The following is a 56,688-nucleotide window of genomic DNA, read 5'->3' on the forward strand; positions in this document are numbered from 1 at the left end:
TGAACTCGCCACCGAAGCGCTCTGCACCGATCTTGGTCAGTGCGGCGGTCAGCGTGGTCTTGCCGTGATCGACGTGACCGATGGTGCCGACGTTGACGTGCGGCTTGGTGCGCTCGAACTTACCCTTGGCCATGGCTGCTTATCTCGAATTCGTCTGGTGTGGTGCTGAAGATGGTGCTCACAAAAGGAATCGAACCTTCGACCTCTTCCTTACCAAGGAAGTGCTCTACCGACTGAGCTATGTGAGCGAGTTTTGCATTATGGCATGAACTCGATAATATTCAAAGTTCACTCAATGGAGCGGGAGACGGGGATCGAACCCGCACCATCAGCTTGGAAGGCTGAGGTTCTACCATTGAACTACTCCCGCACCGGGAATGTGCCACAACGTGAAGCTGGTGGAGGGAGGTGGATTCGAACCACCGAAGGCGTAAGCCAGCAGATTTACAGTCTGCCCCCGTTGGCCGCTTGGGTATCCCTCCATTTACCACCCCATTCCGTGCCGCCGAAGCGTTGCGGTGTGTGGTGGTGAGCCCGCAATTCTGGAGATGAAGCGGGGGTCTGTCAACGCTTTTTTTCACTTTTTTTCACACGCGTCGCAAACCCCTTGATACGCAAGGGTCTGCTCAGGGCAGTGCAATTGTCTCGTCGGCAAAGATGGCCACATGGGCAACGCCATCGGCCCCGATCCAGCCCCGATACATGCCCTGGGTGTTGAACGGTGCCGCTGCTTTCCCCTCTGCGGAGAGCACGATCGCCCCGCCGTCACCACCCATCTGCGGAATTGCGTCGTTGATCACGCCCTTGCCCGCCTGCTGCGGCGATTGACCGAGGTAACGCATGCGCGCGCAGATCTCATGGGCTGCCGCGGTGCGGATGTAGTACTCGCCCCAACCGGTACCCGATACCGCACAGCGCGCATCGGCCCAGGTGCCGGCACCGATGATCGGCGAATCGCCGACACGGCCATAGCGCTTGTTGGTCATGCCACCGGTGGAGGTGCCAGCAGCAAGATGTCCCTGTGCATCGAGGGCGACCGCACCGACCGTGCCGAAGTGCTTTGCGGTTTCCAGGTCGGCATGCGCCTGGCCACTTGCTTCTTCCTTCAATGCACGCTGCAGCTGCTGCCAGCGCTTGTCAGTGCGGAAGTAGGAGGGGTCGACCAGGGTCACGCCCTGTTCGGTGGCGAAGGCTTCGGCGCCCTGCCCCACCATCATCACGTGCCTGGACTTCTGCATCACCGTCTGCGCGAGGAGGATCGGGTTGCGCACGCGCTGCACGCCCGCCACTGCTCCGGCCGCCTGGGTGGCACCGTCCATCACCGCCGCGTCCAGTTCATTGCGGCCTTCGTGGGTGAACACCGCGCCCTTGCCCGCGTTGAAGGTCGGATCATCCTCGAGCACGGTGATGGCCGCAGTGACCGCCGCCAGTGCCGGACGGCCGGCGGCAAGTTCGGCATGGCCCTTCAGCAAGGCCGCCTTCAGCGCAGCGCGCGCGGCCTGTTCTTCTGCCGCGGAGAGATCCTTGCGCTCCACCCCGGCACCGCCGTGGATGACCAGCAGCGGTGATGCAGCGGGTGCGGCCTGGGCCAGCAGTGGCAGGGACAACAGCGCGGACAGCGCCAGGCGCAGTTTCATCGGGTACGTCTCCAGGGTAGTTCAGGGAATGGGCTGTGCTGATAGTGCCGGCCACTGGCCGGCAACGCCTTGCCAATGATGCATCCAGGGGGTTGCCGGCCAGCGGCAGGCACTACCGGCGGATGACTTCAATCTCGCCGTCGCTGATGTCAGCCAAGGCCTCGTAGGCCGCGTCGGCCTGCAGGTCGTCCAGGCGCATGCGACTGCCGCTGGCAACCACGGTCACCGGCACCGCATGGAAGCGCAGGGGTTCACCTTCCACCAACCGATCGGCATCGCGTCCGGGGCTGACCACCCAGACCTTGCCTTCGCCGTCGGCGCTGTAGACCTGGGCCTGGCCGTCAGGCTCCACGCACAGGGCCGTGTCTTCATCGACGCCGATGCCGACCATGTCCGGGTCACCACTGTCATGCGCGGCGCGGGCCACGAACACGATCAGGCGGCCGAGACGGTCGCGCTTGTCGAAGTGGGTGTCGGTGACCACGCGCTGCAGGTAGGGCAGCTGCAGGAAGCCGCGGTCCAGGGTCACGGCCTCGCCCATCGGGTTGGCCATGGCGCTGGCCGAATCAATGCTGCCGCCATCCAGCGCGCCATAGGCATAGCCGCCGAGGATGGCCAGCCCAGCGCTGGTACCGGCAATCGGTTTGCCGGCGCGCACGTGGGCATTCAGCGCGCGATTGAGCGCGGTGCCCTTCCAGAAGCGGATGTAGCGGGACTGATCGCCGCCAGCGATGAAGATCGCATCGGCTGCAGCCACGACCCGCAGCACGGCCGGGTCGTCGGCGCCGCGGCGGTTGTCGAACACCAGGGTCTGCACGGCGGTGGTGCCGCCAATGTCCCGGTACAGACGGTCCTGCAGCTCATCGGTGCCGGACGCGCGCAGGATCAGCACACGGCCATTGCCAGCCTGGCGCAGCCACCACTGGAAGGCTTCAGGCACCCACTCGCCGCCGCCCATCAGCATCATCGCGGGGGCTCGCGGCCCGGGCCGCGGCGCATCCAGATCGCCCACTTCGTAGTAGGCGAAGCCGGGGTCCATCAGTTCCTGTGCCGCCGCCGGCGATATCCAGCAGAGCGCCGACAGCACCAAGGCGATGAGCGGGCCACGCAGCCCGTAGCGAAGGCGTCGCATCTTGATCTCCCTGAACAAAAACGACTTGCAACCGTTTTCACTCTTTGCCAGACATATCCCCAGTAGTCAAGGACATAAAAAAGGCGTTAAATGCGCGCGCCCATTCCTGAAATGTGAATGGGGGACAGGGCCCCTCCTCTGTGGGCCGGCATTACTTCCGAGAATTTCTCATGCGTAGACAGGCGATGGCGTGGTCGATCCAGCTGGCGTTGATGGGCGTTGCTGCTTCGGCGGCGGCACAGACTCCCGCTTCCTCTTCGGTACAACAGCTGGATGCGGTGCAGGTGACCGGCTCACGCATCCCGCGCGCCCAGGTGGAAGGACCGGCGCCGATCACTGTCATCAACGCAGAGCAGATCCGCTCCAGCGGCTTCACCACCGTGCCGGACGTGCTGCGCGCGATGACCCAGAACGGCGGTGAGACGCAGAGCCAGCAGTCCTCCGGCGGTGCCGATTTCTCGCCGGGTGCGCAGCAGGTCGACCTGCGTGGGCTGGGGCCGAACCACACCCTGGTGCTGGTCAACGGCCGTCGCATCGCCGACTTCCCGATGCCGTTCAAGGGCCGCAGCAACTTCACCGACGTGTCCAACATTCCGCTGGGCATGATCGACCGCATCGAAGTGCTGACCGGCAGCGCGTCGGCGATCTACGGCTCGGATGCGATCGCCGGCGTGGTCAATTTCATCCTGAAGAAGAAGGCCGATGGCACCACCATCGACATGCGCATGGGCACCACCACCGAAGGCGGCGGTGAGTCGTTCGACATGAGCCTGTCCAGTGGCTTCAGCAGCGGCAACTTCAATGCGGTGTACAGCGTCGAACTGCAGTCGCAGACGCCGCTGTGGGCCTACGACCGCGACATCCAGGACTCGACCCAGGACGGCCCGACCGAAGGGGCGCGCATCGCCCGTCGTTCCTACCTGCGCACCGATTACAACGATGACTACCTGGACCCGGGCGCGGCGACCTGCGAGGCGCTGGCCAGGCAGAACCAGGGCAGCACCTACCGCGCGTTCCGCCCGCGCTACGGCTACTACTGTGGCAGCGACAGCTCGATCGGCTACGGCACGATCCTCAGCAAGCGTCGCGGCGCCAACGGCTATGCCTCGCTCAGCTACGACTTCGACAACGGCCAGCAGTGGTTCGCCGACGTGCAGCTGGGCTACCACACGATGTCGCTGATGCGCGATGTCACCAAGTGGGGCCGCATGGCTGCCGACGGCGACGAGTCAGGCTATTTCAACAATGAAGCGACCGGAGAGATCGAGTTCTGGCAGCGCCAGTTCTCGCCCGAGGAAATGGGTGGGCTGGACAATGCGATGGTACGCAGCACGCAGAAGACCTTCAGCGTGACCACCGGCTTCAAGGGCAACCTGACCGGCAGCTGGGACTATGAAGCGGCATTGAGCCATTCGCAGTACCAGTCGCGGATCAGCTGGGCGCAGATCATCGCGTCCAAGGCCAACGACCTCTTCCTGGGCCCGCAGCTGGGCGAGGACGATGACGGCTTCCCGATCTACAACGCTGATCCGTCGCGCCTGTACCGGCCGCTGACCCGTGCCGAGTACGATTCGATCGCCGCACGCACCACCTATACGCCGAAGTCGCGCACCGAGACCGCGGCGTTGACCCTGACCAATGGTTCGTTGTTCACCCTGCCCGGTGGCGATGCCGGCTTTGCCGCGACGGTGGAAGTGGGCCAGCAGGCCTATGCGCTCAATCCCGATCCGCTGGCGACGGGCTATTACTACTACAGCTGGAAGGATTCGGACGGCAAGGGGTCGCGCAACCGCTGGGCGACCGCCGCCGAGCTGCGCATGCCGCTGCATGAAACGGTCAACCTGAGCGTGGCCGGCCGTTACGACCAGTACCGCTATTCGGGCCACACCATCGGCAAGGCAACCTGGAGCGGCGGCCTGGAATGGCGTCCGATCGACACGCTGCTGGTGCGCGGTTCGTACGGCACCGCGTTCCGTGCGCCGGACCTGCACTATGTTTTCGCCGGCCCGGGCAACGACGAGACCAGCGCGGAAGATCTGTACAACTGCCGCGCCGATGCAGCCGATGATTGCGCCGATTACGAGCGCAATGTGATCCGCAGCCGCAGTGGCAACCGCGAGCTCGAACCGGAAACCAGCACGTCCTGGAGCGCTGGCTTCGTGTGGTCACCGGCCGCCGGCCTGGACCTGTCGGCCGACTGGTTCAACATCGACATGCGCGAGCAGGTGCAGGACATGGACGTGCGTACGATCCTGGCCAACGAAGCGAACTGCCGGCTGGGCAGCGCCGACATCGGCTCGCCGACCTGCGTGGACGCCCTGGCCCGCATCACCCGCACTGCCGATGGGCGTCTGTACGGCGTGCATGTGAACCCGATCAACGTTGCGCGCGAGTCCACCTCCGGCGTCGACGTCGGTCTGCGCTACCGCCTGCAGACCGGCATCGGTGACTTCATCTTCAATGGCACCCACACCTGGGTGAAGAAGCATGACTTCCAGCGCTATGCCGGTGATGTGACCGAAGATCAGTTCGCGATCAACAGCGGCTTCGATATTCCGCGCACCAAGACCAGCGTCAGCGTGACCTGGGAGAAGGATGCCTGGTCGGCCACCGTGTACGGCTCGCGCCTGGGCAAGCTGCCGACCTCGGACAGCTACGACCAGGTGTTCGACGAGGAAAGCGGCGACAGCCCGTGGATCAAGGCGACCTACCGCTACAACGCCTCGCTGCAGTACCGCTTCGACGATCACTCGCGGTTGTCGCTGTCGGTGGTCAATGTGTTCAACAAGATGCCGCCGAAGGACAAGACCTACACGGCGTACCCGTACTACGACGTGTCCTGGTTCGACAGCGTCGGCCGCACCATCAACCTGCAGTACACGCACAAGTTCGGCGGTAGCGCGCTGTAAGGGCGCCCCTGCTGGCGGCACGCCACAGACCCCCGCTTCGGCGGGGGTCTTTTTTTGACCGCCAGCCCGGGCCCCAGCCTGAACGGTTCCCCGCTGGCGGTCTCCTGCACGGGATGCGGGCCGGTTTTTAGGACATGGCTGATTCCGGGCGGGTGAGCGTCCTCCCTAGGATCGGGGCATGTTCCGATTCCCTCGCCCTTCCCTGCCCCTGGTCGCACCGCCGACCACCGCTTCGGTGCTGCTGCGCTGGCTGACGGTGTGCGTGTTCCTGTGCCTGGCTGCCGCCACCGGCTTCTATCTGCTGACGGCGTTGACCGAAGATATCTCCAGCCACCGCCGCGACATGAATGCCGCCGCGTACAAGGCGCAGATCTACTTCGACCAGCGCGAGGCCCTGCTGCGCTATCTGGGCGATTCGGTGGTGGTGGGTGATCCGTCGGTGCCGTCCAGCGAGGGTGTACGCCAGCTGCCATTGGACGGACCGGGCGGGAAGCCCGGCCAGCGCCTGCTGCTGTCGCCGCGCGCAGAGCACACGTTGCAGACCCTGCAGACCCATCTGCTGCTGGTCGATGCGCAGGGAACGCATTGGCTGGCGGGTGGCCAGGCTGACGTGGCCATCGCCGGCCTGCCCACGTTGCAGGTGCTGCGGCAGCGCAGCGGCACGCTTGCCGGTACCGATCCGGTGTACTGGCTGCGCGCGGGCGATGCCGGCGTCGCCCTGGCACAACCGGTACAGGCCGGACCGCAGCCAGACCAGTGGCTGATGCTGCTGCTGGACAGTGCGGCCGCCTCGGACATGATCGATGGCCAGGGCATCGGCGGCTACGCCCTGCTGGACCGCGATGGGCAACCCGCCCTGACGAGCCTGGCCCCACGCCTGGACAGCGCAGGCTGGAAAGCACTGCAGCAGCGCCAGGACGACAGTTTCGGTGTGCTCTGGAGCACGGGCCTGCCGCGCGGCGTGGCCTTGGTGAAGGGGGTGGGCAATGATGGCTGGCGGCTGGTCTATCACCTGCCTCCGCGCCTGCTGCTCGGTGACATGGCGACCTCGTTGCTGATCAGCGTTGCATTACTGCTGCTGGCGGGCATCGCCCTGCGTCTGCTGCGGCATCGCGTCGACCGCCAGTTGATCCAACCGGCGCTGCTGCAGCACCGGCGGCTGCTGGAAAGCCTGGATTTCAGTTCGACGGTGATCGACCTGGCACCGGTCGGCATCTGTGTCCTGCGTCGCAGCGACCGCCAGCTGCTGCTGTCCAACCAGCTGCTGCGCGACTGGCTGGGCGAGGATGGCACCGACAGCGATTGGCAGGCACCGTGGCGCGGCCATGCCGGCGAACGCGGTCGTGGGTTGGAGTTCACCGCACGCGACGGTCGCCAGCTGCAGGTGCTGCATGCAGCCTGTCGCTACCAGGATGACGACGTGCTGCTGTGCGTGTTCCATGACATCTCGCGCCATCGACAGGCGCAGGCGGCGCTGTCTTCGGCGCGGCAGGCGGCCGACGCTGCCAACCAGGCCAAGAGCGCGTTCCTGGCGACCATGAGCCATGAAATCCGCACGCCGCTGTACGGGGTGCTTGGCACGCTGGAGCTGCTCGGCCGCACGCCACTGGATGCACGGCAGTCGCAGTACCTGCGCACCATCGAGAGTTCCTCATCGGTGCTGCTGCAACTGATCAGCGATGTGCTGGATGTGTCCAAGATCGAGTCGGGCCAGCTGAGCCTGGAGCCGGCATCGTTCTCGCCGCGCGATCTGACTGAGAGCGTGCTGCGCAGCTTCGCCGCTGCGGCGACGCGCAAGGGCCTGCAGGTATTGGTCTGTACCGATCCACGGTTGCCGACACGGGTGCTCGGCGATGCCGACCGGATCCGCCAGGTGCTGGGCAACCTGCTCAGCAATGCGATCAAGTTCACCGAGCATGGCCGGGTGGTGCTGCGCGTGCGACTGGTGCAGCGGGAAGGCGAGTCGAGCGTGTTGGCCTGGCAGGTCACCGATACCGGCGTGGGCATCGCCACCGAGGAGCAGGCGCGTCTGTTCGAGCCCTTCCGCCAGGTTCGTGGCGCCGCCAGCGCACAGGGCACCGGGCTGGGGCTGTCGATCAGCGACCGCCTGGTGCGGTTGATGAGTGGCGAACTGCGCGTGGTCAGCGAACCGGGACTGGGCAGCAGTTTCACCGTGCGCCTGCCCTTGCCGGTGCTGGCCGCGACCGAGGATGGCTCCGCATTGCTGGCCGAACCGCCGGTCTACGTGCGCGGGCGTGATCGTGAACTGGTCGACAGTGCCTGTGGCTGGCTGCGCCGCTGGGGTGCCAATGCACAGCCCCTGCAGGGCGATCCTGCCCTGCTCGACCACGCCGGCGCGATCCTGATGGATGGCGAGGCGGAACAGCCGTTGGCCTGGCAGGGCCCGCGGGTGCTGGCTTCGATCGACGGCGGCGACCAGCCGGCACCCACCGCCGATGGCGCGCTGCTCGTCACCCTGCACGGCATGTCTTCGATCGCCCTGGCGGTTGCACGCCAGCAGCGGCAATGTGCAACGCTGCCGACCGCAGCGCGCGATGTGCAGCCCGGCCCGCTGGGACTGCGGGTGCTGGCCGTGGAAGACAATCCCATCAACCGGGTGATCCTGGCCGAGCAGCTGCAGGCCCTGGGCTGCGAGGTGGAGCTTGCGCAGGATGGTGTCGAGGCGTTGCAGCTGTGCCAGACCCGTGACTTCGACCTGGTGGTCACCGACATCAACATGCCGCGCATGGACGGCCACACCCTGGCGCGCCGGCTGCGGGCAGAGGGCAATCTGCTGCCGGTGATCGGCGCCACCGCCAACGCGACCGCCGAGGAGCGCGAGCGCTGCCTGGCCAGCGGCATGCAGGGCTATCTGAGCAAACCCATCGACATCGCACGCCTGCGTCAGGCGCTTTCCGCCGTTCGCCAAGGAGATCCCGCATGACCCGCCGTGTCCTGATCCTGGAAGACCAGCCGTTCCAACGTGGTTACCTCGTCAATCTGTTCAGCGCGCGCGCCGGCGTGCAGGTCGACGCCTGCGAAGACGTGGACGCGGCAATCGCCCTGTGTGCCTGCCAGGCCTACGACCTGGTGGTGAGCGATCTGTTGATGCCCGGCCAGGACGGCATCCAGTTCATCCAGGCACTGGCCGCGCAACCGCGCCCGCCGCGGCTTGCCGTGGTCAGCGCGGCCTCGCGGCGAATGATGAGTTCGGCACGGTTGATGGCAGAGTCACTGGGGCTGGACGTGGTCGGCCTGTTGGCCAAGCCGGTCGCCGCCAGCGATGTCGATGCGCTGCTCGATGCATTGGCGCAGACCCGGCCAGCCGTGCGTACCAGCCCGGCCGCGCTGACTCCCGAGCCGGACGCGGCGCAGCTGCGGCAGGCACTGGCCGACGGCAGCCTGACCGCCTGGTTCCAGCCGAAGAAGTCGTTGCAGTCCGGGCGCGTGGTCGCCGCCGAGGCACTGGTGCGCTGGCGCCACCCGCAGCTGGGCACACTGGCGCCTGGAAGCTTCCTGCCGGCGCTGTGCCGTCATGGCCTGGAGGGCGAACTGCTGCGTGCGATGCTCACGGCCAGCATCCAGGCGCAGGCGCGCTGGCGCTGCCAGGGATTCCGCGTGCCGGTATCGATCAATCTGCCGCCGCACCTGCTGGAGCAGTCCGATCTTCCGGATGAACTGCTGGCACTGACCCTGGCCGCGGGCGGCAATCCGGCTGATCTCTGCTTTGAACTGATGGAGAACAGCACCACCCGGCACGTCAGCGACTTCTACGCAGGTGCATGCCGGTTGCGGATGAAGGGTTTCGGCCTGGCCCAGGACGACTTCGGCCAAGGGCTGAGCTCGGTGCACAACCTGGTCAACACACCGTTCACCGAGGTCAAGATCGATCGTGCGCTGGTCAGCGGTTGCGCGCGCGATCCCGCCCTGCACCTGACCTTGACCACCGTGATCGCGCTGGCCAACCAGCTCGGCCTGACCATCGTTGCCGAAGGCGTGGAGAGCGATGCCGATCTGGCCGCGCTGCGCCAGCTCGGCTGCAACCAGGTACAGGGCTTCCTGATTTCGCAGGCACTGCCCTCGGACGATTTCACCCGTCTGCTGGACGAGGATGTTCCCTATTCTGCCACCGGCAGCAGCCGGGCCGCGTCGCGCTGACAGGCGCTGCTGAAAAGCTTCACAATCCCATCAAGAGTCATTGACGATCCTCTCTGCGCGGCGGCACCGGCCGTGCCCTGGGCCCTTCGGGCCGCCATCGACCGCCTACTGCTCCGAGACCTGTCCATGCCGGCCGAGGCCGCTCCCGTACGCCGACTCGCCCGCCGCTCCCTGCGTGTACATGCGCTGCTGATTGGCGTGGTGGTGCTGGCAACCCTGCAGGCCGGCCTGCTGCTGTCCACCGGCAGCCAGCTGTTCAACGAAGAACAAAGCAAGATCCGCTATCACTTCCGCCGGCTGGACGGCACGCTGCAGGAACAGGAACGTTTCCTGCGGCAATGGCGCCTGCATGACGTGGGTAATCGCGGGCAGGCCGTGGACGAGGCTGCCTCAAGTGCACAGCCCAGCCCGTTGTTCGCCAGTTTCGCCCGGATCGGTGCCGACGGCGGCGCCTCGACACAGGCAACAGCCGAACTGGGCGACCGCTTCCTGCGCTTCTACGGCGCTTTCTGGGCGACTTCCCGGTATCCGCCGCCGCAATGCCTGCTGGTCGATGGGCAGGGCCGTCGTGGCCTGCTTGCACCGATCCAGACAGTGCGCGGTGATCCGGGCCAGAGCAGCCCGCATCATCTGCAGCCGGCACTGACCGCCATCCACCAGGTCCTGCGCGAACGGCCAGCACTGCGCCGCGGCAACGTGGTCTGGACACCGGTGGCGTGGCGCGATGGACAGGCCCGGCTGCTTGCCATCGCGCATGCGCCGCAGGATGCCCGCCTGTGGGGCGAGAGCGAGGACGACTCGCTGGCCGCAGTGGCCTGCCTGCTGGATCCCGGCCGCGTTGATGACTACCGCCAGGTAATGGGTACACCGGTGTTCGAACGGATGTCGTTGTTCGATGGCAACGGCCGCCTGCTGCTCGGTGATGCCAGCGATGCCAGCCGCGCCGGCACATCCTGGCGCGCGGGCGTGGACGGCCTGCTGTTCCGCATGCGCAGCGAACAGGGCTGGCTGGCGGTGTACCACGTTGGCTGGCAACAGGTGTTCCAGCACCCGCGCGGGCCCCTGCTGGGCAGCATGGTGGTGGCGTTGCTGCTGGCCACCGGTGGCGTGCTGATCCTGCGCGCGTACCGGCGTTCGGTGATCGAGCCACTGCGCCGCAACCATGCGCGATTGCTGGAAAGCGAAGCCTTCAGCCGCACCATCCTGGACAACGCGCCGATCGGGTTGTGCCTGCTGCGCCGTACCGATGGCCGCGTACTGCTGGACAACGCGCTGGCGCGTCACTGGCTGGGAGAAGACCACGACGAGGGTGGCTGGCACGGGCCTTGGCGACGCAGCGTCCTTGCCGCCGGCGGCACCACGGCGGGCGACGGCCTGGCCTACACCACGCCGGACAACCGCCATCTGCTGATCACCGCGACGCCCGCGCGCTATCGCGGCGAACCCGCCGTGCTGTGCCTGTTCATCGACCTCAGCAGCCAGCACGAGGCCGAACAGGTTCTGCAGCAGGCACGGCGCGCAGCCGACCAGGCCAACCGCGCCAAGAGCCAGTTCCTGGCCACCATGAGCCATGAGATACGCACCCCGCTGTACGGTGTGCTCGGCACGCTGGAGCTGCTGGGCCTGACCCCGCTGGATGCGCGCCAGCAAGACTATCTGGACACGATCCAACGTTCGTCCTCGACGTTGATGCAGCTGATCAGCGACATCCTGGATGTGAGCAAGGCCGAGGCCGACCAGCTGAGCCTGGAGCCCGGCGCGTTCGATCCGGTGCGGTTGACCGAGGACGCGCTGGACTCCTACGCCGCTGCCGCCGCACACAAGGGCCTGCAGTTCTATGCCTGTATCGATCCGGACGTACCGGCTGCGGTCGATGGTGACGCCGCGCGCATCCGTCAGATCCTCAACAACCTGATCAGCAATGCGTTGAAGTTCACCGACAGCGGCCGGGTCGTGGTGCGTCTGGGGGCACAGCACAGCGATGGTCGCTGCTGGCTGCGCTGGCAGGTGGCCGATACCGGCATCGGCATCGCCAGCGAGCACCAGGCCCATCTGTTCGAACCCTTCTTCCAGGCCAACCCGGGCACCGATGCCATGCGCGGTACCGGATTGGGCCTGGCCATCTGTGCGCACCTGACCACGATGATGGAAGGCCACCTGCGGGTGGTCAGCGAAAGCGGCCTGGGCAGCAGTTTCTCGGTCGAGCTACCGCTGCCTGAGGCAGCAACCGATCCGCTGCAGGCGGCGTCACCGCGGTTGCCGGCAGCGTTGCCAGTGCAGGTCCGTGGCAGCGTCCGCGAGTTTGCACAATCGATATGCGAGCGCTTGCAGCAGCGCGGCGCACAGGCCAGCGTGCATCGCGACGATGCGCCGGAGCTTGCCGATCCTGGCACGGTGATGCTCGACCTTGTGCTGGACGAGGGCACGCCCACGTGGAGTGGACCGCAGGTGGTGGCCTGCCGCGAAGGCGGAATGCAGCCACAACAGGTGCAGGGGCATTGGCAGGTCGGCGTGCATCGTCTGGATGCGATCGTGCTCGCACTGGCGGCAGCGGCCGGGCGAGCACTGCCCACCGAAGTCAACGGACGTCTGCCGGCGCCACGCAGGTTCGGGCTGCAGGTCCTTGTCGCCGAAGACAACCCGATCAACCAGGCGATCCTGCGTGGCCAGCTGGAACAGCTCGGTTGCCATGCCGTGGTCGCCAGTGATGGCAATGAAGCCCTGCGCTATTGGCCGCAGCGTCCTTTCGCCCTGGTGTTGACCGACCTCAACATGCCAGGACTGGATGGTTACGGTCTGGCCCGTGCATTGCGCGCGCGTGGGGTGGACGTACCGATCCATGGCGCAACCGCCAACGCCGACCCGGCCGAGCGGCAACGCTGCCATGAGGCGGGAATGCAGGGCGTGCTGGTCAAGCCGATCACCCTGGCAGCACTGCAGCGGCTGCTGACGCAGGTTTCCGCCCCGCCTCACCACGCGCCCATCGACGATGACGCCGACGCTCCCCTGCAGGTTCCGGAAAAAATGCAGACATTGTTCGTGCAGACCATGCAGGCCGACCTGGACAGCCTGCAGCGGGCGATCGACGATGCCGCGCCCGAACGTGTTGCACAGGTGCTGCACCGCATCCGCGGCGCACTGGTGATCGTTGGCGCGCCGGCACTGGTGGCACACGGGCAGCAGATCGAACAGCAGATCGGCGACGGCGACGCGTTGCCTGCCCTCGCTACGGCGCTCGACCATTTCCAACGGCGCCTGCAGCGGCTGCTGCAACCCGTGGTGCACGTCGCCGCCCCCTCACCTTCCAGCAACCCGACACCGCCATGACCACCCGCATCCTCATCGCTGACGACCACCCGATCGTGCTTGCCGGCATCCGCGATGTCCTGGCCGGCGAACTGGACCTTGACGTGGTTGGCGAGGCCGCCGATCCGGTGACCTTGATCGAGCTGATGACCAGCACCCTGCCCCATGCGGTGATCACCGATTACAGCATGCCCGGTGGTGACAGCTTCGGCGATGGCATCAAGCTGATCTCGTTCCTGCGCCGCAGCTTCCCCGATGTGCGTCTGCTGGTGTTGACGATGGTCTCCAATCCCTCGCTGGTGGCCGCCATGTACGCAGCCGGTGCCAACGGCGTGGTGCTCAAGAGCCATGGCCTGGGCAGCCTGGTGCAGGCGCTGCGCACGGTGCTGGCCGACCGCGTCTACCGCCCTCCCGGTCTACTGCCGGTTGCCGCCGCGGAACCGGCCGATGCCGAGGTGGTACTGGCGCGCCTTTCGCCGCGCGAACTGGAAGTCATCCGTCTGTTCACCGGCGGCATGAGCGTGGGCGACATCGCCCGCCAGCTGCAGCGCAGTGCGAAGACGGTCAGCACGCAGAAAATCAACGCGATGCGCAAGCTTGGCGTGGACAGCGACCAGGCGCTGATCGAGTACTGCCTGCAATCATCGATGTTCGGCTGAGGCCTCCACATCGCTGAACCGTGCCCCGCCCATGCACAGGGCACGAAGTGCTTTAGGAAACGCCTGATTCCATAGGACAGGGCTGATTTCTAGTCTGGACGCATCCCGCCACGGTGACGACTCCCCTCGTCATCGCCTTGCCGGCGGGAGGGAAACCGGATGGCGCCTGCAGCGGCCATCACACCCGGTTTCCACAGCGACGCGGCCCTGCCGCGCCAGATCGCGCAGCCGCGCTGCGCCCTGCCACAGGAATCCACCAGCATGAACGCCTCTCCCCCACGGCGCCGCCGTGCGTCCGTCTGCGCGCGCGCTTCGCGCCTTCCCTTGATTCCCAGCCTGCTGGCCAGCGCACTGTGGGCCGCCCTGCCCGTGCACGCGGCCGAACTGCAGGGGCCGTTGAAGGTTACCGATGGCGGCAGCCTGCAGCTGGGCGCCGACGACACCCTGTCGCACAGTGCCGGTGGCTACGCGCTGGAGGCCAACGGTGTGGGCAGCACCATTACGGTCGATGGCAGCTGGATCTCGAGCACCGGCGGCGGCAGCGGCATCCTTGCCAGCGCCGGTGGCAGCGTCATGATCGAGGGCGGCATCCTGCAGATCGGCAACGGCAGCACCACCGTCGGCTATGCGCTGAACGCCAGCGGTGCGGGTAGCGTGATCCGGGCCAACAACCTGGTCATCAATGCTTACCGGAACGGTTCGGGCTACGGCACGGTCAATGCCACCGGTGGTGGCAAGCTCTGGTTGAATGGCGGCAGTGTGAGCAGCGCCGGCCATGCTCTCTACTCCACTGGGCGTGGCAGCGAACTGCACGTGACCGGTACGGAGATCAACAACGGCGCCAACAGCGCGGTGTACGCCGATGGCGGCGCATTGCTGTCGCTGGAATCGCTGACGATGAGCTTTGCCGAAGCCACCAGCGGCTACAGCGGGCGCGTGTCCTCCAACGGCAGCGGCAGCGTGCTGTCGCTGCGCGACGTGGACGTGGTCAACGGCTACTTCGACATCAACAACGGTGGCACGCTGCAGATCGTGGGAGGCAGCGCCAGCACCAACGGCGGCAGCATCCATCTGCTCGGCAACAGTGGCAACCGGGTGTACTCGACGGCCGATGTCACCGGTGGCCGCTTCGAGACCGTCGGCGGCTACGGGGTCAACGTCAACAGCTGGGCCAAGCTGACCGCCAACGGCGCCCACTTCACCGTGCGCGATGGTTATTCCGGCATCTGGTTGTCGGGTGCGGACTCGCTGGCCGATCTCACCGACACCACGCTCAGCACCTATGGCGACAACGGCTACGGCCACGGCGTGGACGTCTGGGGCGGTACCGCCACAATCACCGGCGGCAGCATCGATACCCACGGTGATGGGGTCTATGGCCTGCGCGCCTCGGGCAGCAATCCACCGACGCCCTATTCGCGCATCCGTGCCAAGGACCTGGACATCACCACTTACGGCACCGGCGGCGGCGGCGTCTTTCTGGGTGGCAGCACGGCCGATGCGCAGCTGGACGGAGGCTCGATCACCACGCTGGGTGCATCCTCGTTCGGCATCGTGCAGATGAACACCGCCAAGCTCACCGCTGACAACCTGAGCATCCAGGCACAAGGGACGAATTCGGGTGCCTATCGTTCCTACATCACGGTGTTCGGGCCGTACTGGGACCGTCTGGTGTTCAACAACAGCAGCCTGCAGACCCAGGACGGTCCCGCGCTGTGGCTGCAGGGCAGCAATCACGAACTGACGCTCAACAACACCGATGTCGTCGCGCGCCAGCAGGGCAACGTCGACGGTGGCCGCCTGCTGCGGGTGAGCGACACGGTGTTCACCGATGGAAGCTCGGTCGCCACCGCAGACATTCTTTTCACTGCCGACAACAGCCGCCTGACCGGCGATGTCGTGGTCGACAGCGCTACCGCCAACGTGCAGATGACGCTGCGCAACGGCACCGTGTTCAACGGCGCATTGCGCAATGACTCTGGCTACCAGGTCGCGCAGCTGGCGATGGATGACAGCAGCCAGTGGAACGTGCGTGGCAATTCCAGCGTCGGCTCGCTGGACCATGCCGGCACCATCGCCTTCGTCGCGCCCACCACTGACGATTTCAAGACCCTGACCGTCACCGGCGACTATGTCGGCAACGATGGCCATTGGCTTTTCAACCGCGCGCTGGGCGACGATGCCTCGATGGGTGACCAGCTGGTGATCCAGGGCAACAGCAGTGGCACGGCCTCTGTCAGCGTGCGCAACGCGGGGGGCGCCGGCGCCCTGACCAGCGAAGGCATCCGCCTGATCAGCGTGGGCGGCCAGTCCGATGCGCAGTTCTCGCTGCAGGGACGCGCGGTGGCCGGCGCTTACGACTACTTCCTGTACAAGGGTGGCGTCTCCACGCCGGACGACGGCAACTGGTACCTGCGCTCGGAATACGTGCCGCCGATCGATCCGCCGGAACCGCCCGATCCGCCGGAGCCCCCGATTGATCCGCCGACTCCGCCGATCGACCCGCCTGCTCCGCCGATCGATCCGCCGGTGGTCCCGCCGGTCGACCCGCCGCTTCCGCCGGCGCCGCCGCGCGTGGAGCGCCCGGAGCCAGCGGTGTACATGGCCAACCAGAGCAGCGCGCTCGGCATGTTCCGGCACAGCCTGTACGACCGCAGTGGCGATCCTGCCGATGCAACCGACGGCGGCAGCGACGCCATTGCATGGGCACAGGTGCGCAGCAGCCAGCCCGGCAGCCGCGGCAGTCAGGTCGATGTAGACAGCGAGCTCAACAGCGTGCTGCTGGGCGTCGGTCGTCGCTTCGAAGCCAATGCCGGTGGCCAGTTGCAGGCGGGAGTGATGGCCGGCCAGGGCCGGGCACGCAACGACAGTCGTTCGCAGGTGACCGGTTACACCGCGCGCGGCGTGGTCAACGGCACCAGCCTGGGCGTGTATGCCACCTGGTTGCAGGACGCACGGATGGACAGCGGTGCGTATGTGGATGGCTGGCTGCAGTACGGGCGGTTCCGCAACAGCGTGCAGGGCGAAGGGCTGCAGAAGGAGCACTATCGCTCGCACAGCTGGACCGGTTCGGCCGAGGCAGGCTATGTGCTGCCGGTGCAGCGTACAGCGCAGCGCGGTGTCTACTTGGAGCCACAGCTGCAGGTGATCCACAGCCGCTACGATGCCGAACGCGTGGTCGAAACCAATGGCACGGTGGTCGAAGGTCGCGACAAGGACAGCACCACCACGCGTGTGGGCCTGCGCCTGTACACGCGTTCGCTGACGCAGGGCCAAGGACAGGTGCAGCCGTTCGTCGCGGTGAACTGGTGGTCCGGTGGCAACGACGCAGCCATCGCCGTGGACGGCGAACGTCTGCGCCGGCAGTTGCCGCGTGACATCTACGAAGCCAAGGCCGGTGTGCAGGTGAATCTGTCGGGTGGCTGGCGCGGCTGGGGTGAGATCAGCCGGCAGACCGGCGGCATGGGCTTCCGCGATACCAGCGGTCAGCTGGGCGTCTCTTACCGCTGGTAAGCGCTGCCACGGGTGAGCCCAGCGAGGGGTCCGGCGATGCATCGTCGGGCCCCTCGTTGTTTTCCACACCACGCGTGGAAATCGATGGGGGTTGGATGTGGACAAGTGGCCGTAAGCCACGCACGACAAGCGTTTTCGACGCTGGCTGTTTTTTGTCCAGCCTGTCCAGGATGCAGGCAGCTGCATGTTTTCCACACGACAGGTGGAAAGCGATGCGAACTTGATGTGGACAACCCGCCTTGAACGTTACGCCGCAAGCGTTTCAAAGCGTGGCTGTTTTTTGTCCAGCGGCCTCATCGGTTTTCCACATGCCACGTGGAAAGCCGTGGGGGTTTGGTGTGGACAAGTCGCCGCGAGCCATGCAGGCCAAGCGTTTCAACACGTGGTGATTTTCTGTCCACTGCCACCCGCAGCAGTGGGCTGGCGCTTCCGCAGCGGAAACGGGCAATGGCACTGTCGTCGTGTGTCCGTTCTGACAGGCGCCCGATACAACAAGACCCCGCATTGCGGGGTCCTGTGGGCAATCACTGCGCTGCGTCGTCGATCAGACGTTGAATCGGAAATGCAGGATGTCACCTTCCTGCACGCGGTATTCCTTGCCTTCCAGGCGCAGGCGACCCGCTTCCTTCGCACCGGCTTCGCCCTTGTACTTGATGAAGTCGTCATACGCGATGGTTTCGGCGCGGATGAAGCCCTTCTCGAAGTCGGTATGGATGACCGCGGCAGCCTGCGGCGCGGTGGCGCCCTTGCGCACGGTCCACGCGCGGACTTCCTTCACGCCAGCGGTGAAGTAGGTCTGCAGGCCGAGCAGGCTGTAAGCCGCGTTGATCACGCGGTTCAGGCCCGGCTCGCTCAGGCCGAGGTCGGCCAGGAACGTATCGCGGTCTTCGTCGTCCAGCTGCGACAGCTCTTCTTCGATCGCTGCCGACACCGGTACCACCTGTGCGCCTTCTTCGGCGGCACGTGCGCGCACAGCGTCCAGGTGCGGGTTGTTCTCGAAACCGTCTTCCAGAACGTTGGCGATGTACATCACCGGCTTCAGGGTCAGCAGGAACAGATCGCGCACCAGCGCCTTCTCTTCCTCGTCCAGACCCGCCGAACGGCCGGCCTTGCCGTCGGCCAGCGCGGCCTGCAGCTTGGCCAGCACCGGCTTGCGTGCCGCTGCGTCCTTGTCGCCACCCTTGGCCGCACGCTCGGCGCGGTTCAGTGCCTTCTCGACGCTGTCCAGGTCGGCCAGGGCCAGTTCGGTATCGATGGTCTCGATGTCCGAAATCGGGTCGACCTTGTTGTTGACGTGGATGACGTCAGCGTTCTCGAAGCAGCGCACCACGTGGGTGATCGCATCCACTTCGCGGATATGGGCCAGGAACTTGTTGCCCAGGCCTTCACCGCTGGCGGCACCGGCCACCAGGCCGGCGATGTCGACGAACTCGACCGCGGTCGGGATGACCTTCTGCGGGTTGATGATCGCCGCCAGCTCGTTCAGGCGCGGATCCGGCACCGGCACGATGCCGACGTTCGGTTCGATGGTGCAGAACGGGAAGTTCGCCGCGGCGATGCCCGCCTTGGTCAGCGCGTTGAACAGGGTCGACTTGCCGACGTTGGGCAGGCCGACGATGCCGCATTTGATACCCATGGGTGACAGCTCTCTGGGGTGAAAGTGATTGGTGAAACAGCGCGCGCGCCGCTTGGCCAATCCATCTCGGTGTTGCCGATCAACATCTGTGCCAACCGAGGTTGGCAGCTACCGGGGCCGGTTGTTTCCGTACCGACCAACGGTCGGTACCTACCGGCACAATTATTTCGGGGTGTGCAGCCGCTTCATCGCTTCGCTGAAATCGCCCTGCACTGCCAACGGCAGCACGTCGATTGCATCGTCGATGGCGCGCGAAATCAGTACTTCATCGTCCTTGGAGGGGCGTCCCAGCACCCAGCCCACCACGCGGTCCTTGTGGCCGGGATGGCCGATGCCCACGCGCAGGCGATGGAACTTGCCGTGGCCGAGCAGGCGAATGGTGTCGCGCAGGCCGTTCTGGCCACCGTGGCCACCGTCGAACTTCAACCGCGCCACACCGGGCGCCAGGTCCAGTTCGTCGTGGGCCAGCAGGGTTTCCTCCGGCTCGATTTTCCAGAACCGCTGTGCGGCGGTGACCGACTTGCCGCTGAGGTTCATGAAGGTGGCCGGCTTGAGCAGCCACACGGTCTGTCCGGCAATGTCGACCTTGGCGGTCTCGCCAAACAACTTGCTGTCCACGTTCCATCGCGCACCGGCCTTTTCAGCCAGGGCCTCAACGAAATGAAACCCGGCATTGTGCCGGGTCCGGGCGTGCTCCGATCCGGGGTTGCCCAGACCGACGATCAGTCGCAATCCTGCCATCGTTCCATCCAGATACGGCGCCTGTCCCGAAGGACAGGCGCCGCGGGGTATTACTCGGCCGCTGCTTCTTCAGCGTCGGCAGCGTCCTGCTTGCCGTGCTTGGCAGTGACGATGGCGTCGTCGTGGTCCTTGCCCAGCGCCAGCGCCGGGATTTCCACGCCCTTCGGCAGCTTGATGTCCGACAGGTACACAACGTCGCCAGCCTTCAGCTCGCCCAGGTCGACTTCGATCGACTCCGGCAGGTCCTTCGGCAGGCAGGTGATGGCCACTTCCTTCAGTTCGTGGGCGACCACGACGTCGGCAGCCTTGCCAGCCGGCGAGGTGTCTTCGTTGATGAAGTGCAGCGGAACCGAAGCGGTCAGCTTCTCGTTCTCGTTCACGCGCAGGAAGTCCAGGTGCATGATCAGCTGCTTGAACGGATGGCGCTGCATGTCACGCAGCAGCACCTTCTGCACCTGGCCGTCCAGGTTCAGGTCAAGGATCGAGGCATAGAACCACTCGTTCTGCTGGGCCAGCCAGATTTCGTTGTGGTCCAGGCTGATGGCGACCGGTTCGGCGTTGCCGCCGTACACGATCGCCGGGATCACACCAGCGGTACGCAGGCGGCGGCTCGCACCCTTACGCTGCAGTTCACGCTTGGTGACCTTGATTTCATGGGTCTTCGACATTTTCGACTACTCGGTTGTTGCCTTGCCTTGCGGCTTGGCGGTTGAAGGCACTTCCGCGACCAGAAGCGCCCAGTGTGTCCCTGCCGTTGCCGGCGGGGACGAAAAAATCAATCCACGTACAGCGAGCTGACCGACTCGCCGAAGGCGATGCGGCGCATCGTTTCGGCCAGCATTTCCGCCACGCTCAGCTGGCGGATCTTGCTGCACACCCGCGCGGCGTCCTTCAGCGGGATGGTGTCGGTCACCACCAGCTCATCGAGCTGGGAGTTGGTGATGTTGTCCACCGCCGGGCCCGACAGCACCGCGTGGGTGCAGTAGGCGGCGACCTTGAGCGCACCGCGCGCCTTCAGGGCAGCGGCAGCAGCGCACAGGGTGCCGGCGGTATCGACGATGTCATCGACCATCACGCAGGTCTTGCCTTCGACGTCACCGATGATGTTCATCACGGTGGAGACGTTGGCGCGCGGACGGCGCTTGTCGATGATCGCCAGGTCGGCGTCATCCAGGCGCTTGGCCACGGCACGGGCGCGGACCACGCCGCCCACGTCCGGCGACACCACGATCAGGTTCTCGGTGCCGTAGGCGCGCCAGATGTCGGCCAGCAGCAGCGGAGAGGCATACACGTTGTCGACCGGAATATCGAAGAAACCCTGGATCTGGTCGGCGTGCAGGTCGACGGTCAGCACACGATCAGCGCCGGCGGTGCTGAACATCTTCGCCGCCAGCTTGGCGGTGATCGGCACGCGCGAGGAACGCATGCGGCGATCCTGGCGCGAGTAGCCGAAGTACGGCACCACGGCGGTCACGCTGGCCACCGAAGCGCGCTTGAGCGCGTCGATCAGCACCAGCAGTTCCATCAGGTTTTCGGCGCTCGGCGCCGAGGTCGGCTGGATCACGAACACGTCCTGCTTGCGGACGTTCTCTTCGATTTCCACCTGCACTTCGCCATCGGAGAAGTGCGAGACCAGCGCCTTGCCCGGGCGCACTCCCAGTTCCTTGCAGATGTTCTGCGCCAGACGTTTGTTGGCGTTGCCGGAAAAGACCAGCAGGTTCGGGGACTCTTGCATCATGATTGTCTCGGGCGGGGACGAGTGGCGGGGATCCGGTAGCGGCAAGGACCACTACGGCCCCTGCTGCTGACAACACCGCGGCTGTTCCCACGTCCCGCGCAGATGATGCGCTGGAAGGCGCGGACGCAGCCGCATTGGCAGGGGCGGGAGGATTCGAACCTCCGAATGCCAGGATCAAAACCTGGTGCCTTGGGCCTCTTGGCGACGCCCCTGCATTGATGAATCAGTGTTGCTCGAGTGCATCCAGCAGTGGCGAACGTGCAACGCCCGCAGCCACCCTTGCCCGCAACTCCTTCGACAACTTCGCTCGTCCCTGCTCGGCGGCAGCCTGCGAATCGAACTCGACGAAACAACCACTTCCCGAACCGGTCAGACGTGCCGTGCCGATGTCGCTCAACGCAGCAAGCACCACCTCGACGGCAGGCTCACGGCGGCGCAGCACCGGTTCGAACACGTTCCCGACCAGCGTGCCGGAAGCGAAGTCCTCTATTTTCGCCTGTGGACTGTCGCGCGTCAAATCCGGATCAGCGAACAGGAGGGGCGTCGGCACATGAACGCCCGGTTCGACCACAACATACCAGGCCTCCGGCAGGGTGATCGGCTGCAGCCGCTCGCCCACTCCTTCGGCCCAGGCGTTGTGGCCACGCACGAACACCGGCACATCGGCGCCGAGGCGCAGCCCCAGCGCGGCCAGCGCATTCTCGTCCAGCCCCGCGCCCCACAGTCGGTTCAACACCACCAGCACGGTTGCAGCATCGGACGAACCGCCACCGAAACCACCGCCCGCAGGAACGTGCTTTTCGACGATGATGTCGACACCTTGCTCGACATTCGCCGCGACTTTTAGCATCCACGCCGCGCGAACGGCCAGATCATCCGCCTCTGCGACGCCGGCAAGACCCTCGCCCTGCCGCCGCACCTGACCGTCTTCACGCAGGCGCAGGCCGATCCGGTCGCCCCAGTCGAGCAGGCGGAACACCGTCTGCAGCTCGTGGTAGCCGTCGGCACGGCGGCCGGTGATGTGCAGGAACAGGTTCAGCTTGGCCGGGGCCGGCCACCAGGACCAGCCCGCGTCATCCACACGCGCGTTCATGGCGCGCCCTGGCCCCACTGGTCAACCAGCAGGCGCACCTTGGCGTCGCCATTGACCGCTTCGACCCTACGCGGCAGGGCCGGACGCCCGGCTTCGGCCGGGTACCAGTCCAGATACTGGATCACCCAACCCATCTGCTGCATGCGCCGCGGACGGCCATCAGCGTCACGGTCGATCTTTCCCGGCCCAGCGCTGTCGCCGGCAACCAGGCCGCGTACCCAGTCCGGCAGCTGATTGACCGGAATATCCCAGCCAGTCGCCTCCAGCAGCAGCGCCTGCGCGTCTTCACCCTCGCGCGGACCACCGGCCAGACCTTCCAGGCGTCCGGCTTCATGGTGGGTATCACCGCTCAGCTTCCAGCTCTGGCGGGTCACCGGCGCGCTCAGTTCGACGACATAGCGCTGGCCTTCCTGTTTCCAGTCAATGCGGCCGCTGCCACCGTCCTTGCCCTTGCTGACCGCCACCCGGCCCTGGAAATTCCAGTCCGCTGCCGAACGCAGCGCTTCCACGCGCGCAGCCTCGGCGGCGGCCGCTTCGGCGGAGACAGTGGTGACTACGGCCGGCGCCGGCGTTTTCTGCCGGCCAACGGTGGTACAGGCACTCAGGGCAAGGGTCACGGCCACCAGCAGCAACGGCCGGATCGTGGAAACACTCATGGATTGAATTTCTCGCGGGCGCGCAGCAGCGCGCGGTTTTCAGGGTCGAGCCTGGCCGCTTCCTCGAAGAAGTGACGGGCTTCATCGTGCTTGCCCAGCACCCACAGCACCTCGCCCACGTGGGCGGCGATTTCCGGGTCCTTGGCCAGGGTCCAGGCGCGGCGCAGCTGCACCAGCGCGTCGGCGTTGCGCCCCAGGCGATACAGCACCCAGCCATAGCTGTCGACGATCGCCGCGTTGTCCGGTTCGGCCACGCGTGCGCGATCGATCAGCTCGAGCGCTTCCTGGTAGCGGCCGGTACGGTCGGCCAGGGTGTAGCCCAGTGCATTCAGTGCCGGCACGTTCTCCGGCTCGGTCACCAGGATCTTGCGCAGATCGGCCTCGGCGCGGGCGATGTCATCGCGGCGCTCCCAGGCCAGCGCGCGGGCATACAACAGGCCGTTTTCATCCGGATACGCGGCCAGGCCACGGGCCAGTGCATCGATCTCGCCGGAAAGGTCATCGGCGCGCTGGCGCAGCTCGGCTTCCAGCAGATACGCGTCGCGCCGCACATCGTCATCCACGCTGGCATCGGACTGGATCGCATGCGCTTCATCCAGCGCCAGCGACTGCCGTCCCGCCAGACCCTGTGCATTGGCCGCGCGCAGGCGCGCTTCATTCAACTCATCGCCGCCGGGCACGCTGTGATACCAGTTGACCGCCTCCGGGTAGCGCTTGAGGTACTCGGCGATCTTGCCCAGCAGCAGGCGCTGCGCCGGGTCCGGCTTGGCTGCCTGCCGCGACAGTTCGTTGTACAGATTGGACAGCGCGGCCTTGTCGCCCTGCTTGGCCAGCAGCGAAGCGCGCATGCCCCACGTCTGCACATTCTGCGGACCGACCGCCAGCACGCGCTCGGCCGCTGCCGGCTGGCCGAGGCTGTCATAGGCAATGGCCACCGCATTGCGCAGTTCCGGATCCTGACGGGTCTTCGGCTCCACCCCACGCAGCAGCGACAGTGCCTGGTCGGTCTGCCCAGCCTGCTGCAGCTGGCTGGCGCGCAGCAAAGCAACGCGCGGTTCCTCGGGGAAGCGCTTGACCACCTCATCGATCATGCGCCGCGCCAGCTCGGGCTTTTCCATGCGCAGCGCCAGGCGTCCAAACTCCTGCCAGGCCTCGATCTTCTGCGGAATGGCGTTGGCATCGACCAGTTCGCCCAGCACCTGGGCCGGCACGGCCGGATCGCGGCCGCCGCCGACCAAGGCGCCCAGGGCGAATTTCCAGCCCTCGTCCCCCGGGTCCTGCAACAAGGCCTGAAGTTCGCTGCGCGCGGTCTTCACGTCGCCCTGGCGCATCGCCAGCGCACCGGCGGCGCTGCGCATCGCCAATGAGCGCGGCGCACGCTGCTGCCACAGGGCCAGGCCCTTGGCCGCGGCATCATCCTCGTTGGCCAGCATGGCGATGCGGGTCGCCCGCTCGGCCAGACCGGCGTCGCCGTCGGTCTGCTGGGCGGCCTGCAGGTACCAGCGTGCGGCCTCGGCCAGCTTGCCCGCCTGCAGGGCGAACTCGCCAGCCAGGACCGGTTCCAGCGCCAGTTCCTCAGTCACCGCGGGCCGTGCAGGCGCCTTGGCGGGCACCGCCGCCAGGGCCTGGGCACAGGCCAAAGACAGCAGCAGAACACTGGGGATGCGAATCAATGCGGGCATCGTCGGCATCGGGGCCTTAAAATGTCGTCCAATGGCCAGCAGCTTATCGCAAGCAACTGAACAATGACCCTGTGGGTGCTCGGACTGAATCACCAGACCGCACCGGTGGAACTGCGCGAACGCGCAGCCTTCGCCGGTGACGCGTTGCCGCGCGCGCTCGGATCGCTCCGCGATACCCCGCAGATCGCCGAGGCGGTACTGCTGTCCACCTGCAACCGCACCGAGCTGTATGCCGTGGCCGAGTCCGCGCAGGCACTGGACCAGTGGCTGCACGCCCAGGCCGGCGACCTGCAGGGCTATCTGTACCAGCACGCCGATGCCGATGCCGTCCGCCACCTGTTCCGGGTGGCGACGGGGCTGGATTCGATGGTGCTGGGCGAGCCGCAGATCCTCGGCCAGGTGAAGGACGCCTGGTCGACCGCGCGCGACCACGGCCTGCTCGGCCAGCGCCTGGACCGGCTGTTCCAGCAGACGTTCTCGGTGGCCAAGCGCGCGCGTACCGATACCCAGGTCGGCGCCAACCCGGTATCGGTGGCCTCGGCAGCGGTGCGCCTGGCACAGAACGCATTTGCCCGCCTGGACGATTCCACCGTGCTGCTGGTCGGCGCTGGCGAGACCATCGAACTGGCCGCGCGCCACCTCAGCGAAGGCAAGGTGCGGCGTCTGCTGATCGCCAACCGCACCCTCGCCCATGCGCAGGAACTGGCCAGCCGCCATGGCGGCGTGGCGCTGCCGCTGACCGAACTGGAACGCCACCTGGCCGAGGCCGACGTGGTGTTCTCCGCCACCGCCGCCCGTGAACCGGTGATCCACCGTGCCGCGGTGGCCAACGCCCTGCGTGCGCGCCGGCACAAACCGATGCTGCTGTTCGACCTGGCCGTGCCGCGCGACATTGAAGCCGACGTTGCCACGCTCAAGGATGCGTTCCTGTACACCGTGGACGATCTCGAGCGCGCGGTGGAAGACAACCGCCGCAGCCGCCGCGAGGCCGCCGCCGAAGCCGAGACGATCATCGACCTGCAGGTCTCGCGCTTCGTCGAAACCCTGCAGGCAAGTGCCCACCAGGCACCGCTGCGACAGCTGCGTGCCTTCGGCGAGGCCACCCGTGCCGAACTGCTGGAACGCGCGCGCCAGCAGCTGGCCAACGGCAAGCCGGCCGACGAAGTGCTGGAACTGCTTGCCCATGGCTTGACCAACCGCCTGCTGCACCCGCCGACCGCCGCGCTGCGCGCGGCCGCACTCAGCGGCGATGCCGACCTGACCCGCGCCGCCGAGCGCCTGTTCCCGGCGACGCCGGGTTACCGCCACCCACCTGTGAGAACCGATGACGCCGACCCTGCGCCGTAAGTTGGAAGCGCTGGCCGAGCGCCGCGAAGAACTGGAACGTCTGCTTGCCGAACCGGAGGTGGTCGCCAACAACGCGCGCTTCCGCGATCTTTCGCGCGAGTTTTCCCAGCTCGAACCGATCGCCACCGCACTGGCCGATGAAGCACGCGCCAAGGCCGACCTGGCTGCGGCCGAAAGCATGCGGGCGGACCCGGACCTGCGCGAGCTGGCCGACGAGGAAATCGCCGCCGCGCAAGCGCGCCTGCAGGAACTGGAGCAGGAGCTGGCACTGCTGCTGGTGCCGCGCGACCCGCGCGATGAAGGCAACCTGTTCCTGGAAGTACGCGCCGGTACCGGTGGCGACGAGGCGGCGATCTTCGCTGGCGACCTGTTCCGCATGTACGCCCGCTACGCCGAGCGACAGGGCTGGAAGGTCGAGATCGAATCGGACAATCCCGGCGAACATGGCGGCTACAAGGAAGTGGTGGCGCGCGTGGTCGGCCGTGGCGCGTTCTCGCGCCTGAAATTCGAATCGGGCACGCACCGCGTGCAGCGCGTGCCGGCCACCGAATCGCAAGGCCGCATCCACACTTCGGCGGCCACCGTGGCGATCATTCCGGAAGCGGATGAAGTCGATGAGATCGTCATCAACCCGGCTGACCTGAGGGTTGATACCTACCGGTCCTCCGGCGCCGGCGGCCAGCACGTCAACAAGACCGAATCGGCGATCCGCATCACCCACGTGCCCAGCGGCGTGGTGGTCGAATGCCAGACCGAGCGCAGCCAGCACGCCAACCGGGACAAGGCGATGAAACGTCTGAAGGCGCAGCTGCTCGATGCCGAGCGCCAGCGCCACGACGCGGCGCAGGCCGAATCTCGGCGCCTGCAGGTCGGCAGCGGCGACCGCAGCCAGCGCATCCGCACCTACAACTTCCCGCAGGGCCGGATCACCGACCACCGCGTGGAAGGGCTGACCCTGTACGACCTGCCCAACGTGTTGGCCGGCGACCTGGACCCGTTGCTGCAGCGATTGAGCCACGAGCACCAGGTCGACGCCCTGGCCCAGCTTTCGGCGGGCTGACCAGCATGTCGGCCTGGCAGCAGCGACAGCAACTGCAGCAGGCGATCACGCGCCAGCCCGGCGACTTTGTCGCTTGGGTGATGCTGGCCGACCTGGAACTGGAAGCCGGCGACATTGCGGCCGGCGAGCAGGCCGCGCGACGCGCGCTGCAGCTGCGGCCCAACCATCCTGAAGCACTCGCCCGGCTGGGCCGGGTAGCGTGGATGGCAGGAGCGCATGCCGATGCCGCCACGCTGCTGGGCCAAGCCTCGGCGCTGGCACCGGAGCACCCGGGCATCGCGTTGTGGCTGGGGCACGCGCTGGAAGATGCCAACGATGCAGAAGGCGCATCAGCGGCCTATCGCCGTGCACATGCACTGATGCCCGATGAACCGTATATCGCCGCACAACGCCTCGCCTGGCAGCGTCGCCTGTGCGATTGGCAGGACGTGGACGCGCTGGCCACCCAGGTGCGAAGTGCGCTTGTGTCGGGCCAGGGCGTGGTCGAACCCTTCGCGTTTCTCAACGAAGACGCCAGCGCGTCCGAACAATTGGCCTGCGCGCGTGCGCGCGCGGCCGCTGTGGCGGCGTCGGTGCGGCTACTGCCCCCGGTGAAGCTGCGCGAACGAGGCCCACTTCGCGTGGGCTTCCTGTCCAACGGTTTCGGCGCCCACCCCACCGGATTGCTGACGGTGGCGCTGCTGGAACACCTGAGCCAGGACACGGCCCTGCACCTGCATCTGTTCGCGCTCAACGCGGACGATGGCAGCCGCATCCGCCAGCGCCTGCAGAGCGTCACCCGGCTGCATGACGTGGCGGGGTTGCGCCATGCCGATACGGCCGCGCGCATCCGTGCACAGGGCATCGACCTGCTGTTCGACCTGCGCGGCTGGGGGGGCGGCGGCACACCGGAAGTACTGGCGATGCGCCCTGCCCCGCTGCAGCTCAACTGGCTGGCCTACCCCGGCACCTCCGGTGCACCGTGGCTGGATGCCGTGATCGCGGACGACTTCACGCTGCCGCCTTCGATGGAAGCGCACTACAGCGAACGTGTACTGCGCCTGCCGCGCGCGTTCCAGCCTTCGGACAACACCCGCGTGCTGGAGCCGGCACCGGAGCGCGCGGCGTGTGGGCTGCCCGCGCAGGGCACGGTGTTCTGCTGCTTCAACAACAGTTACAAGCTCAACCCGCGCAGCATGGGCCGCGCGTTCGCGGTGCTGCAGGCAGTACCCGGCAGCGTGCTTTGGCTGCTGTCCGGCCCCGGCCACGCCGATGCGCGGCTGCGTGCCGCCGCGCAGGCTGCTGGACTGGATCCGTCGCGTCTGGTGTTCATGGCCAAGCTGCCGCATCCGCAGTATCTGGCCCGCTATCAGCTGGCCGACCTGTTCCTGGATACGAACCCGTACAACGCGCATACCACTGCATCGGATGCCCTGTGGGCCGGCTGTCCGGTACTGACCTGCCCCGGCGCTACCTTCGCCGCGCGCGTGGCCGGCAGCCTCAACCATCAGCTGGGCCTGGACTACATGAACGTCGCCGACGACGCGGCGTTCGTTGCCACCGCCAGCGCGCTCGGCAACGATCCGAACGCCTTGGCCGCAGTGCGTGCCGAACTGGCGCAGGCACGCGAGCGCAGCGGCCTGTTCGACATGGCGGCTTTCGCGCGCGATCTGTCCGCACTGCTTCAGCAGTTGGCCCGAGAACAGGGCTGGCAGGGCCTCGACACACCCTGACATCACCCTGCGCTACGCTCGGGCTTCCTTCCCGCGTGGTATGACGATGGCCAAGCTCAAGCGCAAGGAATACGACGAACTGCTGCAGCCGTTGCAGCTGGAACTGGCTGCGATGGCGCGCTGGGTGCAGCACAGCGGGCAACGCCTGCTGGTGCTGTTTGAAGGACGCGATACCGCCGGCAAGGGGGGCGCGATCCAGACCATCAGTGATCACCTCAACCCACGCCAATGCAGGGTGGTGGCGCTGCCCAAACCCACCGACCGCGAAGCCACGCAGTGGTACTTCCAGCGCTACGCCTCGCATCTTCCGGCTGCCGGCGAGATCGTGCTGATGGACCGCAGCTGGTACAACCGTGCCGGCGTTGAACGGGTGATGGGCTACTGCAGCGAGACCGAGTACCAGCAGTTCCTGCGCCAGGCACCGGTGTTCGAACAGCTGCTGGTGGATGACGGCATCCTGCTGTTCAAGTACTGGCTGTGCGTGGACCAGGAGCAGCAGGAAAAGCGCTTTGCCGAACGCCATGTCGATCCACTGAAAGGCTGGAAGCTGTCGCCGGTGGATCTGAAGTCACGCAGCAAGTACAGCGCGTATACCGAAGCGCGCGAGGCAATGTTGCGCGCCACCCATCGCGATGGTGCGCCGTGGACGCTGGTGGATTTCAACGACCAGCGCCTGGGTCGCCTGACCCTGGCCCGCAACCTGCTGGACCGGTTGCCGGACACGCGGGTGGATGCGCCGTTGCCGGAGCTGCCGAAGCTGAAGGGCAAGCTGCATCGCGAGCACTACGATGTACTGAAGCCGATCGAGGATTTCCCGGTCGAAGAGTAGGGTTGGTCGGCAGGGCCTGCGGCCCTGCACCTGCAGAGGCAACGTCAACGTCAAAAGCGGGCCTTCTGTGAGTTGGCGGGGCGGTGCCGGATTGCGGGGACGCCGCAAGTACGTCCTTGTAGGCTTGGCCGCGGCATCCATGCCGCGGACACCCCTCAATCCGACACCGCCCCACCTTCGACAGATTTCCGGTGGCTGATGGATTCACGCCATGCGTGGATGAGTCTCCATTGAAATCGAATATTTCGACAATTGAACGAAGAGCATCCACGCATGGCGTGGATCTACGTATCGACCAAGGTCGACACCCACCAAGAGCAGGCCATGCCATTCCGGCAGATCGCAGAAATCTGTCGAAGGCGGGGTGGGTCCGGTTGCGGGGGCGTGAGCCGCATGGATGCGGCGACCGAGCTTACAGGGACGTACTTGCAGCGTCCCCCGCAACCGGACCCACCCCGCCATCCCACGGAATGCCCGCTGTTGCTTTGGCCTTTGCCGTTGCCGTTGCCGTTGCCGTCGATTCGGCAGGTGCAGGGCGCAGCCCTGCCGACCCACCTATTACTTGGCAGCTGCGATCTGCTGTTCGATGTCGGCGGCCGTGACCGGGCCCAGGAAGCTGTGGGCCAGCTTGCCCTGCGGATCGATCAGATGGGTCAGCGGCAGGCCGCGGGGGGTGGCGAAGTCGGCTGGCGGGTCGAACGGATCGACGATCACGATCGGGTAGGTCACCGGATGCTTGGTCAGGAACGACTGCATCTCCGGCACCTCGATGTCCTCGTAGGCCAGACCCACCACTTCGATGTTGCTGCGCATGGCATGCAACGCCGACAGCTCGGGCATTTCCTTGCGGCAAGGCGCGCACCAGGTCGCCCAGAAATTCACCACCACCCACTTGCCACGATGCGCGGCCAGGTCGTAATCGCTGCCATCGACCGCCTTCATCTTCAGCGTCGGGAACTCGGCGGTGACGCGCTCGGCGGGCGTGTCCTCAACCGGCGCCGGGGCGGTCGGGGTCGGTGCCTGCGCGGGCGGCTGGCTGCTGGCCGGGGTCGGCTCCTGCGCGGGTTTGCAGGCGGCCAGGGCCAGCAGCGCAGCCAGCAGCAACGGGGTCTTGCAGGTCATGGGGCGTCTCCAGAATCAGGGTAGATGTCGCTGACGCGACGCTTGAGGCGTTCACGCAGCGGCAGGCGCAACTCATCCAGCGCGGCCAATGCGGCCCGGCCAAGGCTGTCATCGCGGTAAGGCAGGTGTTGTTCGGCCACCGGAATGCGCAGCTGCGTGCATTCGTACAGATCGCCCAGGCTGACCTGGTCCAGGTCACGGGCCAACAGCCATTCGCCGCGCTCATCACGGCGCAGCAGGCCGATGCCCTCCAGGTTGCAGGCGAGGTCCTGCAGCAGCGAGTCGGTCAGCATCGGTTCCAGCCGCAGGATCTCGTCGTCGGCCAGGCCCCTGCCCTTGGCACGTGCGTGCTGGAAGCGCCCGAGCAGGCGCAGCAGGCCATAGAATTCGTAGCCCTGCGGTAGGCGCAGCTCCACCGGCTGGTAGCGGAAGGCCGCCATCGACGATGCCAGCGACGCGCCCAGCAGCACCGCCACCCAGCACAGGTAGATCCACAGCAGCAGGATCGGCACGAAGGCCACCGTGCCATACAGCTTCTGGTAGGACTGGAAGCTGCCGAGGTAAGCACCGATGCCCCACTTCACCAGCTCCAGGATCACCGCGGCGAGAATCGCGCCCGGAACGGCGTGGCGCCACTTCACGGTGTGGTGTGGCACCACCCGGAACATCAGGGTGATGCAGACGAATTCGATCAGGATCGGCGCCAGCCGCAACGCGAGATCGGCCAGCCAGCGCCCCTCCTGCGTGCCGAACAGCGGCATCGCGAACACCCGCGCCGACACGGCCAGTGAAGCGGCGGCGAGCATCGCGCCGAGGGTCAGCACCGTCCAGTAGACCAGGAAGCGGGTCAGCCGCGGCCGACTGCTGCCGACGCGCCAGATCTGGTTGAAGGTTTCCTCAACACTGTTGAGGGTGATCAGCAGCGAGATGACCAGGGCGATGAAGCCGGCCGCAGTAAGCTGACCCGCGCTGGCCGAGAACTGCCGCAGATAGCCTTCTGCGGCGCGCGCGGCATTGGGCACGAAGTTGGAGAAGACGTAGTCGCTGAGCTGGTCGCTCCAGCGATCGAACACCGGGAAGGCCGACAGCACGCCAAATACCACGATCGCCAACGGCACCAGCGCGAACACCGTGGTGTAGGCCAGCGCGGCGGCAGCCTGGAACAGGCGGTCGTCGAGGAAGCGGCGCCACAGGAAGCGGCCGAAGCTGGCGGCGCGTGCGCGATCCCGCGCGCGCTCCATCCACAAATTGAGCGTATCCAAAGGTTCCATCGGCGAAAGGGTACCCGATGCGGAATCGATGCAGGATAGCCATACTGGCGTCCACACGATGAGGAGAGCTGGGCGCGATGGGCGAAATCCTGGTGCTGTACTACAGCCGCGGCGGTTCGGTGGCACGGCTGGCGCGCCAGATCGCGCGGGGCATCGGCGAGGTGCCGGGCATGGCGGCGCGGCTGCGCACGGTGCCGCCGGTGGCTGCCGTCACCCAGACCGCGCAGCCTCCGGTGCCGGACGATGGCGCGCCGTATGTGAGCGTGCAGGACCTGGTGGAGTGCCAGGGACTGCTGCTGGGCAGCCCCACCCGTTTCGGCAACATGGCCGCGCCGGTCAAGCATTTCCTCGATGGGCTCGGCGCCGAATGGGTGAACGGCACGCTGGCGGGCAAGCCGGCCGGGGTGTTCACGTCCACCGCGTCGATGCATGGCGGCCAGGAGTCGACCCTGCTGTCGATGCAGGTGCCGCTGCTGCACCACGGCTGCCTGATCGTCGGCATTCCGTTCACCGAGCCGGCACTGAGCCACACCACCAGCGGCGGCACGCCGTATGGCGCCAGCCACGTGGCCGGTGCCGCCGACGATCCGCAACCGACCGACGATGAAGCGGTGCTGGCACGGGCGCTGGGCCGGCGCGTGGCCGACATCGCGCAGCGGCTTGCACGATGAACACCGCGCCGCGCACCGTGCTGCTGCTGGCCTTGATGGGGCTGGCGGCGCTGTTTGCCGGCTGGTTCATCAATGACAGGCACTGGCTGGCCACCCAGCTGGTGTTCACGGCCCCGCCGCTGGCGCTGGCCATCGCGCTGCGGCTGGGGTGGCGCAAGGCGGGGTTCTGGGCGGCGGTGCTGGCCCTGGGCTGGTTCAGCCACGGCGTGATGAGCGCCTGGAGCCATCCCGAGACCCGCTGGCTGGCACTCGTCGAAATCGTGCTGGCGCTGCTGGTGATCTTCTCGGCCAGCCTGCCCGGCCTGCGTGCCCGTTTCGGGCGGCGGCGCTGACGCTGCGCCCGGCGGGCCGTATCATCTGCGTTCCCGGCCCCGCGCCGCTGTACCTGCCTTGGTTTCGCGCATGCACATGATGGAAGAGCTCCTGGTCGTCACCACCGGTGGCACGATCGACAAGATCTATTTCGACGACAAGTCGGACTACCAGATCGGCGACCCGCAGATCGGCATGATCCTGCGCGAACTGGGGGTCACGTTCCGTTTCAACGTGATTCCGATCCTGCGCAAGGATTCGCTGCATATCAACGACGACGATCGTGAGCTGATCCGCGCGACGATCGCTGCGCAGCCCACCCGCCATGTGCTGGTTACCCATGGCACCGATTCGATGGTGCAGACCGGCAAGGTGCTGGCGACGATTCCGGACAAGACCATCGTGATGACCGGTGCGCTGAGCCCGGCGCGTTTCCGTGGTTCGGACGCGGAGTTCAACATCGGTTGTGCGATCGGTGCGGTGCAGTCGCTGCCGGCAGGGGTGTTCATTGCAATGAACGGCCGGATCTTCGATCCGCAGCATGTGCGCAAGAACGTGGCGGCGAACCGGTTCGAGTCGGTTTGAGGGATTGAGGCGCGCTGTCGCGCGTCGGCGTTTCGGTTGCTGTAGTGGTGAGAGGCTCAGGCTCCCATCGCAGGACACGCCGTAAACCCATCCATGGGGGCTCGATGGCGCCATCCATGGCGCCAACGGTCCTGCGATGGGAGCCTGAGCCTCTCCAGACAGTTGCCGGTGCGCGGCCAGCAGGGTCAAGAGCAGAGCAAGAGAAAATGCACTGCTGCACATTGCTTTCTCCGCTTCGCCGCCCCTAAAAAAACGCCCCGGCCGAGGCCGGGGCGTGCCCATGGAGAGGGGCTTGGGCTCAGTACTGGGCGTTGAGGGTCACGCCCGAGAAGGTGCTGTACGCCTTCACCCGCACGTGCCATACGCCGGCAGCGGGGCTGTTGACGGTGCAGGTCTCGTTGTTGCCGCTCAGGTACGGGCGGCAGGTGTAGACGGTGTCGGTCGGGGCACTGCCCTGGCGCAGGTACAGGTCGGCGTCACCGCTGCCGCCACTGATCGCCACGCGCAGCTGCGCGCTGCCAGCCGGGACGTTGACGGTGTAGCTGAGCGATGCGCCGCTGGCTGCGCCGAGGCCGGTGACCGGCACGTTGTTCTGCAGCACGGTGCCACCCGGGTTGGGAGTGGTGCCGTTGATCGCAGCTGTCACTGCGGCATCGGCGTCGATGATGCCGGCGCCGCAACCACCCGAACACGCACCCGGCAGCGGACGTGCGGTGCTCTTGATGATGCTTTCCACCTGCGCCGGGCTGAGCGGGCTCGGTGCCACCGACTGCATCAGCGCGACCACGCCGGCCACGTGCGGCGCCGCCATCGAGGTGCCGTTGTAGGACGCATAGCTGGCGCTGCCCGGGGTGGTGGTGCCGCTGTTTAGCGTGGACAGGATGCCCTGGCCCGGTGCGGAGATGTCGATGCCGGTGCCGTAGTTGGAGAAGCTGGCACGTGCACCTGCCGAGGTGGTCGCGGCAACCGCGATCACATTCGGGCAGTTCGCCGGTACCGACGAGGACACGTTGGTGTTGCTGTTGCCGGCAGCGACCACCACGGTGGTGCCACGGCCGACCGCGCCGTTGATGGCGTTCTGGTAGGTGGTCGAGCAGCTGCCGCCGCCGCCGAGCGAGAGGTTGATGACCTCGGCCGGGTTGGCGTTGGCCGGCACACCGCTGACCGTGCCGCCGGAGGCCCAGACGATGGCGTCGGCGATGTCGGAGGTATAGCCGCCGCACTTGCCGAGCACGCGCACCGGCACGACCTTCGCATTGAATGCGGTACCGGCCACGCCATTGCTGTTGTTGGTCACCGCAGCGACCGTGCCGGCCACGTGGGTGCCATGCCAGCTGGAGTTCGAGCCCGGGTAACCGGCCTGACACTCGTTGTCACCGTACCAGTCGCCCTCGTCGTTGGGATTGCTGTCACGGCCACCGCCATCGCGCGCCATCGCCGCGTCGCTGATGAAGTCGTAGCCGGGAAGAATGTTGGCATTGAGGTCGGCATGGTTGGTGATGCCGGTATCGATCACGGCCACGACCACGCCGGTGCCGGTGGCCTTGTCCCAGGCCGGGCGCACGTTGATCGACGCGTTGGACGTACCGAAGCCCCACTGCTCGCTGAAGCGGGTGTCGTTCGGCGTCAGCGTCGCGCGCATGATCTGGTCGACTTCGACGTATTCCACGTTCGGGTCGGCGGCGAGCTTGCGCATCAGCAGTTCGGCGTCGGCCTGGTCCAGTGCGCGGTCGGTCCTGACCACGGTGGAGCCGACAGCCAGCTTGCGGACCTGCTGCAGGCCCAGCGCGCGGCCCTGGCTGCTGGCGATGCCGGCGGCGGCGCTCTTCAGCGAAGAGGCGAGTGCGGTGGTGTTGGCCACCGGCGCACTGCCGTCGCGGTACTTCACGATGAACCGCTGATGGGTCGGCGCGGACTGCAGACCGCTGAGCTGGACATCACCGGCCAGCGCAGGCGTGGCCAGCAGCAGCGATGACAGAACGGACGCACCAAGGACCACCCACACACGACGCACACGCGGTTGCGTTACCTGGGACATCGGATTTCCCTTCTAATGGTAGGAATGCCGGAATCGGCAGAAGCACCGGCCTGAACCGTGGGCTGGCTTGCAATGGCGAGGTTCGGGTCCGGCGAGCCAGCGGATTCCCCTGACCATCCGCTGTGTTGATGACGCTAGTGGCTGAAACCGGACACCACAAGATTTTCAGCGTCTTTTCAGCAAGATGAAATGTTGGATCTGAGACTTTCCGGGTCGAGGGTTTGTGAAGGTGAAGGAACTTTCGCGTCACCTGCACAGACCTGACTGCGCAATGTCCTGTCTCATCATGTCTTTGCCGACATCGGCGTCGATGGATTGGGGTCAGATCCCTATTCCATAGGAAAAGGGATCTGACCCCGGGCCCACAACGCAGAAAGCCCGTCACGGGGACGGGCTTTCCGGAGGAGCAGCCGAGCGTGGGCTCGGCTCTACAGTTCAATGCGGGCGATCAGCCCAGCTTGACCAGCCAGCCGTGGCGGTCCGGCAGGCGGCCGTACTGGATGTCGGTCAGTTCCTTGCGCAGCGACATGGTCACTTCGCCGGCCGGCGCATCGATGTCACCCACCGAGAAGCCTTCGCCCTTCAGCTGGCCAATCGGGGTGACCACTGCAGCGGTACCGCAGGCAAACACTTCGGCGATCTCACCCGAGGTCACGCCCTGCTTCCACTCATCAATGGTGACCTTGCGCTCTTCGACCTTCATGCCACGGTCGCGGGCCAGCTGCAGGATGCTCTCGCGGGTGATGCCCTCAAGGATGCTGCCGGACAGTTCCGGCGTGACCAGCGTGCCGTCCTTGTAGACCAGGAACACGTTCATGCCGCCCAGTTCTTCCAGGTACTTGCCTTCGACCGGGTCCAGGAACAGCACCTGCGAGCAGCCCTGTGCCTGCGCCTTCTGCTGCGGCAGCAGCGAAGCGGCGTAGTTGCCACCACACTTGGCGGCACCGGTGCCGCCCTTGGCCGCACGCGCGTACTCGGTGGACAGCCAGATCGACACCGGGGCGACGCCCTTGGCGAAGTACGGGCCGGCCGGGCTGGCGATCACGTAGTAACCGGCCTTGTGCGCGCCGCGCACGCCGAGGAAGGCTTCGTCGCCGATCATGAACGGACGGAAGTACAGGCTCGACTCATCGGCCGACGGCACCCAGGCGCTGTCGACGGCGATCATCTGCTTCAGCGATTCGACGAAGATCTCCACCGGCAGTTCCGGCAGCGCCAGGCGCTGCGCCGAACGCTGCAGGCGACGGCCGTTGGCATCCGGGCGGAAGGTCCAGATCGAACCATCGGCATGGCGGTAGGCCTTGATGCCCTCGAAAATCTCCTGGCCGTAGTGCAGCACGGCCGCGGCCGGGTCCAGCTGCAGCGGACCATAGGCACGCACGTTGGCGTTGTGCCAGCCGGTGTCCTTGTCCCAGCGCACTTCCACCATGTGGTCGGTGAAGTGCAGGCCGAAGCCCGGCTTCTCCAGGATCTGGGCGCGCTCTTCAGCGCTGCGCGGGTGGTCCGAACGGGTGACGGCGAAGCTGGGAATGGACTGGGACACCGGAGATTTCCTGTTCTGGTTGCGGGTAATGCCGGGCCCGCGTCACTGCGGGCCGTGGGTCAAAGCATGCCGGTTTCGAGGCGCGCAGCCTCGGACATCATGTGCTGGTTCCACGGCGGATCGAAGACCAGCTCGACGTCGGCCTCGGCCACCGTCGGGATCATTTCAAGTTTGCTGCGCACGTCGTCGACCAGGATGTCGCCCATGCCGCACGCAGGCGCGGTCAGGGTCATCTTCACGTCGATCTCGCGCTGCCCTTCGTCCAGGTGCTTGATCTCCACCTCGTAGACCAGGCCCAGTTCGACGATGTTCACCGGAATTTCCGGATCGAAGCAGGTGCGCAGCTGCTGCCACACCAGTTGTTCGACCTGCTCGTCGCTGGCGTCGTCGGGCAGCTCCAGCGGTGCCGGCGCCTCCTTGCCGATGGCATCGCCATCCTTGCCGGCGATGCGGAACAGATTGCCCTCGACGAACACCGAATAACTGCCGCCCAGCGCCTGGGTGATGTACCCATAGCTGCCGGCGGGCAGGGTCACGGTGTCGCCCTGCGGGACCATCACGGCCTCGCAATCGCGTTCGAAGTGGACAGGTTCGCTGCTACGGGAATACATGGGGACCGATATGGGGCTGCGGCCGAAGCCACGCAAGACGGCATTCTAACGTAGGCGCCCCGCCCTCGCCGGTGCACTGCGGCAAACCACAGTATCCTGTGGGCGACCTTCAGGAGCCTCGATGTCCTCCAATGCCGCACGCGCCAGGACCGTTACCTGGCTCTGGCCCTTCATGTTGTTGCTGGCGCTGGCCACCGCCCCCCTCGCCTGGATGCTGATCGCCCTGTTCACCGGCCGTCCGGTCGGCTGGATGGCGGTACTGACTGCCCTGGAACTGGTGTTCATGCTGCGCTTGGGCACGCTTGGCCCCGGCAAGCTGCGCATCGCCCTGGTCGTGCTGGGCACGCTGCTGGTGGCCGCCATCGCGAACTGGGCCATCGCCAGCGCCTGGATGGGCGGCTCGATGGGCCTGAACCCGTGGGATGCCTCGCTGCGGATGGGTCCGCATCTGGCCTGGACGCTGGCAACCCTGGCCAATGGCGTGGTCGAGTGGGTATGGCTGGCAGTGGGTGTCGCCGTAGGCGCCTGGCTGGCACGTTGATCGCGCCTGTGATGCCCTGGTAGATCCACGCCACGCGTGGACGGGGGGGGATCTGGGGTCAGAGCCCTTTCCTGCGGAAAGGGATCCGACCCCAACCCTCAATGCCCGCCATCGAGCGCCTTCAGTTCGCTGACCAGCGACGCCGCCGCCTCGGCACCATCGCCGTACAGCATGCGCGTGTTGTCGGCGTAGAACAGCGCATTCTCGATCCCCGCAAAGCCGGTGCCCTTGCCGCGCTTGATCACCACCACGTTGCGCGCGTTGACCACGTCCAGCACCGGCATGCCGTAGATCGGACTGGCCGGATCGGTGCGCGCCACCGGATTGACCACGTCGTTGGCACCGATCACCAGCACCACGTCGGTGGTGGCGAATTCGGGATTGATGTCGTCCATGTCCGCGATCAGGTCGTAGGGCACACCCGCTTCGGCCAGCAGCACGTTCATGTGCCCGGGCATGCGCCCGGCCACCGGGTGGATGGCGAATTTGACCTTCACCCCGCGCGTGATCAACCGCTGCGCCAGCTCCCAGATCTTGTGCTGGGCCTGGGCCACGGCCATGCCATAGCCGGGCACGATCACCACACGTTCGGCAAAGCCCATCATCGCCGCCACGTCGGCAGCTTCGATGGGCTTCTGCGAACCGGAAATCGCCTGTGCTTCACCCCCGGCGCCACCGCCGAAATTGGAGAACAGCACGTTGCTGATCGGCCGGTTCATCGCCTTGGCCATCAACCGGGTCAGCAGGATGCCGGCTGCGCCGACCATCATGCCGGCAATGATCAACGCTTCGTTGCCCAGCACGTAGCCTTCGAAGGACACCGCCAGGCCGGTGAACGCGTTGTACAGCGAGATCACCACCGGCATGTCGGCGCCGCCGATCGGCAACGTCATCAACACGCCCAGCGCGAGCGCAAGCACGAAGAAGGCAACGATGGCCCAGGTGCTGAGCGTGCTGGCGGCGATGACGCCCAGCACCACCACGGCCAGCGCCACCAGCAGGTTCATCACCTGCTGGCCCGGCCAGGTCACGCGCTTGTCGAGGCGGCCATCAAGCTTGGCCCAGGCGATCACCGAGCCGGATAGGGATACCGCACCGATCGCTGCGCCGACCACGGCCAGCACCAGGACCGTGCCGGATGGCTGGCGCGCAGCCAGGTCGGCCAGCGCCTGCGCACTCCAGTGCGTGGTATCGCGATTGGCCAGGAAGGCATAGCGCAGCAGCTCCACCGCACCGATGGCCGCCGCCGAGCCACCGCCCATGCCGTTGTACAGCGCGACCATCTGCGGCATGTCGGTGACCGCGACCTTGCCCGCCGACCACCAGGCCAGGCCGGCACCCAGCAGCAGTGCCACCAGGATCAGCGGCACGTTGTGCAGTTCGGGCAGGAAGAAGGTCGCCACCGTGGCCAGCAGCATGCCCAGCCCCGCCCAGCGGATACCGCTGCTTGCGGTCACCGGCGAGGCCATGCGCTGCAGGCCGAGCAGGAACAGGGTGGCGGCAACCAGGTAGCTGGCCTTGACCAGCCAATCGAGCAGTTCGACGGTGCTGATGTTCAAGCCTGCGGCTCCTTCGGTTCATCGTTGCCGGTCTTGCGCGCGCTCGGCTTGAACATTTCCAGCATGCGCGCGGTGACCACATAGCCACCGGCTGCGTTGCCGGCGCCGAGCACCACGGCAAGGAACCCCAGGATCTTCTCCAGCGGTGTCTGCGCGTGCCCCAGCACCACCATCGCGCCGATCAGCACGATGCCATGGATGAAGTTGGAGCCCGACATCAACGGGGTATGCAGGATCACCGGGACCCGGGAAATGATCACGTGGCCGGCAATCGCGGCCAACATGAAGATGTACAGCGCCACGAACCCGTCACTCACCGGCAACGCTCCTGCTCTGTCTTCGTCGTCCCATCATAACCACGGGCTGAACCCTGCGCGCGTCCCGGTCAACCACGGCCGCGCTCACGCGTTGTCGATGGTGACCCCTGCCGAGGAACCGTACCCTGTGCTGGTGAGCAGCCCTGTCCCCTCAACCACCGAAGCCGACGCCGTTCCGGCCTCGCTGGAAGCGTTCCTGGCCAGCGTCGGGCCGCGCGCCTTCCGCTTCGCCGAGGCCGGCCTGCGCCAGCGTGATGACGCACTGGATGCGGTGCAGGACGCGCTGTTACGCATGCTGGACTACGCCGACAAGCCGGCAGCCGAGTGGGCGCCGTTGTTCTGGAGCATCCTGCGCCGGCGCGTGATCGACGTGCAGCGCCGTCGCCGCTTCCGCCTGCCGTTCTGGCGCGACAACCAGGACGCCGACGGTGGCGAGATCGACTGGGCCGATCCCGGCCCGGACCCTGCGCAGGCGCACGAGCAGCGCCAGCAGTACCAGCAGCTCGTGCAGGCATTGCGCGCGCTGCCCGCCCGCCAGCGCGAGGCCTTCACCCTGCGCGTGCTGCAGGACCTGGACGGCGCCACCACCGCCCGCGCCATGGGCTGCAGCGAGGGCGCGGTAAAGACCCATCTGGCGCGCGCTCGACAGGCGCTGCAGAATCAACTGGAGATGCACCTGTGAACCGCCCCCTGCCATCCGATGACGCCCTGCGCAGCCTGCACGCGCAGTCGTTGCAGGCGCTGTCGCCGGCCACGCTGGCACGCCTGCGTAGTGCCCGTCACAGCGCCAGAACGGCGCATACCGGGCGCTGGCGCTGGTGGCTGGCCAGCGCCTGTTCGCTGGTGATCGCGCTGGGCATCGGTGTCCAGTTCGTCGGCCCGGGCGAGCATCAGGGCGGTACCACCGCGCCGGTCGTGGCCGCAGAAGAAGACAATGGCGTGCTGTACGACGAGAATCCCGATCTGTACCTGTGGCTGGGCGACAACGACCTGGCGATGGAGTGAACCATGTTGCGATACCCCTCCCTGCCCCTGCTGATCGCCCTGACCCTGTTGCCGGCTGCTTCGGCACTGGCGCAGTCCGCTGCACCGACGCCTGCCGCGCGGCCGGCACCCGCGGCCGTGCCGCTGCCAAACTGGGAACAGCTGAGCCCGGCCCAGCGCGACGCACTATTGGCGCCGCTGCGTGATCGCTGGAATGGCGCCGATCCCGCGCAGCGCCAGCGCATGCTGTCGCACGGGCAGCGCTGGCAGTCGATGAGCCCGGAAGAACGCGACAAAGCCCGCCGCGGCCTGCGCCGCTTCGAACACATGAGCCCGGAGCAGCGTGAGCAGGCCCGAGCGCTGTTCGGCCAGATGCGTGACCTCAGCCCGGCCCAGCGCGATGCCATGCGCGAGCGCTGGTCGCAGATGACGCCGGAACAGCGCAAGGACTGGGTGCGCGACAACCCGCCGCCGGCCAAGCCACGGTAATCCGCGATCCGCGGGCGAGACCGGGGGTCAGATCCCTTTGCCGCAGGCAAAGGAATCTGACCCCATGCCGATCACGCCTGCCAGCGGGTCTTGGCCAGCAGCTCGTCTTCCCAGTCGAAACCAAGCTGGCCTTCGCGCACGAACAGGGCGACGAAGTTCATCAGGTTGCGCGCATACATCTCGCTGGCCTGGGTCGCACCCAGGCTGGCCAGGCCCAGCGGGCCGTCGATGGTCACGCCCTGATGCTCGATACATTCGCCGGCCTGGGTCAGTTCGCAGTTGCCTCCACTCTCGGCGGCCAGATCGACGATCACGCTGCCTGCAGCCATACCTTCGACCATCGTAGCGGTGACGATCGTCGGCGCCCGGCGTCCCGGCACGGCCGCAGTGCAGACCACCACGTCCACGCTGCGCAGATGGTCGCCCAGGCGCCGCTGCTGTTCAGCGCGCTCGTCATCGGTCAACGCCCGCGCATAACCACCCTCGCCCACCGCGCTTACCCCGAGGTCGAGGAAGCGCGCACCGAGCGACTGGATCTGCTCGCGGGTTTCCGGGCGCACGTCGAACCCCTCCACCTGCGCGCCCAGGCGGCGTGAGGTGGCAATGGCCTGCAGGCCGGCGACACCGGCGCCGATCACCAGCACCTTGGCGGGACGCACGGTGCCGGCCGCCGTGGTCAGCATCGGAAAGAAACGCGGCGCGCGTTCGGCAGCGATCAACGCCGCCTTGTAGCCGGCCATGCCCGCCTGCGAACTGAGTACGTCCATCGCCTGCGCGCGCGTGGTGCGCGGCAACTGTTGCAGCGGGAACAGGTGCAGGCGGTCATCCGAAGCCAATGCAGCCAACGCCGGGTCGGCCGCCGGGGTCAGCAGGCCGACCACACTCGCGCCCGGCTTGAGCTGGGCCAGCACCTCGGCGGGTGGCGCCTGCACGCACAGCAGGATATCGATCTCGGCCCAATGGGCGGCGTCGAAGGCGCGGGCACCTGCGTCGTCGTAGGCGGCATCGGTGAAGCCGGCGGCCTGACCTGCACCGGGCTGGTACCACACGGTAATGCCCAACGCAGCGAGCTTGCGCGCCGTCTCCGGCGTGAGCGCAACGCGCCGTTCGCCCGGCGCAGTCTCCTTGATCCCCAGCAACACCACGGCCATGCAGATTCCCGCTGATCGGTGAGTGTGTCCGATCCTAGCAGGCGTACGCGGCTCAGTGCAGCGTCGCACCACCCGGGTCGAGGCGGTCGAGCACGCCCTGCATGGCGCTGTCGAAGGCGCCATCGTCGATGTGGGGACGCAAGCGACCCAGCCGCACCATCACCGCCAGTTCCTCGGGCGAGGCCACGCAGAAGCGCACGCCACGACGGTTGACGAACAGCAGGCGTGCGGAAATCGGGCTGATCCAGGACAGCTTGCCCGCCTGTACCTTGCCGTCCTTGTCGACGAAGTCCAGCCAGTTGCCGATCTCCATCCCGCGGAAGCGATCGGCATCGGCGTTGTCGAAATCGTCGGTATTGAAGGTACTACCCAGCTCCACTGCCGGCGTTTCCGGTGCCGGCGGTGCAGGCAGCACCACCTGTGGCAGTTCCGGCAACGCGCGCTCCAGCTCCGGTCGCGATTCGGCGATGCCCTGCAGCGTGTCGTGCAGTGCATCGACGGCTGCGGTGGCTGCGTCGCCATGCACGCCGACGCTGGCAAACACCTTGGCCAGCAGCGGATGCCAGGCCTGCAGCCACGGCTTGCCGACGATCTGCCGGCGGGCCTCGGCCACTTCCTCCAGCAGACCATCGGCCAGGGTCAGCGCCTCGGCCACCGAGGCACCCTCCTCACCTTCGCGCAGCAGCGCCAGGGTCAGGTGGTGCTGCCAGGGCTGGCGCAGGAATTCGGCGATCGCCGTCGGCAGGGTGGCATCGCCGATGCGGCGATCCAGCTCGGCGCCGGCACGGGTACGGGCCATTTCCAGTTTTTCCTGGCCGCGCTGGGTCTCGGCGGCCCGACGCTCTGCGATTTCCACGCGACGTCGGTGCTGTACCAGGAAATCGCGGAATTCTTCTTCCAGGGTCAGGAAGATCGCCAGGTTCTCGTTGAACTCGGCGACCAGCCGCTCGATGATCTCTTCCACCTTGGCCATCAGCATGCGCTCGGCCTGGCTTTCGCCGGTGTTGCCCTCGCAGGCCTCGGCCAGCGAGTTGAGCAGTTTGCGCGCCGGGTGGGTCTTCTGCACGAACATGCGGCGATCCAGCATCGCCACCTTCACGAACGGAACCACCAGGCGGCCGATCAGCTCACGCGAGCGGCCTTCCAGTTCACGCTCATCGAGCATCACGTCGAACAGCATGCCGACCAGGTCGATGGCATCCTCATCCTGCGCATCCAGCCGGGTCTGGCCCGGGTCGACACCCAGCCGGGTGGCGCTGGACAGCACTTCGCTCTTCAAGCGCTGCGCCAATGACTCGCCGTCCTCGCCGATCGCCGCACGCAGGGTTGCGCTGGGCGTGGCCTGCAGCAGCGACAGCACCGACATCATCTCGCGCTGGCTCAACGGGCGATGCTGGCCGACCGCGACCTGCGCGGCAGAGGTTGCGTCCTCGCGCACGTGGCGGGTCTGCTGCAGCAGTTCGTGCAGCGCTTCCAGCAGCATGCCCTGCTGACCGGAATAGGCTTCACCGGACGGGCTCTCTTCGCCACCCGCGTGTTGCTGCATGTGGCCACGACGCTCCGACCAGCGCGCGGCAAATCGCTGCGCCCAGGCCGGTGCAGCCTGTTCGTCGTCATTGAATTCGTTGTCAAAACCCGGCGCCGTGCGCTGCTCGACCAGATCGTCCAGGCCATGCGGAACGTGCTGCGTTGGGGCCGGCGCCAGTGGTCGGCGCGGGGCACCCATCTGCGACATCACCCCAGCCGCGGCCAAGTGCTCGTCCAGCTTTTCGTAGATGCGGCCCACGGGCGCGCGCATGTCGCGCTCGCACAGCTTGATCAGCACCAGGTGTACTTCAGGGGCCAGCTCACAGCCGGCGAAGGCTTCGTGGATGGCCACGCCCAGATGCTCGGGGCTGATCGGGTTGCGGTCGGCATCGAGGTCGATACCGCCGCCCAGCCAACCCAGGCGACGGTCGAGCCGCGCCAGCACCGGCTTGAAGTCGCGCAGCAGCACGGTGGCGAAGTTGCGCACCGCCAACCGCGATTCCAGTACATGTTCCGGCACCAGGCTCAGGCCGTCCTGGGCCTGTCCGGACAGGGTCAGCTCGGCAGAGACGGGCTCGCCCGCAGCCAGGCCGGCCCAGGCATGGCCGAGATGGCCGGCGAAGGCACCGGCAATCTCCTCACGGCGGCGGCGCAGCTCGCGCATCGCGTCCAGGAACAGCAACTGCGACGAGCCGGCATTGCCGGCACGGTCGAACAGGGCATCATCGAAGCGGGCCAGTGCCGCGCCAAAGGCCTGGCACAACGCCGGCAGGACGATGTCCCGGGCAAGCTGGAGCTGGGCCGGGTCACGGCCCGGCGATCCCATCGGAGTGGGCGCGCTCATCATTCGGGAAGGCTCCCCACCTTCTCTGGTGCGACAGACATCATGGACATCGCGACGGCCGGTACACCCCATGCACCGGTCCCTCGATGGTAGGCCGGCCAGCCCATCACGGACAGTGAAACAGTCCTCACTTCAAACCTCATGAACGGCGGCCCGGCAATATTACGTATCGTAAGCCGTGCAGGGCCTGCGAGGCGAGGGGAAGCGGGGCTCCGTGATCCGCCAGTGGCATGATGTTCATCACAGTTTGCTATTCAGAGGTCTGACGCGACACAAACGGCGTCATCTACCTCCCCGACTATAATCAGCGACCCGTGATGACCGGTTCAGACTCCATGCCCGACCCTGCTGCCCTGCTTGCCCTGGATGCCCGCCGCTCGGTGCCCTCGCGGCAACTGGGCGAGCCCGGACCGGACCCGGCCACCCTGCAGCGGATGCTGACCTCGGCGGTGCGCGTGCCCGACCACGGCAAGCGCGTACCGTTCCGCTTCCTGAAGATCGCCGGCGATGCGCGTCACACTCTGGGCGACTTCCTGGCCGCGCGCAGCCGCCAGCGCGACCCGCATGCCGGTGACGCCGTGTTCGAGAAGGACCGCCAGCGCTTCAGCCACGCACCGCTGGTGATCGTGGTGGTAGCCAGCCCCCGCCCGGACCCGAAGGTGCCCGCACAGGAACAGCTGATGACCGCCGGCTGCGTGTGCTTTGCCCTGTTGCAGGCGGCACAGGCGCTGGGCTTCGGCGCGCAGTGGCTGACCGCATGGATGGCCTTCGATCCCGCCGTGCACGCCCATCTGGGGTTGGCCGAGGGCGAAGGCATTGCCGGTTTCATCCACATCGGCACGCCCAAGGCCGAGGTGCCCGAGCGCGAGCGCCCGGACCCGATGGCGCTGCTGCGTGACTGGACCCCGCCGGCATGAGCCTGCCGGCACCGCCTCCGCTGTACCTGGTCGACGCCAGCATCTACGTGTTCCGCGCCTGGCATTCGCTGCCGGACGAGTTCCAGGACAGCCAGGGCTGGCCGACCAACGCCGTGCATGGTTTCGCCCGTTTCCTGCTGGACCTGCTTGAGCGCGAACGCCCCCGGCACATCGCCATCGCCTTCGACGAAGCATTGGACAGCGGCTTCCGCCACCGCCTGTACCCGGCCTACAAGGCCAACCGGGACCCGGCGCCGGAAGCACTCAAGCGCCAGTTCGTGCACTGCAAGGCATTGTGCGCAGCGCTCGGCCTGGCGGTGCTGGCCCATCATGATTACGAAGCCGACGACCTGATCGGCAGCGCCCTGCATGGCCACCGCAACAGCCATCGCGGCGTGATCATTTCCGCCGACAAGGACCTGTCGCAGTTGCTGCTCGATCATGACGAACAGTGGGACTACGCACGCAACCAGCGCTGGGACGTGGCCGGGGTAAAGGCCAAGCACGGCGTGCACGCGCACCAGATCGCCGACTACCTGGCGCTATGCGGCGATGCGGTCGACAACATTCCGGGCATCAGCGGTGTCGGCGCCAAGTCGGCGGCCGTGCTGCTGGCCCATTTCGGCAGCATGGACGTGCTGTACGAACGCCTCGACGAAGTGCCGTTCCTGCGCCTGCGCGGCGCGGCCCAGATGGCAGTGCGCCTGCGTGAGCAGCGCGAGCACGCCCAGCTCTGGCGACAGCTGACCACCATCGCCCTGAACGCGCCACTGGAAGGCTGCCAGCCCGGCATGCCGCGCCAGGCGGCCGATCCGGAGCTGCTCGGCGGCCTGTGCCAGACCCTGCGCTTTGGACCCATGACCCGTCGCCGGCTGTTCAACGCCGCCGGCATTTCCGACCCCGTCCCCACTTCCAGCGAGCCCGCATGAGCCAGCGCAACACCGAAGCACCGCGTGTCGTCTACGAAGGCAAGTACCAGCGCATGGTCGTGCGCGGCAGCTGGGAGTACAGCGAACGCACCCACGCCGGCGGCCTGGCCGCGATCATCATTGCCGTCACCCCCGAGGACAAGGTGCTGTTCGTCGAACAGTTCCGCGTGCCGCTGCAGGCACCGACCATCGAGATGCCGGCCGGGCTGGTTGGCGACATCGATGCGGGTGAGTCCATCGAAGTTTCAGCGGTACGCGAACTGGAAGAGGAAACCGGCTGGACCGCCGAGCACGCCGAAGTGCTGATGATCGGCCCCACCTCCTCCGGTGCCAGCAGCGAGAAGATCGCCTTCGTCCGTGCCACCGGCCTCCGTCGCATCGGCGAAGGCGGCGGCGACGAGAGCGAGGACATCACCGTGCATGAAGTGCCGCGTACGCAGGCGGCCGCCTGGCTGGTGCAGAAAATGGCCGAAGGCTATGAAGCCGATGCCAAGCTGTGGGCCGGCCTGTGGATGATCGAGCACCACCTGGACGGCCGCCCCCGTGGCTGATGCCGGCCTGCACGCACTGCCGCCGCTGCTGGGCGCCGACGATCCGGCGATCTTCAGCGTGCACCGCGCGCAGGGGGCCTCGCCGTACCTGCTGCTGGCCGATCATGCCGGCCAGCGGGTGCCGCGCGCGCTGGCAGACCTTGGATTGCCGCAGACCGAACTGGACCGGCATATCGGCTGGGACATCGGCATCGGCGGCACCACCCGTGCACTGGCCGAGCGGCTGGATGCGTGGGCGATCGAGCAGACCTATTCGCGGCTGCTGATCGACTGCAACCGCCCGCTGGTTTCGCCCACGCTGATCCCCGAGGTCAGCGACCACACCCTGGTGCCGGGCAATGCCGGGCTGTCGCCCGCGCAGCGGCAGCAGCGCATCGATGCGATCCACGCGCCCTACCATGCGCGCATCGATGCCGAACTGGATGCGCGCCGCGATGCGGCACGGCCGACACTGCTGGTGATGATGCACAGCTTCACCCCGGTGATGAACGGCGCTGTGCGTCCGTGGCATGCCGGCGTGCTGTACCACCAGGACACGCGCTTTGCCCACGCCTTGCTGCAGGCGCTGCGCGATGAAGGCGATCTGGTGGTGGGCGACAACGAACCGTATTCGGTCAACAGCAGCAGCGACTACGCGGTGCCGGTGCATGGCGAAGGCCGCGGTCTGGTGCATGTGGAACTGGAGATCCGCCAGGACCTGATTGCCGATGAAGCCGGGCAGCAGGCGTGGGCGGAGCGGTTGGAGCGTATCTTCAGTGCGTTGCAGCCGCAGTTGTTGGCGTTCGGATGATCCCATCCACGCATGGCGTGGATCTACCCGGGTTCGGTACATCCACGTGTGGTGTGGATCTGCCCGGGATCGGTAGTGCCGGCCGCTGGCCGGCAACCTCAGGGTAGTTGGATCATTGCAGTTGCCGGCCAGCGGCCGGCACTACCGCAGCACAGGCGCATCCATCCACGGGAACGGCTTGTAACCGCGAACCTGCAGCGGTACGCCGATGCCGGCGAAATCATCCTTGATCGCCTGTGCTCGGCGCCGATCCAGCATCTCCCCCAGCACCAGCGGCAGCGCGCGGCAACGTGCCAGCGCTTCGCCTACCGGAATGTCGAGCAGGTGCGCCACGTGCTGTGCCACAGCCTTGATCTGTTCATCCGCACAGCCCTCCAGCGTCAACCCGAACGTGGCGAAGATGCCGGGCCCGACACCGGCTGCTCGCGCAACGGCCTGCTCGGCAGCACCCGCCTCGCCCAGTGCTTCATCGACACCGTCCACCTGCAGGAAGGCGTCGTACTCGACGTAGTACGCCAACGCTTCGGCGTAATCGTGCAGGGAAGAAAGCGGACGCTGGCGCTTCTGCACATCCAGTACGTCAGCGAACGTGGCCGGTTCTAGGTAGGTCGTCAGACCCAGCGCCTGCGCGGCCTCGGGCACCTCGCCGTCATCATCGAATGCAGTGTCTTCATCCGCCGGCAACCAGAAGCGCGCCGCCAGCAGATCGTCATCGGTGGCATGCACCCAACCGAATGACGCCCACACGTCGTGGTCGTCATTGCATGCGGCAAACGCCTCCAGCGTCTGGCGAAGATCAAGCAGTGCAATCATGCGTCGTTGGGCAGTGCGTCGGCGGAGCTGCAGTCTACCCGTGCCGGACGCAGGCCCAGCGCGATGACCACGCCGAGCGCAGCGAACAGCGCGGCACCGTACTGTGCATTGACCATGCCCTGCAGGGCATCAGCACTGGTTGCCGCCTGCGTGCCGCGCGCGGCGTTGGCCACCATCACCAGCACCGCCAGGCCGAGCGCACCACCGATCTGCTGTGCGGTGGCGGCCATGCCGGACGCTACGCCCTGCTGCGGCCCCGGCACGCCTTGCCCGGCCACGATCCACATCGCCGTCCAGCTCATGCCCTGGCCCACGCTGAGCACCACGATGCCCGGCAGCAGCGGCCAGTAGCTGGCGCCGTGCGGCATCGCCAGCGCCACCGCGGCGATGCCCACGGCACCCGCCGCGAAGCCCCAGGCCAGCACCTGCCGTGGCGAACGACGCTGCAGCATGCGTTCTGCAATGCGAATGCCGAAGGTGCAGACCAGTGTCGGCAGCAGGAAGGCCATGCCGGCCTGCAGCGGGCTCCAGCCGTAGCCATCCTGGAAATACAGCGCCAGGAAGTAGTACTGCACGCCATAGCTGCTCATGAACGCGAAGGTCAGGCCGAGTGCTGCACGCAGGCCAGGCAGGCGCAGCAGCGCGAACTGCATCAGCGGGTCACGGCTGCGCTTTTCGATCTGCACGAACACTGTCAGCAGTACCGCTGAAAGCAGCAGGCAGATGAGCGTGGCCGGCGCGGTCCAGCCCCACTCCGGCCCCTGCACCAGGGTGGTGACCAGCAGGCTGCCGCCGGCGGTGACGGTGAGGCAACCGGCCAGGTCGAAGGAACGGCCGCGCACGCGCGGGCCATCGGCCGGCAGCCACGCGCCCGCGGCAACCGCACAGGCGGTCGCCAGTGGCACGATCACCGCCAGCACCGCCGGCCAGCCGAACGCCTGGGTCAGCACACCACCCAGCAACGTGCCCAGCGCCAGGCCCGCCGCACTGGCCATGCTCCAGATCGCCAGCGCACGGTTGCGCACCGGACCTTCCGCATAGAGCGTGTTTATCAACGCCAGGGTCGCCGGGAACAGCAGCGCTGCACCGATGCCCTGCACCGCACGCGCCACGATCAGCAGCGTGGCATTGGGCGCCAGCGCGCCCAGCAGCGAGGCAAGCGCGAACAGCAGCATGCCCAGCCGATAGAAGCGGCGGCGGCCCAGCAGATCAGCCGCCCGCCCGCCCAGCAGCAGGCTGCCGCCGAACGCCACGGTGTAGGCGCTGACCACCCACTGCAGTTGCTGCGCATTGATCTGCAGCGCGCGGCCCATGTCGTGCAGGGCCACGAAAATGATGGTGGCGTCCAGGGCGATGATCAGCTGCGCGGTGGCCAGCAGGGTCAGCGCCCAGCGCGGGTATTTCAGGGGAGGCATGCGGCGCCCGGTGCGGAGGGGGGACGGCAGTCTCATTGATGCGATCAAATCAATAAACCCCCTGGCGGCTATATCTGTCATGATTTTTGGCATGAATGGACCTTCGATGGACCTCAACGCGGTGCGTATGCTGGTGCAGGTGGCCGAAGCACGCAGCTTCACCGTGGCCGCCGGCCAGCTCGGCCTGAGCCAGTCCGGGCTGTCACGCGCGATCGGCCGGCTGGAAGCCTCGCTGGGGGTGAAGCTGCTGCAGCGGAACACACGCAATGTCGCGCTGACCCCGGATGGCCAGCAGTTCGTCGAGCAGGTGGGGCCGTTGCTGTGCGGGATGGAGGACGCCGAGCGGCTGCTGGCCGACCGTCCCTGCACGCCCTCGGGCGTGCTGAAGATCAGCGCACCTTCGATGTTCGGGCGCAAAGTGTTGGTGCCATTGCTGGGGCCGTTGCTGCAACGGCATCCGCAGCTGCAGGTGGAGGCCGTGCTCAGCGACCGCCTGGTGGATCTGGTGGAGGAAGGCTTCGATGCGGCGTTGCGCACCGGCACCATCGCCGACCAGCGCATGGTGGCGCGTTCGTTGAAGCCACTGCGCTGGGTGACCGTGGCCAGCCCGGCCTACCTGGCCGCGCAGGGTGAGCCGGCCGACGTGGCGGCATTGCAGGACCATGCCTGCCTGGCGGTACGCAACCTGCGCAGCGGCCGTCTGGTGGACTGGCAGTTTCTGCAGGACGGGCAGCTGCGCGAGGTCATGCCGCCGACGCGGATGGTGTTCGACTGCGGCGATCCGCTGGTGGAAGCAGCCATCGCCGGCATCGGCATCGTGCAGGTGATGGATTTCGCGGTGGCCGATGCGTTGGCCGATGGCCGCCTGCAGCGCGTGCTGCAGCCGTTCGAAGGCCGCAGCCGCGCGTTGTCGTTGATCTATCCGCCGTCGCGCCAGCATTCACCGAAGCTGCAGGTGCTGGCCGACGCGTTGTTGGCCGGGGATTGGTAGATCCACGCCATGCGTGGATGCGGTTCAAACACAGGAGCAGCCAGGCATGGCCTGGCTCTACTGGTAAGGCGTTGCCGGCCAGCGGCCGGCACTACCAAGACCAGATCAGGCGAAGCTATCGGTGGCGCGCACCAGCGCGTCGACGTTCTCGGCTTCGAACGCCGAATGCCCCGAGGCCGGGGTAATCTCCAGCTTCGCCTTCGGCCACACCTTGGTCAGGTCCCAAGCGTTGGCCAGCGGGCAGACCACGTCGTAGCGGCCGTGCACGATCACGCCCGGAATGTCGGCGATGCGGTGCGCGTCGCGCAGCAGCTGGTCTTCCACTTCGAAGAAACCGCCGTTGACGAAGTAGTGGTTTTCGATGCGGGCGAACGCCAGCGCGAAGTGCGGGTCTTCATGGCTGTTGATGAAGTCATCGTCCACATGCAGGAAGCTGGTCGCGCCTTCCCACACCGCCCAGGCCTTGGCCGCATCCAAGCGCGTTGCTTCGTCTTCGCTGGTCAGGCGGCGATGGAAGGCAGAGATCAGATCGTGGCGCTCCACCGCCGGAATCGGCTTGAGGTAGTGCTCCCACGCATCCGGGAACAGGCGGTTGGCGCCTTCCTGGTAGAACCATTCCAGTTCCCAGCGGCGCAGCATGAAGATGCCGCGCAGCACCAGTTCGGTCACGCGCTGCGGATGGGTTTCGGCATAGGCCAGCGCCAGGGTCGAGCCCCAGCTGCCACCGAATACCTGCCAGCGATCGACCTTCAGGTGCTCGCGCAGCGTCTCGATGTCGGCCACCAGGTCCCAGGTGGTGTTATCCACCAGATCGGCGTGCGGGGTGGAACGACCGGCGCCGCGCTGGTCGAACAGGATGATGCGGTACTTGGCCGGGTCGTGGAACTGGCGCATCTTGTCGCTGCAGCCGCCGCCCGGCCCACCATGCAGCATCACCACCGGCTTGCCGTCCGGGTTGCCGCACTGTTCGAAGTACAGCGTGTGGCGGTCGTCGACCTTCAGGGTGCCGACGTCGTAAGGGGTGATGGCGGGGTACAGCGTACGCATGCTTGCAGCTCCGTGGTGGTGCCCTGCCCTTGGCAGGAGAACCCCCATTCTAGGCCGGTCGCCGGCCCAGGGTGACCCGGTCGCGCTGCTCCAGGTCCTGCACGGTCTGCACGTCGCTGTAGCCGGCCTGCTCGAACAGCGCGCGGATGGCATTCCCCTGGTCCCAGCCGTGCTCGATCAGCAGCCAGCCGCCGGGCTGCAGATGGTCGCCGCCACCGGCCACGATGCGGCGGATGTCGTCCAGCCCATCAACGCCGGAGGCCAGTGCAGTGGCCGGCTCGAAGCGCAGGTCGCCTTGTTCCAGGTGCGGGTCGTCGCTGGCGATATAGGGCGGATTGCTGGCGATCAGATCGAAGCGTTCGCCACGCAGCGGCGCATACCAGTCGTCGCCCCCTTCGGCAAAACGCACGTTGCCCAGCGCGTGGCGCGCGGCGTTGCGGGCCGCCACCGCCAGCGCTGCGGCACTGGCGTCGGTGGCCAGCACCTGCGCCTGCGGCCGTTCGCTGGCCAGGGCCAGCGCAATGGCGCCGCTGCCGGTACCGAGGTCGGCCAGCTGCAGCGCGCGGTCCGGTGGCAGGCGATCCAGCGCCAGTTCCACCAGCAGTTCGGTCTCCGGCCGCGGAATCAGGGTGGCCGGGTCCACCTCCAGGTCCAGTGTCCAGAAACCACGACGGCCGGTCAGGTAAGCCACCGGCTCGCCCGCGAGGCGACGACCCAGCAGGGCCTCGAAAGCGGCCTTCTCGGCGGCCGGCAGCGGATCGGTGGCATGCGCGAACAACCAGCTGCGTGGCCGCTTCAGCACATGCAGCAGCAGCAGCTCGGCTTCGTGGCGGGCCTCGGCCCCCGGCAGGCGGGCACTGGCGTCTGCCACGACCTGGCGCAGGGACGGTTCGGAATCGGCGGACATGGCAGGCACGGCACAGGCGTCGGGGCCGCAATTGTAGGGTGTGGAGACCGTTCAGGTTCGCGGGGACGGGATAAGGGCGGGCTATCGACCCGTTTCCGCAGCCAATGGCGATTTCCCTTGTCATACAGCGGGTTGCAGGATGCGGCTGGTCTGATTCATTGCAGGCTCAGCACCATTCAATAGACTTCATCTATCAAATAGATGTAATCAATGCATTGTCCTTATCGAAACGGAACCAGTAACCTAGGTCCTGTCGATTCACCCACTCCCCTTCACCCAGAGGAAAAACGATGTCCCTGATCAACACCCAGATCCAGCCGTTCGAAGCCAACGCTTACCTGAATGGCGAGTTCATCAAGGTCTCCGACAGCACCCTGAAGGGCCAGTGGTCGGTCCTGATCTTCATGCCGGCAGCCTTCACCTTCAACTGCCCGACCGAGATCGAAGACGCCGCTGACCATTACGCCGAGTTCAAGAAGGCCGGCGCCGAGGTCTACATCGTCACCACCGACACCCACTTCTCGCACAAGGTCTGGCACGAAACCTCGCCGGCCGTCGGCAAGGCCCAGTTCCCGCTGGTCGGCGACCCGACCCACCAGCTGACCCGTGCCTTCGGCGTGCACATCGAAGAAGAAGGCCTGGCCCTGCGCGGCACCTTCATCATCAACCCGGAAGGCGTGATCAAGACCCTGGAGATCCACTCCAACGAGATCGCCCGTGACGTCTCCGAGACCCTGCGCAAGCTGAAGGCTGCCCAGTTCACCGCCGCCAACCCGAACCAGGTGTGCCCGGCCAAGTGGAAGGAAGGCGAGAAGACCCTGACCCCGTCGCTGGACCTGGTCGGCAAGATCTAAAGCAGTACCCGCAGTACCGGCCTGCCGCAGCCCCACGCTGCGGCGCGCCCTTCATCCCCGTGCCGGTCCCCCCGCCGGCGTGGGGGTGAACCCAAGACAGCCAACGCGCGCCAGCCTTGGCCAGCCAGCCCCTTCCACGGTGTCGCTGTCTTGGGTTCACCCCTACCCCTCGCTGGTCCGCTACCTTCTACAGCGGTGCCACGCCCCCGTTTTGCCTGAAGCCAGGAGAAGACCATGTTGGACGCCAACCTGCAGTCGCAGCTGAAGACCTATCTGGAGCGCGTGACCCGCCCGATCCAGATCACCGCGCATGCCGACGACGGTGCCAAGTCGCAGGAGATGCTGGACCTGCTGCAGACCCTGGAAAGCCTGTCGGACAAGATCTCGCTGCAGGTGCTGCGCGATGGCCAGGGCCGCGTGCCGTCCTTCGACCTGGGCACGCCGGGCCAGGACATCCACCTGACCTTCGCCGGCCTGCCGATGGGCCACGAGTTCACCTCGCTGGTGCTGGCACTGCTGCAGGTCGGCGGGCATCCGTCCAAGGCCACCGCCGAGCTGATCGAACAGGTGCAGAACCTGGAAGGCGACTACAGGTTTGAAACCTATTTCTCGCTGTCCTGCCAGAACTGCCCGGACGTGGTGCAGGCGCTGAACCTGGCTGCCGTGCTCAACCCGCGCATCCAGCACGTGGCCATCGACGGCGCCCTGTTCCAGGAGGAAGTCGAGCAGCGCGAGATCATGTCGGTGCCGACCGTGTACCTCAATGGCGCCGTGTTCGACCAGGGCCGCATGACGCTGGAGCAGATCGTGGCCAAGCTGGACACCAACGCCAGCAAGCGTGATGCCGAGAAGATCGGCGCCAAGGACGCCTTCGACGTGCTGGTGGTCGGCGGTGGTCCGGCCGGCGCCGCAGCGGCGATCTACGCCGCGCGCAAGGGCATCCGCACCGGCATCGCCGCCGAGCGTTTCGGTGGCCAGGTGCTGGACACCATGGCGATCGAGAACTTCATTTCGGTGAAGGAGACCGAAGGCCCGAAGCTGGCCGCTGCGCTGGAGCAGCACGTGCGCGAATACGAAGTCGACATCATGGACCTGCAGCGCGCCAGTGCGCTGGTGCCGGCCGGTGAAGACGGCCTGGTGCAGGTGCAGCTGGAAAACGGCGCGGTGCTGAAGTCGCGCTCGGTGATCCTGTCCACCGGCGCCCGCTGGCGGCAGATGAACGTGCCCGGCGAAGACCAGTACCGCAACAAGGGCGTGGCGTACTGCCCGCACTGCGATGGCCCACTGTTCAAGGGCAAGCGCGTGGCGGTGATCGGCGGTGGCAATTCCGGCGTTGAAGCTGCCATCGACCTGGCCGGCATCGTGTCGCATGTGACCCTGCTGGAATTCGATTCCAGCCTGCGTGCCGACGAAGTGCTGCAGAAGAAGCTGCGCAGCCTGGCCAACGTCACCGTGCTGACCAGCGCGCAGACCACCGAAGTGCTGGGCGACGGCAGCCGCGTCACCGGCCTGGTCTACAAGGACCGTGTCGGCGGCGATTCGCATCGCGTTGAACTGGAAGGCATCTTCGTGCAGATCGGCCTGCTGCCGAACACCGAATGGCTGAAGGACACCGTGGCCCTTTCGCCGCGTGGCGAGATCGTCATCGATGACCGCGGGCAGACCAATCTGCCGGGCGTGTTCGCCGCGGGTGATTGCACGACGGTACCCTACAAGCAGATCATCATCGCGATGGGCGCCGGTTCGACCGCCGCACTGAGCGCTTTCGATCACCTGATCCGCTCCTCGGTTCCCAAGAGCAGCGGCGCGGTGGCCGAAGCGGCCTGATCCAACGTTCCCAGGCCATCGGGAGCACCATCAACCGGCGGGGCAACGCCCTGCCGGTGCAGTACCCCGAGAGGTCTGAGGATGAACCTGCGTGACCTGAAATACCTGGTGGCCCTGGCCGATCACAAGCACTTCGGCCGGGCCGCCGCCTCCTGCTTCGTCAGCCAGCCGACGCTGTCGACCCAGATCCGCAAGCTGGAAGAGGAACTGGGCCTGCCACTGGTGGAACGTGCGCCGCGCAAGGTGATGCTGACCCCCGCCGGCCACGAAGCGG

General features: G+C 66.7%; 48 protein-coding genes and 4 tRNA genes (1 of these 52 only partly in view). 25 read left to right on the forward strand and 27 right to left on the reverse strand.

The genetic code is table 11. The annotated features are described in order from the left end of the window. The 6 genes from ACQ5SA_RS08835 to ACQ5SA_RS08860 form a co-directional block, all read right to left on the reverse strand. On the reverse strand, positions 1–133 hold a 133-nt coding region (locus ACQ5SA_RS08835; protein WP_241899612.1), incomplete at its 3' end, for a GTP-binding protein. A gap of 39 nt (positions 134–172) precedes the next feature. After that, positions 173–248, reverse strand: a tRNA-Thr gene (locus tag ACQ5SA_RS08840). Between the two features lie 48 nt (positions 249–296). Further along, a tRNA-Gly gene (locus tag ACQ5SA_RS08845) sits at positions 297–370 on the reverse strand. Between the two features lie 26 nt (positions 371–396). Beyond that, positions 397–482, reverse strand: a tRNA-Tyr gene (locus ACQ5SA_RS08850). Positions 483–626: 144 nt separating this feature from the next. Next, positions 627–1,637, reverse strand: a complete 1,011-nt coding sequence (locus ACQ5SA_RS08855; protein WP_499314015.1) for an isoaspartyl peptidase/L-asparaginase family protein — start codon at positions 1,635–1,637, stop codon at positions 627–629. A gap of 112 nt (positions 1,638–1,749) precedes the next feature. Further along, positions 1,750–2,769 carry a cyanophycinase gene (locus ACQ5SA_RS08860; protein ID WP_499314016.1) on the reverse strand — a complete coding sequence of 340 codons (1,020 nt, stop codon included), beginning with the start codon at positions 2,767–2,769 and terminating at the stop codon, positions 1,750–1,752. A 170-nt stretch (positions 2,770–2,939) separates the two neighbouring features. Here ACQ5SA_RS08860 and ACQ5SA_RS08865 point away from each other — a divergent pair, with 170 nt between their 5' ends. From ACQ5SA_RS08865 to ACQ5SA_RS08890, 6 genes are all read left to right on the forward strand, one after another. Then, positions 2,940–5,678, forward strand: a complete 2,739-nt coding sequence (locus ACQ5SA_RS08865) for a TonB-dependent receptor plug domain-containing protein (protein ID WP_499314017.1) — start codon at positions 2,940–2,942, stop codon at positions 5,676–5,678. 178 nt (positions 5,679–5,856) lie between these two features. Beyond that, the gene (locus tag ACQ5SA_RS08870) at positions 5,857–8,622 is read left to right on the forward strand and encodes a response regulator (protein ID WP_499314018.1); all 2,766 of its coding nucleotides are present in this window, start codon (positions 5,857–5,859) and stop codon (positions 8,620–8,622) included. Beyond that, positions 8,619–9,836 carry an EAL domain-containing response regulator gene (locus ACQ5SA_RS08875; RefSeq protein ID WP_353099096.1) on the forward strand — a complete coding sequence of 406 codons (1,218 nt, stop codon included), beginning with the start codon at positions 8,619–8,621 and terminating at the stop codon, positions 9,834–9,836. Before ACQ5SA_RS08870 ends, ACQ5SA_RS08875 begins: the two co-directional genes overlap by 4 nt. Before the next feature lie 126 nt (positions 9,837–9,962). Next, positions 9,963–13,163 (forward strand): hybrid sensor histidine kinase/response regulator, encoded by a 3,201-nt coding sequence (locus ACQ5SA_RS08880; RefSeq protein WP_499314019.1) that lies wholly within the window; start codon positions 9,963–9,965, stop codon positions 13,161–13,163. Further along, positions 13,160–13,801 (forward strand): response regulator, encoded by a 642-nt coding sequence (locus ACQ5SA_RS08885; protein ID WP_499314020.1) that lies wholly within the window; start codon positions 13,160–13,162, stop codon positions 13,799–13,801. The genes ACQ5SA_RS08880 and ACQ5SA_RS08885 overlap by 4 nt, the downstream gene beginning before the upstream one ends. A 261-nt stretch (positions 13,802–14,062) precedes the next feature. Then, positions 14,063–17,314 carry an autotransporter outer membrane beta-barrel domain-containing protein gene (locus ACQ5SA_RS08890; RefSeq protein WP_499314021.1) on the forward strand — a complete coding sequence of 1,084 codons (3,252 nt, stop codon included), beginning with the start codon at positions 14,063–14,065 and terminating at the stop codon, positions 17,312–17,314. A 544-nt stretch (positions 17,315–17,858) separates the two neighbouring features. Here the strand turns inward: ACQ5SA_RS08890 and ychF are convergent. From ychF to ACQ5SA_RS08930, 8 genes are all read right to left on the reverse strand, one after another. Then, positions 17,859–18,950, reverse strand: a complete 1,092-nt coding sequence (gene ychF / locus ACQ5SA_RS08895) for a redox-regulated ATPase YchF (protein WP_353099093.1) — start codon at positions 18,948–18,950, stop codon at positions 17,859–17,861. A gap of 162 nt (positions 18,951–19,112) precedes the next feature. Continuing rightward, positions 19,113–19,691, reverse strand: coding sequence for an aminoacyl-tRNA hydrolase (gene pth, locus ACQ5SA_RS08900; protein ID WP_089238967.1), 579 nt, complete (start codon positions 19,689–19,691; stop codon positions 19,113–19,115). A gap of 50 nt (positions 19,692–19,741) precedes the next feature. After that, complete coding sequence (locus ACQ5SA_RS08905) at positions 19,742–20,359, reverse strand: 50S ribosomal protein L25/general stress protein Ctc (protein WP_100551634.1); 618 nt, start codon at positions 20,357–20,359, stop codon at positions 19,742–19,744. 107 nt (positions 20,360–20,466) lie between these two features. Further along, positions 20,467–21,426, reverse strand: coding sequence for a ribose-phosphate diphosphokinase (locus ACQ5SA_RS08910; protein ID WP_025879147.1), 960 nt, complete (start codon positions 21,424–21,426; stop codon positions 20,467–20,469). Positions 21,427–21,564: 138 nt separating this feature from the next. Further along, a tRNA-Gln gene (locus ACQ5SA_RS08915) sits at positions 21,565–21,641 on the reverse strand. Positions 21,642–21,652: 11 nt separating this feature from the next. Then, on the reverse strand, positions 21,653–22,522 hold the full coding sequence (gene ispE / locus ACQ5SA_RS08920; protein WP_499314022.1) for a 4-(cytidine 5'-diphospho)-2-C-methyl-D-erythritol kinase: 870 nt from the start codon (positions 22,520–22,522) through the stop codon (positions 21,653–21,655). After that, entirely contained in the window at positions 22,519–23,178 is a 660-nt protein-coding gene (lolB, locus tag ACQ5SA_RS08925; protein WP_499314023.1) for a lipoprotein insertase outer membrane protein LolB, read from the reverse strand. The genes ispE and lolB overlap by 4 nt, the downstream gene beginning before the upstream one ends. Further along, positions 23,175–24,860 (reverse strand): tetratricopeptide repeat protein, encoded by a 1,686-nt coding sequence (locus tag ACQ5SA_RS08930; RefSeq protein WP_230111714.1) that lies wholly within the window; start codon positions 24,858–24,860, stop codon positions 23,175–23,177. The genes lolB and ACQ5SA_RS08930 overlap by 4 nt, the downstream gene beginning before the upstream one ends. Before the next feature lie 63 nt (positions 24,861–24,923). Here ACQ5SA_RS08930 and hemA point away from each other — a divergent pair, with 63 nt between their 5' ends. From hemA to ppk2, 4 genes are read left to right on the forward strand one after another with little or no spacing between them, the layout of a single operon-like run. After that, positions 24,924–26,207 (forward strand): glutamyl-tRNA reductase, encoded by a 1,284-nt coding sequence (gene hemA / locus ACQ5SA_RS08935; RefSeq protein WP_100463152.1) that lies wholly within the window; start codon positions 24,924–24,926, stop codon positions 26,205–26,207. Continuing rightward, positions 26,185–27,267, forward strand: a complete 1,083-nt coding sequence (gene prfA / locus ACQ5SA_RS08940) for a peptide chain release factor 1 (RefSeq protein WP_089238955.1) — start codon at positions 26,185–26,187, stop codon at positions 27,265–27,267. The genes hemA and prfA overlap by 23 nt, the downstream gene beginning before the upstream one ends. A gap of 5 nt (positions 27,268–27,272) precedes the next feature. After that, positions 27,273–28,979 (forward strand): O-linked N-acetylglucosamine transferase, SPINDLY family protein, encoded by a 1,707-nt coding sequence (locus ACQ5SA_RS08945; protein ID WP_499314024.1) that lies wholly within the window; start codon positions 27,273–27,275, stop codon positions 28,977–28,979. A 46-nt stretch (positions 28,980–29,025) separates the two neighbouring features. Then, a complete protein-coding gene (gene ppk2 / locus ACQ5SA_RS08950) occupies positions 29,026–29,808 on the forward strand; it encodes a polyphosphate kinase 2 (protein WP_499314025.1) in 783 nt (260 codons plus the stop codon). A gap of 558 nt (positions 29,809–30,366) precedes the next feature. Here ppk2 and ACQ5SA_RS08955 read toward each other — a convergent pair. Both ACQ5SA_RS08955 and ACQ5SA_RS08960 read right to left on the reverse strand, forming a co-directional pair. Next, positions 30,367–30,930 (reverse strand): TlpA family protein disulfide reductase, encoded by a 564-nt coding sequence (locus tag ACQ5SA_RS08955; RefSeq protein WP_499314026.1) that lies wholly within the window; start codon positions 30,928–30,930, stop codon positions 30,367–30,369. After that, on the reverse strand, positions 30,927–32,201 hold the full coding sequence (locus ACQ5SA_RS08960) for a YihY family inner membrane protein (protein ID WP_100463142.1): 1,275 nt from the start codon (positions 32,199–32,201) through the stop codon (positions 30,927–30,929). Before ACQ5SA_RS08960 ends, ACQ5SA_RS08955 begins: the two co-directional genes overlap by 4 nt. A 77-nt stretch (positions 32,202–32,278) precedes the next feature. On the opposite strand from ACQ5SA_RS08960, the gene wrbA reads away from it, so the two are divergent. From wrbA to ACQ5SA_RS08975, 3 genes are all read left to right on the forward strand, one after another. Further along, positions 32,279–32,872, forward strand: coding sequence for an NAD(P)H:quinone oxidoreductase (gene wrbA / locus ACQ5SA_RS08965; protein WP_093818977.1), 594 nt, complete (start codon positions 32,279–32,281; stop codon positions 32,870–32,872). Then, positions 32,869–33,204, forward strand: a complete 336-nt coding sequence (locus ACQ5SA_RS08970; RefSeq protein WP_499314027.1) for a DUF2069 domain-containing protein — start codon at positions 32,869–32,871, stop codon at positions 33,202–33,204. The genes wrbA and ACQ5SA_RS08970 overlap by 4 nt, the downstream gene beginning before the upstream one ends. A gap of 79 nt (positions 33,205–33,283) precedes the next feature. Then, positions 33,284–33,769 (forward strand): asparaginase domain-containing protein, encoded by a 486-nt coding sequence (locus ACQ5SA_RS08975; RefSeq protein ID WP_033830416.1) that lies wholly within the window; start codon positions 33,284–33,286, stop codon positions 33,767–33,769. Positions 33,770–34,067: 298 nt separating this feature from the next. Here ACQ5SA_RS08975 and ACQ5SA_RS08980 read toward each other — a convergent pair whose 3' ends face one another. The 3 genes from ACQ5SA_RS08980 to sufT all read right to left on the reverse strand — a co-directional run bounded on the left by ACQ5SA_RS08980 (position 34,068) and on the right by sufT (position 37,961). Continuing rightward, a complete protein-coding gene (locus ACQ5SA_RS08980; protein ID WP_499314028.1) occupies positions 34,068–35,807 on the reverse strand; it encodes a S8 family peptidase in 1,740 nt (579 codons plus the stop codon). 448 nt (positions 35,808–36,255) lie between these two features. Beyond that, complete coding sequence (locus ACQ5SA_RS08985) at positions 36,256–37,350, reverse strand: branched-chain amino acid aminotransferase (RefSeq protein ID WP_100463132.1); 1,095 nt, start codon at positions 37,348–37,350, stop codon at positions 36,256–36,258. Between the two features lie 59 nt (positions 37,351–37,409). Then, positions 37,410–37,961, reverse strand: a complete 552-nt coding sequence (gene sufT / locus ACQ5SA_RS08990) for a putative Fe-S cluster assembly protein SufT (protein ID WP_025877975.1) — start codon at positions 37,959–37,961, stop codon at positions 37,410–37,412. Positions 37,962–38,082: 121 nt separating this feature from the next. On the opposite strand from sufT, the gene ACQ5SA_RS08995 reads away from it, so the two are divergent. After that, positions 38,083–38,502, forward strand: coding sequence for a hypothetical protein (locus ACQ5SA_RS08995; RefSeq protein WP_499314029.1), 420 nt, complete (start codon positions 38,083–38,085; stop codon positions 38,500–38,502). 98 nt (positions 38,503–38,600) lie between these two features. Here the strand turns inward: ACQ5SA_RS08995 and ACQ5SA_RS09000 are convergent, their stop codons facing one another. Together ACQ5SA_RS09000 and ACQ5SA_RS09005 are read right to left on the reverse strand one after the other, a co-directional pair. Next, positions 38,601–40,061 carry an NAD(P)(+) transhydrogenase (Re/Si-specific) subunit beta gene (locus tag ACQ5SA_RS09000; RefSeq protein WP_499314030.1) on the reverse strand — a complete coding sequence of 487 codons (1,461 nt, stop codon included), beginning with the start codon at positions 40,059–40,061 and terminating at the stop codon, positions 38,601–38,603. Then, the gene (locus ACQ5SA_RS09005) at positions 40,058–40,378 is read right to left on the reverse strand and encodes an NAD(P) transhydrogenase subunit alpha part 2 (protein WP_353100219.1); all 321 of its coding nucleotides are present in this window, start codon (positions 40,376–40,378) and stop codon (positions 40,058–40,060) included. Before ACQ5SA_RS09005 ends, ACQ5SA_RS09000 begins: the two co-directional genes overlap by 4 nt. 97 nt (positions 40,379–40,475) lie before the next feature. On the opposite strand from ACQ5SA_RS09005, the gene ACQ5SA_RS09010 reads away from it, so the two are divergent. From ACQ5SA_RS09010 to ACQ5SA_RS09020, 3 genes are read left to right on the forward strand one after another with little or no spacing between them, the layout of a single operon-like run. Then, the gene (locus ACQ5SA_RS09010; RefSeq protein WP_353100218.1) at positions 40,476–41,060 is read left to right on the forward strand and encodes an RNA polymerase sigma factor; all 585 of its coding nucleotides are present in this window, start codon (positions 40,476–40,478) and stop codon (positions 41,058–41,060) included. Then, the gene (locus ACQ5SA_RS09015) at positions 41,057–41,383 is read left to right on the forward strand and encodes a hypothetical protein (RefSeq protein ID WP_499314031.1); all 327 of its coding nucleotides are present in this window, start codon (positions 41,057–41,059) and stop codon (positions 41,381–41,383) included. The genes ACQ5SA_RS09010 and ACQ5SA_RS09015 overlap by 4 nt, the downstream gene beginning before the upstream one ends. A 3-nt stretch (positions 41,384–41,386) precedes the next feature. Further along, positions 41,387–41,851 (forward strand): DUF3106 domain-containing protein, encoded by a 465-nt coding sequence (locus ACQ5SA_RS09020; RefSeq protein WP_499314032.1) that lies wholly within the window; start codon positions 41,387–41,389, stop codon positions 41,849–41,851. A 71-nt stretch (positions 41,852–41,922) separates the two neighbouring features. On the opposite strand, the gene ACQ5SA_RS09025 is transcribed toward ACQ5SA_RS09020, so the two are convergent. Beyond that, positions 41,923–43,002, reverse strand: a complete 1,080-nt coding sequence (locus tag ACQ5SA_RS09025) for an NAD(P) transhydrogenase subunit alpha (RefSeq protein WP_499314033.1) — start codon at positions 43,000–43,002, stop codon at positions 41,923–41,925. 52 nt (positions 43,003–43,054) lie between these two features. Continuing rightward, positions 43,055–45,376 (reverse strand): PacR family protein, encoded by a 2,322-nt coding sequence (pacR, locus tag ACQ5SA_RS09030; protein WP_499314034.1) that lies wholly within the window; start codon positions 45,374–45,376, stop codon positions 43,055–43,057. Positions 45,377–45,708: 332 nt separating this feature from the next. On the opposite strand from pacR, the gene ACQ5SA_RS09035 reads away from it, so the two are divergent. From ACQ5SA_RS09035 to ACQ5SA_RS09050, 4 genes are read left to right on the forward strand one after another with little or no spacing between them, the layout of a single operon-like run. Continuing rightward, positions 45,709–46,290: a nitroreductase family protein gene (locus ACQ5SA_RS09035; RefSeq protein WP_499314035.1), complete on the forward strand. Its 582-nt coding sequence runs from the start codon at positions 45,709–45,711 to the stop codon at positions 46,288–46,290. Then, positions 46,287–47,219, forward strand: coding sequence for a 5'-3' exonuclease (locus ACQ5SA_RS09040; RefSeq protein WP_499314036.1), 933 nt, complete (start codon positions 46,287–46,289; stop codon positions 47,217–47,219). The genes ACQ5SA_RS09035 and ACQ5SA_RS09040 overlap by 4 nt, the downstream gene beginning before the upstream one ends. Further along, positions 47,216–47,770, forward strand: coding sequence for an NUDIX hydrolase (locus tag ACQ5SA_RS09045; RefSeq protein WP_049463930.1), 555 nt, complete (start codon positions 47,216–47,218; stop codon positions 47,768–47,770). The genes ACQ5SA_RS09040 and ACQ5SA_RS09045 overlap by 4 nt, the downstream gene beginning before the upstream one ends. After that, entirely contained in the window at positions 47,763–48,560 is a 798-nt protein-coding gene (locus ACQ5SA_RS09050; protein ID WP_499314037.1) for an N-formylglutamate amidohydrolase, read from the forward strand. Before ACQ5SA_RS09045 ends, ACQ5SA_RS09050 begins: the two co-directional genes overlap by 8 nt. Before the next feature lie 141 nt (positions 48,561–48,701). On the opposite strand, the gene ACQ5SA_RS09055 is transcribed toward ACQ5SA_RS09050, so the two are convergent. Both ACQ5SA_RS09055 and ACQ5SA_RS09060 read right to left on the reverse strand, forming a co-directional pair. Then, on the reverse strand, positions 48,702–49,373 hold the full coding sequence (locus ACQ5SA_RS09055) for a DUF7716 domain-containing protein (protein WP_499314038.1): 672 nt from the start codon (positions 49,371–49,373) through the stop codon (positions 48,702–48,704). Beyond that, a complete protein-coding gene (locus ACQ5SA_RS09060) occupies positions 49,370–50,788 on the reverse strand; it encodes an MFS transporter (RefSeq protein ID WP_499314039.1) in 1,419 nt (472 codons plus the stop codon). The genes ACQ5SA_RS09055 and ACQ5SA_RS09060 overlap by 4 nt, the downstream gene beginning before the upstream one ends. Before the next feature lie 106 nt (positions 50,789–50,894). On the opposite strand from ACQ5SA_RS09060, the gene ACQ5SA_RS09065 reads away from it, so the two are divergent. Then, positions 50,895–51,779: a LysR family transcriptional regulator gene (locus ACQ5SA_RS09065; protein ID WP_499314243.1), complete on the forward strand. Its 885-nt coding sequence runs from the start codon at positions 50,895–50,897 to the stop codon at positions 51,777–51,779. A gap of 105 nt (positions 51,780–51,884) precedes the next feature. Here ACQ5SA_RS09065 and pip read toward each other — a convergent pair whose 3' ends face one another. Together pip and prmC are read right to left on the reverse strand one after the other, a co-directional pair. Further along, entirely contained in the window at positions 51,885–52,826 is a 942-nt protein-coding gene (gene pip, locus ACQ5SA_RS09070; RefSeq protein WP_230112927.1) for a prolyl aminopeptidase, read from the reverse strand. Between the two features lie 49 nt (positions 52,827–52,875). Next, positions 52,876–53,733 carry a peptide chain release factor N(5)-glutamine methyltransferase gene (prmC, locus tag ACQ5SA_RS09075; protein ID WP_499314040.1) on the reverse strand — a complete coding sequence of 286 codons (858 nt, stop codon included), beginning with the start codon at positions 53,731–53,733 and terminating at the stop codon, positions 52,876–52,878. A gap of 290 nt (positions 53,734–54,023) precedes the next feature. Here prmC and ahpC point away from each other — a divergent pair, with 290 nt between their 5' ends. From ahpC to ACQ5SA_RS09090, 3 genes are all read left to right on the forward strand, one after another. Then, positions 54,024–54,587 carry an alkyl hydroperoxide reductase subunit C gene (gene ahpC, locus ACQ5SA_RS09080; RefSeq protein ID WP_025877950.1) on the forward strand — a complete coding sequence of 188 codons (564 nt, stop codon included), beginning with the start codon at positions 54,024–54,026 and terminating at the stop codon, positions 54,585–54,587. A gap of 234 nt (positions 54,588–54,821) precedes the next feature. After that, positions 54,822–56,414: an alkyl hydroperoxide reductase subunit F gene (ahpF, locus tag ACQ5SA_RS09085; protein WP_499314041.1), complete on the forward strand. Its 1,593-nt coding sequence runs from the start codon at positions 54,822–54,824 to the stop codon at positions 56,412–56,414. A gap of 81 nt (positions 56,415–56,495) precedes the next feature. Then, positions 56,496–56,688: the 5' portion of a LysR substrate-binding domain-containing protein gene (locus ACQ5SA_RS09090; protein ID WP_499314042.1), read on the forward strand. The gene runs 773 nt beyond the window's last position; the window shows 193 of its 966 coding nt (coding positions 1–193); its start codon is at positions 56,496–56,498; the stop codon falls past the right edge of the window.

It is taken from the genome of Stenotrophomonas indicatrix, from assembly GCF_050573115.1.
GTDB lineage: Bacteria > Pseudomonadota > Gammaproteobacteria > Xanthomonadales > Xanthomonadaceae > Stenotrophomonas > Stenotrophomonas lactitubi_A.

Excerpts from the sequence above, each read along its gene's own strand:
- ACQ5SA_RS08945 (WP_499314024.1), top strand. The coding sequence starts at position 27,273 with ATGTCGGCCTGGCAGCAGCGACAGCAACTGCAGCAGGCGATCACGCGC.
- ACQ5SA_RS08885 (WP_499314020.1), top strand. The coding sequence starts at position 13,160 with ATGACCACCCGCATCCTCATCGCTGACGACCACCCGATCGTGCTTGCC.
- ACQ5SA_RS08875 (WP_353099096.1), top strand. The coding sequence starts at position 8,619 with ATGACCCGCCGTGTCCTGATCCTGGAAGACCAGCCGTTCCAACGTGGT.
- ACQ5SA_RS09055 (WP_499314038.1), bottom strand. The coding sequence starts at position 49,373 with ATGATTGCACTGCTTGATCTTCGCCAGACGCTGGAGGCGTTTGCCGCA.
- ychF (WP_353099093.1), bottom strand. The coding sequence starts at position 18,950 with ATGGGTATCAAATGCGGCATCGTCGGCCTGCCCAACGTCGGCAAGTCG.
- ACQ5SA_RS09065 (WP_499314243.1), top strand. The coding sequence starts at position 50,895 with ATGGACCTCAACGCGGTGCGTATGCTGGTGCAGGTGGCCGAAGCACGC.
- ppk2 (WP_499314025.1), top strand. The coding sequence starts at position 29,026 with ATGGCCAAGCTCAAGCGCAAGGAATACGACGAACTGCTGCAGCCGTTG.
- ACQ5SA_RS09010 (WP_353100218.1), top strand. The coding sequence starts at position 40,476 with ATGGTGACCCCTGCCGAGGAACCGTACCCTGTGCTGGTGAGCAGCCCT.
- hemA (WP_100463152.1), top strand. The coding sequence starts at position 24,924 with ATGACCCTGTGGGTGCTCGGACTGAATCACCAGACCGCACCGGTGGAA.
- ACQ5SA_RS09035 (WP_499314035.1), top strand. The coding sequence starts at position 45,709 with ATGCCCGACCCTGCTGCCCTGCTTGCCCTGGATGCCCGCCGCTCGGTG.
- pacR (WP_499314034.1), bottom strand. The coding sequence starts at position 45,376 with ATGATGAGCGCGCCCACTCCGATGGGATCGCCGGGCCGTGACCCGGCC.
- ACQ5SA_RS08890 (WP_499314021.1), top strand. The coding sequence starts at position 14,063 with ATGAACGCCTCTCCCCCACGGCGCCGCCGTGCGTCCGTCTGCGCGCGC.
- ACQ5SA_RS08860 (WP_499314016.1), bottom strand. The coding sequence starts at position 2,769 with ATGCGACGCCTTCGCTACGGGCTGCGTGGCCCGCTCATCGCCTTGGTG.
- pth (WP_089238967.1), bottom strand. The coding sequence starts at position 19,691 with ATGGCAGGATTGCGACTGATCGTCGGTCTGGGCAACCCCGGATCGGAG.
- ACQ5SA_RS08975 (WP_033830416.1), top strand. The coding sequence starts at position 33,284 with ATGGAAGAGCTCCTGGTCGTCACCACCGGTGGCACGATCGACAAGATC.
- ahpF (WP_499314041.1), top strand. The coding sequence starts at position 54,822 with ATGTTGGACGCCAACCTGCAGTCGCAGCTGAAGACCTATCTGGAGCGC.
- ACQ5SA_RS08910 (WP_025879147.1), bottom strand. The coding sequence starts at position 21,426 with ATGCAAGAGTCCCCGAACCTGCTGGTCTTTTCCGGCAACGCCAACAAA.
- ACQ5SA_RS08995 (WP_499314029.1), top strand. The coding sequence starts at position 38,083 with ATGTCCTCCAATGCCGCACGCGCCAGGACCGTTACCTGGCTCTGGCCC.
- lolB (WP_499314023.1), bottom strand. The coding sequence starts at position 23,178 with ATGAGTGTTTCCACGATCCGGCCGTTGCTGCTGGTGGCCGTGACCCTT.
- ACQ5SA_RS08980 (WP_499314028.1), bottom strand. The coding sequence starts at position 35,807 with ATGTCCCAGGTAACGCAACCGCGTGTGCGTCGTGTGTGGGTGGTCCTT.
- pip (WP_230112927.1), bottom strand. The coding sequence starts at position 52,826 with ATGCGTACGCTGTACCCCGCCATCACCCCTTACGACGTCGGCACCCTG.
- ACQ5SA_RS08930 (WP_230111714.1), bottom strand. The coding sequence starts at position 24,860 with ATGCCCGCATTGATTCGCATCCCCAGTGTTCTGCTGCTGTCTTTGGCC.
- ACQ5SA_RS08955 (WP_499314026.1), bottom strand. The coding sequence starts at position 30,930 with ATGACCTGCAAGACCCCGTTGCTGCTGGCTGCGCTGCTGGCCCTGGCC.
- ACQ5SA_RS08880 (WP_499314019.1), top strand. The coding sequence starts at position 9,963 with ATGCCGGCCGAGGCCGCTCCCGTACGCCGACTCGCCCGCCGCTCCCTG.
- ACQ5SA_RS08870 (WP_499314018.1), top strand. The coding sequence starts at position 5,857 with ATGTTCCGATTCCCTCGCCCTTCCCTGCCCCTGGTCGCACCGCCGACC.
- ACQ5SA_RS08865 (WP_499314017.1), top strand. The coding sequence starts at position 2,940 with ATGCGTAGACAGGCGATGGCGTGGTCGATCCAGCTGGCGTTGATGGGC.
- wrbA (WP_093818977.1), top strand. The coding sequence starts at position 32,279 with ATGGGCGAAATCCTGGTGCTGTACTACAGCCGCGGCGGTTCGGTGGCA.
- ACQ5SA_RS08960 (WP_100463142.1), bottom strand. The coding sequence starts at position 32,201 with ATGGAACCTTTGGATACGCTCAATTTGTGGATGGAGCGCGCGCGGGAT.
- ACQ5SA_RS09045 (WP_049463930.1), top strand. The coding sequence starts at position 47,216 with ATGAGCCAGCGCAACACCGAAGCACCGCGTGTCGTCTACGAAGGCAAG.
- ACQ5SA_RS09025 (WP_499314033.1), bottom strand. The coding sequence starts at position 43,002 with ATGGCCGTGGTGTTGCTGGGGATCAAGGAGACTGCGCCGGGCGAACGG.
- prfA (WP_089238955.1), top strand. The coding sequence starts at position 26,185 with ATGACGCCGACCCTGCGCCGTAAGTTGGAAGCGCTGGCCGAGCGCCGC.
- ACQ5SA_RS08855 (WP_499314015.1), bottom strand. The coding sequence starts at position 1,637 with ATGAAACTGCGCCTGGCGCTGTCCGCGCTGTTGTCCCTGCCACTGCTG.
- ACQ5SA_RS08970 (WP_499314027.1), top strand. The coding sequence starts at position 32,869 with ATGAACACCGCGCCGCGCACCGTGCTGCTGCTGGCCTTGATGGGGCTG.
- ACQ5SA_RS09060 (WP_499314039.1), bottom strand. The coding sequence starts at position 50,788 with ATGCCTCCCCTGAAATACCCGCGCTGGGCGCTGACCCTGCTGGCCACC.
- ACQ5SA_RS09040 (WP_499314036.1), top strand. The coding sequence starts at position 46,287 with ATGAGCCTGCCGGCACCGCCTCCGCTGTACCTGGTCGACGCCAGCATC.
- ACQ5SA_RS08905 (WP_100551634.1), bottom strand. The coding sequence starts at position 20,359 with ATGTCGAAGACCCATGAAATCAAGGTCACCAAGCGTGAACTGCAGCGT.
- ispE (WP_499314022.1), bottom strand. The coding sequence starts at position 22,522 with ATGAACGCGCGTGTGGATGACGCGGGCTGGTCCTGGTGGCCGGCCCCG.
- ACQ5SA_RS09020 (WP_499314032.1), top strand. The coding sequence starts at position 41,387 with ATGTTGCGATACCCCTCCCTGCCCCTGCTGATCGCCCTGACCCTGTTG.
- sufT (WP_025877975.1), bottom strand. The coding sequence starts at position 37,961 with ATGTATTCCCGTAGCAGCGAACCTGTCCACTTCGAACGCGATTGCGAG.
- ahpC (WP_025877950.1), top strand. The coding sequence starts at position 54,024 with ATGTCCCTGATCAACACCCAGATCCAGCCGTTCGAAGCCAACGCTTAC.
- prmC (WP_499314040.1), bottom strand. The coding sequence starts at position 53,733 with ATGTCCGCCGATTCCGAACCGTCCCTGCGCCAGGTCGTGGCAGACGCC.